This is a genomic window from Paenibacillus sp. JT22N15 (genome assembly GCF_059383755.1).
In genome coordinates this window covers 57,672-107,344 of the sequence record NZ_JBXENV010000020.1, presented here as the reverse complement: position 1 = coordinate 107,344, position 49,673 = coordinate 57,672, and the positions used below count along the sequence as shown (strand labels likewise).

At 49.9% G+C, this 49,673-nt stretch carries 43 protein-coding genes, 1 tRNA gene and 1 riboswitch (1 of these 45 only partly in view); of the genes, 20 read left to right on the top strand and 24 right to left on the bottom strand.

Annotated elements, in window-relative coordinates; translation table 11 throughout:
- Positions 1–337 precede the first annotated feature (337 nt).
- From phnE (AC50X8_RS29345) to AC50X8_RS29330, 4 genes are all read right to left on the bottom strand, one after another.
- Positions 338–1,144, bottom strand: coding sequence for a phosphonate ABC transporter, permease protein PhnE (phnE, locus tag AC50X8_RS29345; RefSeq protein WP_494883072.1), 807 nt, complete (start codon positions 1,142–1,144; stop codon positions 338–340).
- Complete coding sequence (gene phnE / locus AC50X8_RS29340; protein WP_494883068.1) at positions 1,141–1,947, bottom strand: phosphonate ABC transporter, permease protein PhnE; 807 nt, start codon at positions 1,945–1,947, stop codon at positions 1,141–1,143. Before phnE (AC50X8_RS29340) ends, phnE (AC50X8_RS29345) begins: the two co-directional genes overlap by 4 nt.
- Positions 1,944–2,717 carry a phosphonate ABC transporter ATP-binding protein gene (gene phnC / locus AC50X8_RS29335; RefSeq protein ID WP_494883066.1) on the bottom strand — a complete coding sequence of 258 codons (774 nt, stop codon included), beginning with the start codon at positions 2,715–2,717 and terminating at the stop codon, positions 1,944–1,946. The genes phnE (AC50X8_RS29340) and phnC overlap by 4 nt, the downstream gene beginning before the upstream one ends.
- 138 nt (positions 2,718–2,855) lie before the next feature.
- Complete coding sequence (locus AC50X8_RS29330; RefSeq protein ID WP_494883064.1) at positions 2,856–3,854, bottom strand: phosphate/phosphite/phosphonate ABC transporter substrate-binding protein; 999 nt, start codon at positions 3,852–3,854, stop codon at positions 2,856–2,858.
- Between the two features lie 181 nt (positions 3,855–4,035).
- Here AC50X8_RS29330 and AC50X8_RS29325 point away from each other — a divergent pair, with 181 nt between their 5' ends.
- A complete protein-coding gene (locus AC50X8_RS29325; protein ID WP_494883062.1) occupies positions 4,036–5,631 on the top strand; it encodes a bifunctional metallophosphatase/5'-nucleotidase in 1,596 nt (531 codons plus the stop codon).
- Between the two features lie 336 nt (positions 5,632–5,967).
- On the opposite strand, the gene AC50X8_RS29320 is transcribed toward AC50X8_RS29325, so the two are convergent.
- Positions 5,968–9,285 carry an OmpL47-type beta-barrel domain-containing protein gene (locus AC50X8_RS29320; RefSeq protein ID WP_494883060.1) on the bottom strand — a complete coding sequence of 1,106 codons (3,318 nt, stop codon included), beginning with the start codon at positions 9,283–9,285 and terminating at the stop codon, positions 5,968–5,970.
- Between the two features lie 300 nt (positions 9,286–9,585).
- Between AC50X8_RS29320 and AC50X8_RS29315 the strand changes: the two genes are divergently transcribed.
- On the top strand, positions 9,586–10,875 hold the full coding sequence (locus AC50X8_RS29315; RefSeq protein WP_056035137.1) for a galactokinase: 1,290 nt from the start codon (positions 9,586–9,588) through the stop codon (positions 10,873–10,875).
- A 234-nt stretch (positions 10,876–11,109) separates the two neighbouring features.
- Here AC50X8_RS29315 and AC50X8_RS29310 read toward each other — a convergent pair.
- Positions 11,110–11,186 (bottom strand) — tRNA-Arg (locus tag AC50X8_RS29310).
- Between the two features lie 156 nt (positions 11,187–11,342).
- Complete coding sequence (locus AC50X8_RS29305; protein WP_494883058.1) at positions 11,343–12,542, bottom strand: ROK family protein; 1,200 nt, start codon at positions 12,540–12,542, stop codon at positions 11,343–11,345.
- A gap of 265 nt (positions 12,543–12,807) precedes the next feature.
- On the opposite strand from AC50X8_RS29305, the gene AC50X8_RS29300 reads away from it, so the two are divergent.
- From AC50X8_RS29300 to AC50X8_RS29285, 4 genes are all read left to right on the top strand, one after another.
- Positions 12,808–13,437 (top strand): chromate transporter, encoded by a 630-nt coding sequence (locus tag AC50X8_RS29300; protein WP_056035132.1) that lies wholly within the window; start codon positions 12,808–12,810, stop codon positions 13,435–13,437.
- A 27-nt stretch (positions 13,438–13,464) separates the two neighbouring features.
- A complete protein-coding gene (locus AC50X8_RS29295) occupies positions 13,465–13,995 on the top strand; it encodes a chromate transporter (RefSeq protein WP_056035129.1) in 531 nt (176 codons plus the stop codon).
- A 361-nt stretch (positions 13,996–14,356) separates the two neighbouring features.
- The gene (locus AC50X8_RS29290; protein ID WP_056035125.1) at positions 14,357–15,199 is read left to right on the top strand and encodes a methyl-accepting chemotaxis protein; all 843 of its coding nucleotides are present in this window, start codon (positions 14,357–14,359) and stop codon (positions 15,197–15,199) included.
- A 581-nt stretch (positions 15,200–15,780) separates the two neighbouring features.
- Positions 15,781–15,948, top strand: a complete 168-nt coding sequence (locus AC50X8_RS29285; RefSeq protein WP_494883055.1) for a Spo0E family sporulation regulatory protein-aspartic acid phosphatase — start codon at positions 15,781–15,783, stop codon at positions 15,946–15,948.
- 4 nt (positions 15,949–15,952) lie between these two features.
- On the opposite strand, the gene tadA is transcribed toward AC50X8_RS29285, so the two are convergent.
- Positions 15,953–16,423, bottom strand: a complete 471-nt coding sequence (gene tadA, locus AC50X8_RS29280) for a tRNA adenosine(34) deaminase TadA (RefSeq protein WP_056035119.1) — start codon at positions 16,421–16,423, stop codon at positions 15,953–15,955.
- Positions 16,424–16,638: 215 nt separating this feature from the next.
- Between tadA and AC50X8_RS29275 the strand changes: the two genes are divergently transcribed.
- From AC50X8_RS29275 to AC50X8_RS29265, 3 genes are all read left to right on the top strand, one after another.
- Positions 16,639–18,516: an ATP-binding protein gene (locus AC50X8_RS29275; protein ID WP_494883053.1), complete on the top strand. Its 1,878-nt coding sequence runs from the start codon at positions 16,639–16,641 to the stop codon at positions 18,514–18,516.
- Positions 18,517–18,561: 45 nt separating this feature from the next.
- Positions 18,562–19,317, top strand: coding sequence for a 23S rRNA pseudouridine(2604) synthase RluF (rluF, locus tag AC50X8_RS29270; protein ID WP_494883051.1), 756 nt, complete (start codon positions 18,562–18,564; stop codon positions 19,315–19,317).
- 101 nt (positions 19,318–19,418) lie between these two features.
- On the top strand, positions 19,419–19,949 hold the full coding sequence (locus tag AC50X8_RS29265; RefSeq protein ID WP_056035110.1) for a DinB family protein: 531 nt from the start codon (positions 19,419–19,421) through the stop codon (positions 19,947–19,949).
- Positions 19,950–20,056: 107 nt separating this feature from the next.
- On the opposite strand, the gene motB is transcribed toward AC50X8_RS29265, so the two are convergent.
- The gene (motB, locus tag AC50X8_RS29260) at positions 20,057–20,896 is read right to left on the bottom strand and encodes a flagellar motor protein MotB (RefSeq protein ID WP_056035107.1); all 840 of its coding nucleotides are present in this window, start codon (positions 20,894–20,896) and stop codon (positions 20,057–20,059) included.
- Positions 20,880–21,680 (bottom strand): flagellar motor stator protein MotA, encoded by an 801-nt coding sequence (gene motA, locus AC50X8_RS29255; protein ID WP_056035104.1) that lies wholly within the window; start codon positions 21,678–21,680, stop codon positions 20,880–20,882. The genes motB and motA overlap by 17 nt, the downstream gene beginning before the upstream one ends.
- A 163-nt stretch (positions 21,681–21,843) precedes the next feature.
- Here motA and AC50X8_RS29250 point away from each other — a divergent pair, with 163 nt between their 5' ends.
- The 4 genes from AC50X8_RS29250 to AC50X8_RS29235 all read left to right on the top strand — a co-directional run bounded on the left by AC50X8_RS29250 (position 21,844) and on the right by AC50X8_RS29235 (position 26,468).
- Entirely contained in the window at positions 21,844–22,137 is a 294-nt protein-coding gene (locus AC50X8_RS29250; protein WP_056035103.1) for a hypothetical protein, read from the top strand.
- Between the two features lie 162 nt (positions 22,138–22,299).
- Positions 22,300–23,580 (top strand): EAL domain-containing protein, encoded by a 1,281-nt coding sequence (locus AC50X8_RS29245; RefSeq protein ID WP_081418790.1) that lies wholly within the window; start codon positions 22,300–22,302, stop codon positions 23,578–23,580.
- A gap of 167 nt (positions 23,581–23,747) precedes the next feature.
- Positions 23,748–25,211 carry a MocR-like pyridoxine biosynthesis transcription factor PdxR gene (gene pdxR, locus AC50X8_RS29240; RefSeq protein ID WP_494883048.1) on the top strand — a complete coding sequence of 488 codons (1,464 nt, stop codon included), beginning with the start codon at positions 23,748–23,750 and terminating at the stop codon, positions 25,209–25,211.
- A gap of 54 nt (positions 25,212–25,265) precedes the next feature.
- Complete coding sequence (locus tag AC50X8_RS29235; protein ID WP_494883046.1) at positions 25,266–26,468, top strand: aminotransferase class I/II-fold pyridoxal phosphate-dependent enzyme; 1,203 nt, start codon at positions 25,266–25,268, stop codon at positions 26,466–26,468.
- A gap of 74 nt (positions 26,469–26,542) precedes the next feature.
- On the opposite strand, the gene AC50X8_RS29230 is transcribed toward AC50X8_RS29235, so the two are convergent.
- The 5 genes from AC50X8_RS29230 to AC50X8_RS29210 form a co-directional block, all read right to left on the bottom strand.
- Complete coding sequence (locus AC50X8_RS29230) at positions 26,543–27,073, bottom strand: GNAT family N-acetyltransferase (RefSeq protein ID WP_494883044.1); 531 nt, start codon at positions 27,071–27,073, stop codon at positions 26,543–26,545.
- Positions 27,073–28,164, bottom strand: a complete 1,092-nt coding sequence (locus AC50X8_RS29225) for an FAD-binding domain-containing protein (RefSeq protein WP_494883042.1) — start codon at positions 28,162–28,164, stop codon at positions 27,073–27,075. The genes AC50X8_RS29230 and AC50X8_RS29225 overlap by 1 nt, the downstream gene beginning before the upstream one ends.
- An 87-nt stretch (positions 28,165–28,251) precedes the next feature.
- Complete coding sequence (locus AC50X8_RS29220; protein ID WP_056035094.1) at positions 28,252–28,722, bottom strand: C40 family peptidase; 471 nt, start codon at positions 28,720–28,722, stop codon at positions 28,252–28,254.
- 1 nt (position 28,723) lies between these two features.
- A riboswitch (cyclic di-AMP (ydaO/yuaA leader) is annotated at positions 28,724–28,895 on the bottom strand.
- A gap of 429 nt (positions 28,896–29,324) precedes the next feature.
- Positions 29,325–30,140, bottom strand: a complete 816-nt coding sequence (locus tag AC50X8_RS29215) for a hypothetical protein (RefSeq protein WP_056035090.1) — start codon at positions 30,138–30,140, stop codon at positions 29,325–29,327.
- Between the two features lie 15 nt (positions 30,141–30,155).
- The gene (locus AC50X8_RS29210) at positions 30,156–32,201 is read right to left on the bottom strand and encodes a M1 family metallopeptidase (protein ID WP_494883039.1); all 2,046 of its coding nucleotides are present in this window, start codon (positions 32,199–32,201) and stop codon (positions 30,156–30,158) included.
- A gap of 253 nt (positions 32,202–32,454) precedes the next feature.
- Between AC50X8_RS29210 and AC50X8_RS29205 the strand changes: the two genes are divergently transcribed.
- From AC50X8_RS29205 to AC50X8_RS29185, 5 genes are all read left to right on the top strand, one after another.
- The gene (locus AC50X8_RS29205; RefSeq protein WP_056035079.1) at positions 32,455–32,967 is read left to right on the top strand and encodes a YwhD family protein; all 513 of its coding nucleotides are present in this window, start codon (positions 32,455–32,457) and stop codon (positions 32,965–32,967) included.
- A gap of 261 nt (positions 32,968–33,228) precedes the next feature.
- The gene (locus AC50X8_RS29200) at positions 33,229–33,723 is read left to right on the top strand and encodes an RNA polymerase sigma factor (RefSeq protein ID WP_063892555.1); all 495 of its coding nucleotides are present in this window, start codon (positions 33,229–33,231) and stop codon (positions 33,721–33,723) included.
- On the top strand, positions 33,720–34,457 hold the full coding sequence (locus AC50X8_RS29195; protein WP_494883037.1) for a zf-HC2 domain-containing protein: 738 nt from the start codon (positions 33,720–33,722) through the stop codon (positions 34,455–34,457). The genes AC50X8_RS29200 and AC50X8_RS29195 overlap by 4 nt, the downstream gene beginning before the upstream one ends.
- A gap of 25 nt (positions 34,458–34,482) precedes the next feature.
- Positions 34,483–35,685 carry a hypothetical protein gene (locus tag AC50X8_RS29190; RefSeq protein ID WP_056035073.1) on the top strand — a complete coding sequence of 401 codons (1,203 nt, stop codon included), beginning with the start codon at positions 34,483–34,485 and terminating at the stop codon, positions 35,683–35,685.
- Positions 35,682–36,314, top strand: a complete 633-nt coding sequence (locus tag AC50X8_RS29185) for a hypothetical protein (RefSeq protein WP_056035070.1) — start codon at positions 35,682–35,684, stop codon at positions 36,312–36,314. Before AC50X8_RS29190 ends, AC50X8_RS29185 begins: the two co-directional genes overlap by 4 nt.
- Positions 36,315–36,389: 75 nt before the next feature.
- Here AC50X8_RS29185 and AC50X8_RS29180 read toward each other — a convergent pair whose 3' ends face one another.
- From AC50X8_RS29180 to AC50X8_RS29165, 4 genes are all read right to left on the bottom strand, one after another.
- On the bottom strand, positions 36,390–37,181 hold the full coding sequence (locus AC50X8_RS29180) for an alpha/beta hydrolase (protein ID WP_056035067.1): 792 nt from the start codon (positions 37,179–37,181) through the stop codon (positions 36,390–36,392).
- A gap of 62 nt (positions 37,182–37,243) precedes the next feature.
- The gene (locus tag AC50X8_RS29175) at positions 37,244–38,074 is read right to left on the bottom strand and encodes a carbohydrate ABC transporter permease (RefSeq protein ID WP_056035064.1); all 831 of its coding nucleotides are present in this window, start codon (positions 38,072–38,074) and stop codon (positions 37,244–37,246) included.
- A gap of 21 nt (positions 38,075–38,095) precedes the next feature.
- Complete coding sequence (locus AC50X8_RS29170; protein ID WP_056035061.1) at positions 38,096–38,983, bottom strand: carbohydrate ABC transporter permease; 888 nt, start codon at positions 38,981–38,983, stop codon at positions 38,096–38,098.
- Between the two features lie 97 nt (positions 38,984–39,080).
- Positions 39,081–40,343 (bottom strand): sugar ABC transporter substrate-binding protein, encoded by a 1,263-nt coding sequence (locus AC50X8_RS29165; RefSeq protein ID WP_056035058.1) that lies wholly within the window; start codon positions 40,341–40,343, stop codon positions 39,081–39,083.
- Positions 40,344–41,016: 673 nt separating this feature from the next.
- On the opposite strand from AC50X8_RS29165, the gene AC50X8_RS29160 reads away from it, so the two are divergent.
- Both AC50X8_RS29160 and AC50X8_RS29155 read left to right on the top strand, forming a co-directional pair.
- A complete protein-coding gene (locus AC50X8_RS29160) occupies positions 41,017–44,379 on the top strand; it encodes a GH36-type glycosyl hydrolase domain-containing protein (RefSeq protein ID WP_494883080.1) in 3,363 nt (1,120 codons plus the stop codon).
- A 335-nt stretch (positions 44,380–44,714) separates the two neighbouring features.
- Complete coding sequence (locus AC50X8_RS29155; RefSeq protein ID WP_494883035.1) at positions 44,715–45,701, top strand: LacI family DNA-binding transcriptional regulator; 987 nt, start codon at positions 44,715–44,717, stop codon at positions 45,699–45,701.
- Between the two features lie 50 nt (positions 45,702–45,751).
- Here the strand turns inward: AC50X8_RS29155 and AC50X8_RS29150 are convergent, their stop codons facing one another.
- From AC50X8_RS29150 to cyoA, 5 genes are all read right to left on the bottom strand, one after another.
- A complete protein-coding gene (locus AC50X8_RS29150) occupies positions 45,752–46,480 on the bottom strand; it encodes a peptidylprolyl isomerase (RefSeq protein ID WP_056035227.1) in 729 nt (242 codons plus the stop codon).
- A 179-nt stretch (positions 46,481–46,659) separates the two neighbouring features.
- Entirely contained in the window at positions 46,660–46,983 is a 324-nt protein-coding gene (gene cyoD, locus AC50X8_RS29145; protein WP_056035051.1) for a cytochrome o ubiquinol oxidase subunit IV, read from the bottom strand.
- 1 nt (position 46,984) lies between these two features.
- Positions 46,985–47,617 (bottom strand): cytochrome o ubiquinol oxidase subunit III, encoded by a 633-nt coding sequence (gene cyoC / locus AC50X8_RS29140; protein ID WP_494883033.1) that lies wholly within the window; start codon positions 47,615–47,617, stop codon positions 46,985–46,987.
- Positions 47,617–49,590, bottom strand: a complete 1,974-nt coding sequence (locus tag AC50X8_RS29135; RefSeq protein ID WP_056035045.1) for a cbb3-type cytochrome c oxidase subunit I — start codon at positions 49,588–49,590, stop codon at positions 47,617–47,619. Before AC50X8_RS29135 ends, cyoC begins: the two co-directional genes overlap by 1 nt.
- Before the next feature lie 24 nt (positions 49,591–49,614).
- On the bottom strand, positions 49,615–49,673 hold the final stretch of the coding sequence (gene cyoA / locus AC50X8_RS29130) for a ubiquinol oxidase subunit II (RefSeq protein WP_494865037.1). Its footprint extends 904 nt past the window's final position; only the last 59 of its 963 coding nucleotides appear in the window; its start codon lies beyond the right edge, outside the window; the stop codon is at positions 49,615–49,617.

The following is a 49,673-nucleotide window of genomic DNA, read 5'->3' as shown; positions in this document are numbered from 1 at the left end:
GGCGAATTTGACGGTACACCCCCTCTTCTATCCGAATAGCGATTTATCTATTGGAGAGATCCTGCGAATAAGCGAGCATTCGTGAGAAAACTACATTTTACCGAGGGAGTTTAATAAAGTGCAGCCAAACCTATCATTCTTGTTTAACACTCATTGCTGTAAATTGTAGTCGATGCTCAATTGGCGTTTTTATAAAATTTGGATATATTCTTTACATAAATAAACCCTTAAAGCATCATCGGTTTCCCATAAGGGCTTTCCAATGTCTACTCTAAGGGTTGCACTTCACTCAGGCAACTGGCTGCTTTCGCTGGCCCCTGCTACCGCCTATGCTGCCTCACACCAGCTTCTTGCGCACATAGCCGGAGATGAGGTCAATAACGGTAATCATCATAACGATGCCGAGCAAAATAATGCCGACCCTAGGCCAGCTTCGGGTACTCAGCGCGAAAATCAGCGGCGTGCCGATACCGCCAGCGCCAATGACGCCCAGTATCGTGGCCGAGCGGACGTTAATTTCAAAGCGGTACAGCGTGTAGTTCAGAAAACCTGGCAGCACTTGAGGCAGCACAGCGAACCAAAGCTGCTGCAAACGCGTCGCTCCGGAAGCGAGCAGCGCTTCGGAAGGACCGAAATCTATATTTTCGATATCGTCCGCAAACAGCTTGCCGAGCATGCCAATCGAATGCAATCCAAGGGCGAGAACGCCGGCAAAGGAGCCCGGACCAACAGCTTTAATGAACAATATAGCCATAATAATTTCCGGAAACGTCCGGATGAAGCTGAGCATGATTTTGCCCGAGCCGGAAATCGGCCGATATTTGCTCATATTGCGGGCGGACCAGAAGGCGAACGGAATGCAAAGCACAGCCGAAATCACCGTACCGAGTATCGAAATAGCCAGCGTATCCAGCAGCCCCCGCAGCAAATCCTCGCCTTCAGGCAAGTATACATAACCCCAATCGGGAGAAAAAATGCCCGCCATAATCGACTTCATGATCTGACCCGCGGTCTCTTTAAAGCCAGTAAACGGAACGCCAGAGAACGCCCAAATATAAACAAGCGCGAGCGCAATAATAATCGGCCACCGAAGCGGGTTTTTCCGCGGTTTTTGGATGAGGTAATCCCCATTTTTCGTCGTCATAGTAGTTTCTCCCGCAGCTTCGTGCTTGCAAAATCAATAAACAGAACAATGACCAGTGTAAATAATATAATAACAGCGGTTTTGTCATATTCGAGAAAGCCAAGCGTCGCTTCATAAAACAAGCCGATGCCGCCAGCCCCGACAAGGCCGAGAATGGCGGCTGCCCGCACATTAATTTCGAAGGTATAAAGCACGTACGACATAAAGGCAGCCGAAATTTGCGGCACCACTCCAAATACGATGCGCTGCATAGCGTTGGCCCCAACCGCCGTCATCGCTTCAAGCGGTCCCTGGTCTATCGTTTCCAATGTCTCATAAGTCAGCTTGGCGATTAAACCGACCGAAAAAACAGCAAGCGCGAGAATGCCCGGCACAGGCCCAAGCCCGAAGACCGCGACGAACAGGGCGGCGAGCAGCAGGTCAGGCAGCGTTCTTACCAAATTGAGCAAAAATCGTGCCGGATAATACACCCAGCGATGCGGCATTAAATTGCCTGCACACAGCAATGCCACTGGGATGGCGATAATTGCCCCAATCGTTGTTCCTACTAATGCCATGCGAATCGTCTCCAGCATGCCGTCCACGATATTATCAAAGTAGGTCCAGCGGGGAGGAAACATTTCGCCCAGCAGATCTAACATGTTCGGAAAGCCCTCAATCAGCTCCTTAAAGCTCACTTCCGTCTGCACGGCACTGCCCCAGAGCAGCAGCAAAATAAGCAGCGTAGTCAGCACATGCTTCGTGCGCGTAGGCGGCAGGGGACGGGGCGCCTGGCTTGTTCCAGTCTCAAGCGGGCTTTTCATGCCGATACCTCTCCCAGCAGCTCGCCTTCAAGAAGAGGCCTGCCATAAATTTCAGCAAACCGCTCGTCTGTAGCTTCAGCTACAGGGCCATCAAATACGACCTCACCTGCCCGCAGCCCGACAATTCGCGTCGCATATTGCCTAGCTAAATCGACAAAATGAAGATTAACGATCGTCGTAATGCCCAGCTCCTGATTAATTCGCTTCAAATCATCCATGACTTGCTTGGTAGTAAGCGGATCTAGCGAAGCGACAGGCTCGTCCGCCAAAATGATTTTGGCCTCTTGCGCCAGCACGCGTGCTATCGCGACACGCTGCTGCTGTCCGCCGGAAAGCTGGTCGGCGCGGGAATAAGCTTTTTCCAAAATGTTGACCCGCTCCAGCGCTTCAAACGCCAAATCCACATCCTCCTTGGGAAAACGGCCCAATATCGTACGAAGAGTGGAGTGGTAGCCGACGCGCCCTGCCAGCACATTGCGCAGCACGGTGGAACGTTTGACGAGATTGAAGCTTTGAAAAATCATGCCAATGTCGCGGCGGATCATTCGCAGATTCTGGCCCTGAGCACTCGTAATCGAGTTGCCGTTAATGAGGATATCGCCCTCGCTAATGTCGTGCAGCCGATTAATCGAGCGCAGCAGCGTAGACTTGCCTGCACCCGATAATCCGACAACAGCGACAAACTCGCCTTGTTCGAAGGTGAGATTAATATTATTCAGGCCCTTGGTCTGATTGGGATACACTTTAGATACTTGACGAAGCTCAATCATGACGTCAATCCTTTCGGTTCAAGTTCGGTGCGAGAATAGCGGCGGGCAACAATGCAATCAATGCAACAAGCCAGCACAGCGCACGCTTGCGCTGAACTGGCTCGCCTTGTGCCGCACGGTGCAGGACGAAAAATCGTACTACTCTGTTTTTACTTTTTCATTATATTGACGAACGATATCGAACTTGCTGTCATCGGATTGCACATAACCTTCATGGGAATAAATTTCTTTAATAATGGCATGTCCTTCTGTATCTTTGCCGATATCAATGAAAGCTTGCGAAATTTTAGCAGACCATTCCGCGCTCATGTCGGAACGAACGGAAATCGTATCGTTAGGAATCGCTTCTGTAAACGAAAGCACACGCGTGTCTTCAAACACGGTAGGGAAATCCTTCATGACGGTATTGCGCGCATCTTGGAAAATCGCCGCCGCATCCACATCGCCATTGATTACCGCAATAACACCTTGGTCATGGCCTTTAACCGTTACAGGCTGTACATCGCTAAGCGGGTTCAGACCCTTGTCCATCAGCAGGGCGGCCGGCCATACAAAACCAGCGGATGACGTCACGTTCTGATAGGCGATTTTTTTGCCTTTAAGCTCTTCCACCGATTGAATCGGCGAATCTTTTTTCACAATAATCAAGGATTTGTAGAAATCAACAAGCTGGTCTGTAGGAGCGCCAGTCTCATCGTTTACGCCAAAGCGCTGCGCCTGCAAAATAACTTCAGCTGCGCCTTTTTCTTTAGCCAGTACATAAGCAGTTGGAGGCAGGAAGCCAACGTCTACCTTTTTAGATGCCATTGCTTCAATGATTGTGTTGTAGTCAGTCGACACGCTGACCTTTACCGGAATGCCAAGCTTGTCTCCCAGAAGCTTCTCAAGCGGCTTTGCTTTCGCTTCCAGCGTATCTGCATTTTGTGAAGGGACGAATTGGACAGTCAGTGTTGTTGGCACATAGCCTGTGTCTGCACTAGCTGTTGGTGCTGGCTCAGTTGAGGCAGCTGTAGATGGGCTTGAACTAGGACTAGCGGATTCGGTACCAGCCGAACCAGTCGTATTGTTCGTTCCGCAAGCTCCAAGCAAGAGCGTAGTCAGTAACAGAGGCAACATAAAGGCATACATCTTTTTCAATCAAAAACCCTCCAAGAGATTGTATTTTTTGACACTTGCTTACTATATTCAATTTATATTTGCGGAGTATCAACGATAAATGAATTAATTGTAAAACAAGCTTATGCACTGCTAAGTTGAAAATGATTTTGCTAGAATAGTTACATTGGAAAAAAATGATGCTGCAACGAGGGAGAGGTTTATGTTGACGCAAACGAACAAGTACACCTGCGAAATTATACTGACGAGTGATCTGCACGGCGCGATCCGTCCGATCCATTACCCGACCAATGCCTACAGCCATAACGGACTGGCTTTATTGGCAGCGCGAATTAAGCAGGAACGCGAACGGGCGCCTGAGCTGCTGCTGGTGGACAATGGGGATTTGCTGCAGGGCTCGCCGCTGGCTTCCTACGCTGCTGCCTTTCAAGACAGCTATGACACGCATCCTTTTATAGAGGTGTTGAATGAGCTTGGCTATGATGCTGCTGTTATGGGCAATCATGAATTTAATTACGGCCTGGATATGCTGAACCGTGCTGTTCAGGCTTCAAAATTTCCATGGCTGTCGGCTAATATCGTCGATGAACAAAGTGGCGAGCCCGCTTTTGGGCCTCCGTTCATCATGAAGCAAATGGCTTCTGGCGTAAAAGTCGCCCTGCTTGGGGCTACAACCCACTACATTCCCAACTGGGAGCAGCCTCAAAATATGAAAGGGCTGCGTTTTCTTGACGCGTTAGAGACGCTTCGGACATGGGTTCAGCACATACGCGACAAGGAGCAGCCGGATCTCGTTATAGTCAGCTATCACGGAGGCTTCGAAAATGATCTAGCAACAGGTCAACCAGCCGAACCGCTGACGGGTGAAAATCAAGCCTATGCCATTTGCCGCGAGGTGGAAGGCATAGATGTATTGCTGACCGGGCATCAGCATCGGTCGTTTGCGGAGGAGCTGCATGGCGTCACGATTGTGCAGACGGGCTATAACGGGTCATCTGCTGCTCATGTTGCGGTGCAGTTGGAGCGGAAGCCCGAAGGCTGCTGGGAAATTACGAGCAAGCGAGCCGAGCTGCTTTATCCAGAGGAGTCTGCCTTGCCTGACGCTGCTGTTCTTGCGCTTACCGATGAGCTGGAGCGACGTACGCAAGCTTGGCTGGATCAGCCGATTGGCGAAATTATTGGCGATCTGTCGATTCAGAATGCAGCTGAGCTGAGGCTGGATGCCCATCCGTTCCTTGCTTTTGTCCATCAGGTCCAGATGGAGGCTACGGGGGCACAGCTTTCTAACGCCGCTTTGCTAAGCGAGGAGGCGCGCGGTTTTGGGAACAAGGTGACCATGCGGGATGTATTAACGAATTTCATCTATCCGAACACGCTGACGGTGCTGGGGCTAAGCGGACAGGACATTCGGGCTGCGTTGGAGCAGGCCGCGTGTTATTTTTCATTGGACGTTCAGGGGGAGATTATTGTAAATCCATTGTACATGGAGCCGAAGGCGCAGCATTATAACTACGACATGTGGGCAGGCATCGACTATGAGCTGGATATTTCACGGCCGGAGGGAAGCCGGGTGGTCAAGCTTGATCGCGATGGAGAGCCCTTGCAGATGGATGCTCAGTATTCGGTTGTAATGAACAGCTATCGTGCGGCTGGCGGCGGCAATTACGCGATGTATGCAGGAAAGCCTGTTCTTTTTGCCGGTGATACGGATATGGCGATGCTCGCAGAAAATTACATCCGCAAGCATCAGCCGCTGGATGCCCCTCGCGCGGGGAATTGGAAGGTTACAGCAGGGTAAAGGTTTGTGTGCGTCAAATACCGTTGCTAAATAAAAAAGCTCTCGTGTTTCCATAAAGGAATCGCGAGAGCTGAATTTGTGAGCAAGAATGGATGAGCAAGCGCTGCTGTCCGGTACTGGGAGCTTGTCGCCAGAATAGGCAGAACTATTTTTTGAAAATATAGGAAAGGATATTCTTTCGTTATCCTATCTCTATTTTTCCCGGAATGAAACGCGCCGCGTCGCCAAGGACGACGACAGCCGTTTCACCTTGAAATATAGGAAATTATATGATTATTTTATCCTCTTTCTCTATATTTCTCCGCGAAACGATAGCTTTGCCGCCAAAGGACGGCTTCAGCCGTTTACGCTTGCTTGAACGGTGATCGTTTCGCTCATTGTCACTCCTGCTGCATTCACAAGCTCGGCCCGATATTCGTAAGACCCAAGCTGGCGGCCAGACAGTGCTGTTACGGCATGTTGAGCGGCAGGAGCAGCTGCTTTCAGCGACTGGGTATCGATGAGCTCGTTATTTTCGTACAAACGGTATTCCGTCGCGTTCGTTCCCCACCACATATTCATGGTAATGCTGTATTGGCCGTCACCGTCCCAGTTGTCTTGCGACAGCACAGGCTTGCCCGGAGACGCATCGGTCACCCGTACCGTTAAGACCTCGCTGCGGGTTGTCCCCTTGGCATTCGTAAGCTCAGCGGTATACGTGTACGTTCCATTGGCCTTGCCGCTTACATGGGTTTGGGCAAATTGGGCAGAGGGGGAGACATCAGGCAGCGTCTGGCTGTCAATAAGCTCGCCATTTTCATAAAGCTTGTAGCTCGTCCCATTGTTGCCCCACCACATATTCAAGGAAATCGTATAGTCACCGTCTTGCAAGCCTGTATCATAGCCGTTGTTGCTCGAAAGCACAGGCATTCCAGGAGCACCTACCGCAAGCGGCTGCCCGGTAATGCGGAAAGAAGCTTGCAGAGAAGCTTGATTGCCGGCAAAATCCGTTACCAAGTAAGCAACGGTATGAGCGCCAATGCCAAGCTCAGATCCTTTAATGGAATAAGGGCTGTTAACAGGCTGCCCGTCCAGCAGCAGCTGCTCGCTAGCAATACCAGACAAGGCATCCGAGCTGCTCAGCGCAAAAATAAGCGTATCCGTCTCGGAAGCATCAGCTATCGCGCCTCCGGACTGCGTTAAAATCACGTCGGGTGCTGATTTATCCAGCTTGACCGTTACAGATTTCACCGCTTCTTTATTGCCAGCCGCATCTGTAGAGAAGAAAGAAATAACAGAGCTTCCTTCCTCATTAATAAGAAATGGTGCTTCATAGGCTTGGTAGACACTCCCGTTCACGGCGTATTCTGTGCGAAGAGGGGAGGTGCTGCTTGCGTCATCGGTTGCTGTCAAGGTTACGGAAACGTCTTGGTTCAGCCATCCCGCCTCATTAGGCGAAGCGGAAAGGGAAGCCGTTGTCTCCGGAGCGGCTGTATCGCCTTGCAGGGTGAAATCGCTAAGCCCGCGTGGCTTCAATTGAAAGACATCTCTGAAAATAGCCGCAACACCCGTAATGCTAACCTGCTGGCCTTCGACATACGGGAAGGAAGCTAGCGATAAGCCTGTGCGTGTGTCTACGCGGATATGGTTGCTGATTCCGGCAGCATCGACGGCATCAAACTCGAAAGAACCGACTGGCGTTGCACTCGTCAAGTTTTGAATCGTTACTTCTGAAAGCTGAACAAGCTGACCCTGGTTATTTGCCGAGACGCGGTCTGCTGCAAGGGGAGCTGGCAGCGGCGCTGTGCCGGTTTTTTCAATTGCGATAATATCGGTCAATTCAAGCTCCGTATTGTATAGTGCTGTAGCGGCTGTCACTTTAATGCGGTCGCCTTGATGGAAGCCGCTTGCGCTTTGGAACACATAAAGGCCGCCTGAGTCATCCTGCAAATAAAAAGCTTGTCCGCCAAATGCACCCGGCTCCGTCGTCACGATTCCTTCAACCGTTACGGTAGAGCCTACTGGCTTATTGCGAGCTTCCGCAATGGGTACCAGAGCGGGGATCGGACCTTCCTCTTCAGGAAGCGGCTCTGCCGGTACATTGCCTACGGTAACTGCGTTCGTAATCAGATTGCTTCCGTTCAAGCGCAGGCGCAAGCTGGCTGCACCGGACGTTCCGGATTTAATGCGGACAGTCAAATCTTTAAAGGCATGTCCTTTGCTGTCTGATGTGACACTAAAAGCTGAGCTGTAGCCGTAGGCAGTCGGCCAGGTGCCATTTTCATTTTGAACCATGGCTACCTGCGTGCCTCCGGTCAAATAAATGCCGGCGCTAAAGCCGGATACGGTCGTATTGGCAGGCAAATTGTCGGCGACAACACGAATTTGAAAATCCTGCGCGTTCGGAAGCGTCGCCTGTTTGACGAAGCTGTAAGCGGCATTGGCGCTCGCTGTTGGGCCGCCGTACGAGCCAGGCTTAAATGTAGAACGGTCGTACCATTTATAGCCTGCGCTTGGCGCGGACCATGGTTCTGGCTGCGGCTCCGTCGAAGCAGCAGGGTTCTCAAAAGGCAGCAATGCCGTAGCACTGTCCAATTGCAGACCGTCAACCTCGGTAAGACTCGTGTAGCTTTCCTGCTCAGCGAGCCAATTAACCAAATTCACGAGCAATACGCCGTCATCTTCCTCTTTAAAGCCGTCGTAGGTCGTTTTGCGCGCTCCGGTTTCCTCGCGCAAATATTTTGGAGAAGCATCTTCAACCGGAGAGGAGTCCCCGATAAAAGCGGCCTTGCCTGCTCCCAGCTTGGAGACAGCGACATAAGGCCCTTCAGCGACACCGCCGCCGTTGTATACGCCTTGGTCTACGGCGCTGCCCCAAGCTTGATTCGTTTGTGGCAAATATACAATGCCTTTGGCTTTGGTCGGGTCGGTTATCGCAAGCGTGGAGCCCGCATGCATCGCAACAGCGGATACGCCAGCGGTGATGCCAAAGGCCTGCTCTTGCGGTACAATTTGATTAGCGCTTATGTCGCCAAGCGCGTTGTAGCGAAAGCGAACGCCAAAATGGTCGGACAGCCAGTCTGAGCTGGTTACACCTTGCATGGCCTCTGAGCTGCGCTCTTCAGCGCTCATGCCTTTTGCCGGATCTGTCCATGCACCACGGCGGTAGCCGTTGATCGCTTCGGAGCCGTCCCAGCGGTTTTTGTTGCGATCGGCATTGTAGTGGTCGCCAACGAAGAAAATGCTGCCGCCGCCTTCTACATACTGCGTCATAGCAGCTTGTTCTGTTGCTTTGAAAGGGATGTTGGGTTCTGCGATGACGAATACGCTGTAACCTTTCAAGTCATTGTAGGTAAATGGGGTTGTTTTGCGAAGCTCTTGAACATAATAGCCATCATTAGCGAGTGCGTCGCCGAAATCAGAGAAGCCGCCGTCAATGACCCAATCTGCTGCTCCAGCGGTCTGGGCGTGGGTATTGTCGAACAAAATCTTTTTTCCAGCGTTTTCGTTCACGACTTTAGGCTGGATAAAAGGGGCCGGGTCAGTGGGGCCCTCAGCGTGAACCGCTGTCGTGCCGCCCCATAAACCAGCTTGCAGCGGAATAGCGACAGATAGAGCGATAAGCGACTTGATCCATTTTTGTGACAAGGATGACTTCCGTTGTGTAAGCTTCATCAATTCCATTCCTCCCATGAATCATTAATCTTAGCGTTCGTCCATATTCTAGCATGTGAACATCTGCTATAGTGATATGAATTTGTAAAAAATAGTTAAATATTCCTATGTGAGGCGTGAATTGGGGAGGATGGACTAGGCGTTTAAGAAGAGCGTATATCTTGCATTCGTGCCCTACTATATAGGGACATAATTTGAGATAATTGTGATGAAGCGGCTGTAGATAAGAGTATGGTTCAAGTTTATCGAGTTAATCAAGTCTATTAAGTCAATTAAAGGTGACATATAGGAGGAATTAAGATGAGTAATCAAATGCTAAAAAGGCTGCAAACGGCCGAGGGACAGGAGCTGCTTGTCCAAATGTATGGCAAGCAGCAGCTTGTAGAGCAAACTAACCGGTATCAATCGCTTGTTGAGCAATTTCAGACGTATTTCGGAGAGCAGGAGATTGGACTGTTTAGCTCCCCTGGAAGATGTGAGATTGGCGGCAACCATACGGATCATAATCACGGCAAGGTTCTAGCGGGAAGCATTACGCTGGATACGATTGGGGCGGCGGTGAAGGTGGACGAGCCTGTTATTACCTTTTTCTCGGAAGGCTATGCAACGAAATATGTGATTGATCTTCAGGATATACAGCCTCGGTCTGGAGACGATGGCACGACCTCGTTGGTTCGCGGCATTGCAGCCGGATTCATTAATGCGGGCTTTCAAGTAGGCGGCTTCCATGCTTATATATCGAGCAACGTATTTGCTGCATCGGGATTAAGCTCTTCTGCGTCTTTCGAAATGCTAATCGGCACGATTCTAAATCATTATTATAATGATGGAAAGCTTGATGCTGTGTCGCTCTCTAAAGTCGGCCAATTTGCTGAAAATCGCTATTGGAATAAGCCGTCCGGCCTGCTGGACCAAATGGCCTGCGCCTATGGCGGTTTAATCGCGATTGATTTTGAGACGCCTAAGGAGCCTGTTATTAAGCCCGTGCGTTGGGATTTTCAGAAAAATGGCTACTCCTTGGTCATTGTAAATACAGGCGGAAATCATGCTGATTTAACGGAAGATTATGCGGCGGTACCTAATGAGATGTATGCGGTGGCCAAAGCGCTAGGAGCTTCGGTCTGCCGTGATTTAGCGCCAGAGGATATTTACGCTAATTTGAAGGCGGTTAGAGAAGCGGCTGGAGACCGGGCTGTACTGCGCGCCTTGCATTTCTTTGCGGAAAATCAGCGCGTCGATGAGCAGGTGCTGGCACTTGAGGATGGCAGGTTCAATGATTTCTTGACGCTCATTACGGCTTCGGGGAATTCATCTTGGAAATGGCTTCAAAATGTATATCAAAGCGGGGCTATTCAAAATCAGGAGATCGCTATCGCCCTGTCCCTTACTGAAAACTATTTGAAAAAAATCGGCGATGGCGCATGCCGAGTTCATGGCGGAGGATTCGCGGGAGTGATTTTGACCATTATTCCTAACGAGCATGCGGAAGCGTATATGTCATGGATTGGCGGAATGCTGGATACTCCGGTCCTGGTTGTGAATGTGCGTGAGCATGGGGCTGTATGCTTAAATGAACTGTTAGATAGGTAGTAAGTTGAAATGCGGAGCCAGTCCGGGTATTGATTGAATAGGCTTGGAATTGCAGAAGCCCCAGAAATCATTAGATTAATGGGGCTTCTTTGCTATTGAAATGCGTGCAATACAGTTGAGAAAAACGGCACTAATTTGTTCCCAACTGGGCACCAAACAGAATAAAGCCCATTTTGATTCTGGTGTAAAAAAAAGAAAAATCCTTATAGAATAACGGTTTTGAAGACTTTGTTATGGCGCGCCCGATACGATTCGAACGTACGACCTGCAGTTTAGGAAACTGTCGCTCTATCCTGCTGAGCTACGGGCGCGCAGCATTGATTATTTTACCATGGAAGGCGGGATCAAGCAACAATGCTTGCCTGCCTAACCGTTTGGTCAGCCTATTGAGCTGAGACTTCATCAGTCTGCTCCACCATTTTGCTGCCCTGCTACCCTACCCTGCTGCATTATTTTCATCACGCTTATTAAATCCGCATCTTATTGCGCACAGTCAGCGCTGCGCCGGTTACGACGGCATCCTCTTTGAGCTGGCCTTTGGAAAACCTCGGCTCATAGGCGGGGGAATAGTAGGTGTTTTTCTTCGCGGTTTCTGTAGCGGTCTGAAAATACATCGGCTTAGAATTGATTAAAGCGCCGCCCAGAATAACAAGCTCCGGATGAAAAATATTAATCAAATTCGCCAGGCCGACGCCGAAATAGACGGCGGACTGCTGGAACAGCTCCTGCACATACGGATCATCCGCCGACAGAGCTTGCAGCAGCACTTCATAATTCAGCTGCTCGGGCGTGACGGAATACGCTTTGAGCAGCGAATCCTGCCCCATCTTCGCATGGGAGCGTGCCTGATGCTCCAGCGCCTGAATCGAAGCGTACGCCTCCAGCGCACCGTAATTGCCCGCCGAAGACAGCCGAGGCCCATCAGTGTGAATAATCATCTGTCCGATCGAGCCTTCCATATCCATCGTGCCATGGACGATACGGCCATACGACATGATCGCGGAGCGCAGGCTGACGCCGGCATGCACATACAGCGCATGCTCGATGTCTTCATGGCGCAGCGCCCAGCGCTCGCCAAGCAGCGCGGTGTTGGCGCCATTTTCGAGAAACGCTGTGAATCCGGTCGCTTCCTCAAACATCTGGCAAATCGGAACCTGCGTCCAGCCCCTGGCCGCAAAATACAGCGGGTCCAAAATCATCCCGCTGCTCCGGTCAAGCGGCCCAACTGCCCCAATGCCAATGCCGAGAATCTGCTCCCGCTCAATCCGGTGATCCCGAAGAAGGGTACGCATCAGCTGCGACGCGTAGTCGACCAGCGCCTGCGGTGTCATCGCTTCATCCATCCGCCAGCGAACGAGTGATTTCTGATTCAGCTGCATATCGAATAAGCCTAATGTCGAAGAGAAACGCGAAATTTCCAGTCCAAAAATGTACCGGTACTCCGCATGAATCTGATACAAAATCGGCCGTCTGCCGCCGCTGGAGGGACCAAGACCCGTCTCCTGAATCAGCCCGTCCATCACAAGCTCCTCCAATACACGCGTTAGCGTACTGCTCGTCAGCTTGTGCCTGTCCAGCAGCTCCGCTTTCGATACGGTGCCTTGCTCGGCGATTTGTGTATAAATAAGCTCTTTATGAGAGGGAACGCTCCGTTCCGCTTTGTACATAACTAATCCCTGCTTACTATAGGTAGGATGAAAAAAATGAAAGTGCCACTCCTCATTATATCGTAATTCATGGACAGTCGCTATGTTCACGTCTGCTTCGAACATTTATTCGAAAAGAAATAAACTCAACCCAAATCACTCATAATTCAATCGAATAGCTTCGATAAAACGAAATGATGAGCCTTTTTTTGATAAGTTAAATCCATTATGGAATAAAGGTGGTATAATAGAGAGAAAGCATCACCCCATCAATGGAGGGAACCTCATGGCAAATGGACAAAATAAACGGCTGGGTATGCTGCTGCAGCTGTTTTGGATATTTTTTCGAATTGGACCTACAACGTTTGGCGGCGGCTACGCGATGATGCCGATGATCGAGCGGGAGGCCGTACAGAAGCGGCAGTGGCTGGATGAAAAAGAATGGACGCAGCTCATTTCGCTAGCAGGGTCAGCGCCAGGCGGTGTAGGCGTCAATGCTGCAGCGATGGTTGGCTATCGCCAGGCCGGTGCCGCAGGAGCTATTATCGCCATCGTTGGCATAACGCTCCCTACGCTGCTGCTCGTTTTGCTGCTGGGCTTGTTTATACGCGCCTTTGGCGATCATCCGAAGCTGGTGGCGGCGCTTAAAGGGATACATGGGGCGGTCATCGCCTTAATGGTGATGGCCGCTTACCGCATGGCGCGGACGGCATTGTTTGATGTTGCGACGACGTTCGTAGCGGTTGTGACGCTCGCTGTGCTGCTGTTTACTGCGATTAATCCGATTTACGTCGTCATGGCGGGGCTGCTTGGAGGCATCATATTCACGAAGGGCAAGCAGCTGCTGGGGATGAAGGTATTGACGGAGAAAGCTTCTGTCAGCAGAAGCAGCAGCGAAATTGAATACTACATTTAGACGGGAAATGGAGAGGGGGGACGGAGCATGCTCGGAGAGCTGTTTATTGTTTTTTTGAAAATAGGCTGTGTGTCGTTTGGAGGGGGCTACGCGGTTATTCCGATTATTCAATATGAGGCTCTATCCCGAGGCTGGATGACGCAAGGGGAATTTGAGCAGGCCGTCTCCCTTGCCGGGATGGCGCCGGGCTCGATTGCAACAAATTCGGCGACGTTAATCGGTTATCAGACCGCCGGCATCACGGGTGCGATTATATCGACTGCTGGCATGGTGCTGCCGTCGCTGGTGCTCATGATTGTGCTGTCAGCGTTTATCCTCCGCCTTCAAAATAATAAATGGCTGTCAGCCTCCTTTTACGGCTTGAAGCCGATGATTACCGGCCTAATGGTCTATGCAGCCATTCATTTCGGATATCCGAATGATGGCGCGATTCTGAGCTGGTCGTTCGCTGGAATGCTGCTCATCGTTGCAGGCAGCTTATTCTTACTGATGCGCTTTAAGCTGCATCCGTTTATTATCATTGCCGGAGCAGGGGCAGCGGGTATCATTTTATTTTAGCAGCCATTGTCGAAGGGTGCGCAAAGAAAAAGCCGTTCATTCGTTTGCTAATAAAACGTTATTTTCCAGCTTGAAGCTGTATGAAGGTATATGATGGGGTAAGAAGTCGCATAAAGCCGCTTGTTTTGAGAGTTTGCTCCTTGCAGCAAGCTCCCGAAACAAGCGGCTTTTGGCTTTCTTTCAAATCATGAATTCAACAGCATTCGCGAAGGATAATGTTCCATGTGGAACATATTGTCGAACGGATTAAAGAGTTTTTACTAAAAATTTAATAAAAAATAATTCAAAAGACCTAAAAAATCAGTTCTTTTTTACCGAAATATATTTAAACAACTTGAATTAGACAGTGAGGGATACCAATATGAATTCAGTCCAAGCTATGCTCCACGCCATGCCTTACATCCGGAAGATGATGCGGGAGAGTGCAAGCCTATCTCTATATGACCGCACTCATATGCTTTATTATTTGCCTATGCCGGGAGTCGATATGGGCTTCAAAACAGGCGATACGCTTTCTGAGGGTTTTATGAATTTTGCCGCGCTTAAAAATGGCAGGGAGGAAAGCATCACCCATATTCCCCAGGAAACGTTTGGAATTGCAATGGATGTTGTAAATATACCGCTTAAGAACGAGAATGGCGAGGTGGAGGCTGTTTTTTGCGTTGCTTATAATTTAACGAACCAGAATCAGCTGGAGCATCTTGTGCGCGAAAGTCATTCCATTACAGAGCATTTGGTGCAGATGGTACAGCAAATGGCAGCCCACTCCGAGGAATTGCAAGCGGCAAGTGAACAAATTTCGGAAAATTCGAAAACAACAGCGGAAAACTCGAAGCAAATCAACAAAGTAGCGGGCTTTATTAAAGAGGTATCTGAGCAGACGAATATGCTCGGGCTGAACGCAGCAATTGAAGCGGCGCGCGCAGGTGAAGCAGGAGCAGGCTTTGGCGTCGTGGCCACCGAGGTGCGCAAGCTGTCCGTCGATTCCAAAAAAGCGACTGTAGAAATTGAGAAGGCGCTTGGTGATATTCAGACGTCGATAAAAGGCATGGAACGCGAAATTTCGCAAATTGTGGCCTCATCCGAGGAGCAGGCTTCCATGGTTAGCGCTTTTACGAGCGTGATCGAGCGTCTGCAAAGCTCAAGCCAATCGATGAAGGACATAGCTGATCAGATGATTTCCTACAATCTTACGGAATCATAGTTCCAGAATGAAAGATCTGTTTGGGACAAACGCTTTCAGCATTTTGCAAGCGAGAGAAGCCTTGCCCCTTGGCGATAACCGTCAGGAGGCAGGGCTTTTTTTCAAAATGTCAGCTATATCAAGGTTTCTCCTAGGGGTGTACTTCTATGCTATGCAAAATGCATAAAGATACGGCACAGATAGCCGCGCCTTCCATGATAATGTCAGCTTTCATTTACAAAAAAAGATGTATTACGACAAAATCGTGGTGGATAAATCGACATCGCATGTCGGGAAAATAAAAATGACTTTCCCAAATGAAGAAATGAACAGCAGCAACCATTCATGAATGTCAGGTTTACCAATATGTTGCTGATTTGGTTAATCATTAAAACTTTAAAAATGGGTATAATGGACTACTATTTTGGAAGCTAATCCTGATTTTGTCGAAAGTTGCCTGAAAATTATAGGTGATTGTCGACACGTTTTTACAAACAGCCCACCGGAATAAGCGTATAATAAAATAAAATTGCCACACGAGCGCTATATTTAAGGAGTGGGCCACGAAGCGAGCTATGGACAAAATAATTCTACTCGATCAATTGCAATCGCTAAGGCTAAAGCTCCATGAGATAGCCGAAGCACGAGGTAGTCTGACAGACCCTGACGTTCTTGCGATTAGCGAGGAAGCAGATCAACTAATCGTTGCCCTTCAACAGATGCAGCGTGATGAGATGATTGGTTCTTCCATGCGTCGTAAACACGACTAGTCAACTATATATTTTTCCGTCGCAGCTTCCTGAAGAACTGGGTAAGCATTGTGGCGCATTCTTGTTGCAATACGCCGCTAGTCAGTTCCGTTTCGTGGTTGAAACGCGGCTCCTGCAGCAAATTCATTAGCGTGCCTGCGCATCCTGCTTTGGGATCGCCGGTACCATAAACGACACGCTTCACTCTGGATTGGACGATAGCTCCAGCACACATTGGACATGGCTCCAATGTTACATACAAGGTACAATCGAGCAGCCGCCAAGCGTCCAATTCCTTGCATGCATCGCGAATGGCGACCATTTCGGCGTGGGCAGTAGGATCATGCTGCGTTTCTCGAAGATTGTAACCTCTCCCAATGATTTGATGATTTTTAACAACAATTGCTCCTATGGGAACCTCACCAATTTGCTCAGCTTTTTTGGCTTCCTCAATAGCCTGTTGCATCCAAAATTCGTCTTCCTGCTCTTGCAGCATGATGCAATCCCTCCTATATATGTAAAATCAATTGCGTTTATTCAGCGAACAAATATTCTGTTGTTAACATGTGGTGGATAACATTGGGGATAACTTTCTGGTTATGCACTTTTTTATACACAAAATATTCGACCAGTATGTGTATAAGTAGCGTATATTGTTTATAAAATGTGGATAAGTCGTTCGAATTTACGACGATAAAGGTGGTCTTCGTAGTGCCATTCAAACTCAAGCTCTGCTTACTGATTGCGATAGCATTCTTCTCCATGTTTGTTACCCTACTTATTGTGGACCAATATTCGATGTTTCGCAATATGCACAAAAATCTTGGCAGCATGCTGAGCAAAGCATCTGTACAGCTCTACGAGACGCTGGCTTTATCAAATAACGAGCTGGCGGCGGGCATGCCTCTTGATGCAGAGACGGAGGAGCAGCTTAATAGGCTGATTGAAGACTGGAAGCGGTGGGACGCACGCATTTTGGATATAACCATATTACGGCCTCAGGATCATGAGGAGCAGATTACGAGCGTAGCTAGCTATGATATTATTTACGGCAAACAGAGCCTCTATGACGCCGAGCTTGAACAAGAGCTGATTAATCTGACAGCCAAGGATCGTCTTTATCGGGTTAATGAAATCGAAACGGACGGGGCCGCTTATTTAAAGAGCTACTACAGCAATAAAAATATGCAGCCCGCTGTTATCCGCATCGTCTATAGCTACGAATACTTTCAGGATCGGGCTGCGTACAAGGTGAAGGATTGGCTGAAATATGCCGGCATCTTTATGTTATTTATTTTATTTGGCAGCTATTTGCTGTCGGGGATGCTGCTCCGTCCACTTAAATCGATTTTATGGAAGGTCAATGAGGTGTCTCACGGCCGCTTTGATTCGTTCATTAAAGTGAGAAGCAGGGATGAGTTTGGCCTGCTTGCTGTGAAAATAAACGCGATGTCGCAAAATCTCAGCATTTACATGGACAAGCTGCGCAAAGCTTTTGAAGAAAACCGCCGGATGAAAAATTTTCTGCAATCCTTCATTAATCATACGAGTGATGCGATCCATGTTGTCGATCTGCAGGGAATCATTATTCAAGTGAATCAAGCCTTCGAGCAGCTTTATGGCTATACAGCGGAAGAGGCGCTTGGCAGCCAACTTACGCTCATACCAGAAAGCCACCGGGGCGAAATGAAGCTGATCCTTGCCTCGCTTCTAGCGGGCAAGGTGCTCCCTGCACAGGAGACGAAGCGTTTAACGAAGTCGGGCGAGATTATCCCCGTTAGCGTCACGATATCCCCTATTCGCGATAGCGCGGGCGAGGTGAAGGCGTTCGCGAGCATTACTCGCGACATGAGGAGCCGCAACAAGATGGAGGAGCTGCTGCGCCGCTCCGAGAAGCTGACGACAGTTGGTCAGCTGGCGGCTGGTGTCGCCCATGAAATACGCAATCCGCTGACGACGCTGCGAGGCTTTCTCCAGCTTCAACTGAAAAATCGTACGGGCAATACCGAGCATACAAGCTTGATGCTGTCGGAGCTAGATCGCATTAACCTGATTGTCAGCGAATTTTTGATTTTGGCCAAGCCGCAGGCGACACAGTTTACCTTAAAGGATGTTAAGCAGGTGCTGCGCGACGTACTGCTGTTTCTCGATAGCGAGGCTCATCTGCATAATGCGGAATTTCTGACCGTTTTCGCCGAAGAGCCCTGCCTGATTTCCTGTGAGGAAAATCAGCTCAAGCAAGTGTTCATTAATGTGCTGAAAAATGCGATTGAAGCGATGCCGACTGGAGGGCCCATTTACATACGCTTGAAACGAAATACGGGCCACATTACGATAGAAATAGCAGATGAAGGCATCGGCATACCAGAGGAACTGATTTCGCAAATCGGCAGTCCATTCGTGACGGGCAAGGAGAGCGGTACCGGACTTGGCATGATGGTCAGCCAGCGTATTATCCAGAGCCATCAAGGCATGATTGATATTCAAAGCCAAGTGAACGCCGGAACAACGGTGACGATTACGCTCCCTGCTTTGAAAGACGAGGGAGACGGAGGTATACTAGTAGAAAAAGCAAGCGCTGCAGGTTAATATGAACAGCAGAATGAGCGGCATACTTGAATGAGGTGAGCGCAAGTGAGAATTAATAAATTTATTAGTGAAACCGGTTATTGCTCGCGAAGGGAAGCGGACAAGCTTGTTGAGAACGGACGTGTGACCATTAATGGTCACACGGCGCTTCTAGGCAGCCAAGCCGAGCACGGCGATGATGTGCGCATTGACGGCAACCGTATTGGTGAACATAAGGGGCATGTGTATATCGCTTTAAACAAGCCAGCTGGCATCACTTGTACGACTGAGCTGCATATTGAGGGCAACATCGTTGATTATGTGCACCATCAGGAGCGGATTTTTCCGATTGGCAGACTCGATAAAGATTCGGAAGGGCTTATTCTCATGACGAATGACGGCGATGTCGTGAATCCGATTTTGCGTTCGGAGGGCAAGCATGAGAAGGAATATATTGTGACGGTGGATCGTCCGATCAGCGAATCATTTGTCATTGGCATGTCGGAGGGCGTCAAAATTTTGGGCAGCATGACGCTGCCCTGCAAAGTGACGCGCAGTGCGGAGCGCGTGTTCCGCATCGTATTGACCGAGGGGCGCAACCGCCAAATTCGCAGAATGTGCGAAGCTTTTGGCTACCATGTGCGTAAGCTTCAGCGGGTACGCATTATGAACATTCAGCTGGGCGAGCTGCCTAACGGCGAATGGAGAGACTTGACGGAGCTGGAGAAGGCGCAGCTGTTTGATCTGCTGGATTATACGCCAGCTTCGCCGACGCCGTCATCGTCTGCACAAGCAGGGTCTAAATCAGAATCGAATCAATAGTTAGAAATGGTCGTATCATGTGGAGGAAGCAGCTCGAGCGAAGGCTCGGGAGCTTTCTTTTTTTATAACACTAGCAAATAACGACGAGGGGCTGAGCTAGGATGCTGCATGATTTAAAAGGTGAAGCGAATATGTCGCCGATTGTGGGAATGCTATATTCCGCTGTAAAAGAGAACAGTGAGCGACTAAAATTCATCACAAGCGGCATGTCGCAAGAGGAAGTAGACAGCAAGGGGCCTAGCCATCATTCAAATAGTACGGCTCAGTTAATCAAACATATCCTCTATGTTGATCTGAACTGGGTTTATAGAATAAAAGGACAGCCGCTTCCGCAGTTATTGAAAGAACAATATGGCCCTATGATAGATGAAAATAACCGGCTTCCCATGGTCCAAGGCATGCCCTTGAACACGCTTATTTCCAGCTATGAGGATGTTTTAAATATGTTGAAAGACATATGTGCACAATTAATAGATGCTGATCTAGATAAAGTTGTCACTTTCGGTCATGAAAATGAAAAGCAAGCAACTATACGCTGGGGGTTGTGGCATATGGCTGACCATAGCCGCTACCACCAAGCCCAAATCAACCAGCTTAGAAAGTGGTTTAGTGAAAATGTTCTGTCGAAATAAAAGCACTAATGCGATTACTTTCATTAATAGCAAAAAAAGCCGTCGCTTCCGATGCATAAGCATAGGGGCGACGGCTTTTCTATTACCCATTCGTGCTGCCAAGCCGGTTATTCTTTTGGTTTGATTTTAAGCTCCTGCGCTTTCTCCAAATCTACATAGTTGCGGATAATGGATACTTCAACGCGGCGATTTTTCGCTCGGCCTTCCTCGGTGTCGTTGCTGGCAAGCGGGCGATTTTCTCCGTAGCCGCTTGCGGTAAATCTGGTCGGTGAGAGCTGTTGGTTTTCAAGCAAAATGTCCATAAAACGTACAGCACGGGAGGTGCTTAAATCCCAGTTCGATCTGAAGAGATAGGTGTTAATCGGTTTGTTGTCCGTATGTCCCGATACGATAATTTCGTAGTCCGGGTACTGCTGGAGCATCGTGCCGATGGAAATGGCGAGCTCGCGCGAATCTTCCTTCACTTCAGCGCTGCCAGATGCGAACAGTGCCTCGTCGCTAATAGTAATCATCAGCTGGGACTGGTTGAGCTTCGTCTCAAGGTCGGAGGTGAGACCATTTTTCTTAATATAGTCATCGATTTGCTTCTTCAGCTTCTCCAGATCCTCTTGCTCCTGCTTCATCAGCTCTTCACGGCGCTTCTGCGCATCGTCCTTCTCGTCATCACCAGCAGCTGGGTTTTGCGTTGAATCGTTAGGTGACGGCTCCTGCTTGTCTCTTTGATCACCCGTAGTGACCGCAGCTGGATCGGTAAGCAGGCCTGTACCGCCGGTGAAGGCGATATTGAAGGCGTTGCTCATTTCCTCGAATTTTTTTACGTCTACCGAGTTCATTGAATACAATACGATAAACAGTGCCAGCAGCAGAGTGAGCAAGTCGGCATAAGGAATGAGCCAGGATTCGTCAACATGCTCCTCATGTTCTTCGTGCCTATGCTTTTTGCTCAACGGCCCCTTCCTCCTTCTCCCTCATCTTCTCACGCTCAGTCGGAGTCAGGAATACCGACAGCTTTTGGTTGATTGCGATGGTGGATACGCCTGATTGGATAGAGAGCAAGCCTTCTACCATCATTAGACGAATTTGAACCTCGGCTTTAGAAAGCCTCTTGAGTTTGTTGGCAAATGGATGCCATAACACATAACCTGTGAAAATACCGAGCAGCGTTGCGATAAACGCGCCGGCGATAGCATGGGACAGCTTCTCAATGTCACTCATATCCGACAGGGCGGCAATCAGGCCGACCACGGCGCCGAGTACCCCGAGTGTAGGAGCGTATGTACCTGCTTGGGTGAAAATAAGCGCGCCGACTTTATGGCGGTCTTCTGTAGCGGCAATATCCTCAAGCAGAACGTCACGAACGAATTCCTGATCGTTGCCGTCAATAATCATCCGCATGCCGTTACGCAGGAAATTATCTTCGATTTCATCTACTTTAGCTTCAAGAGCGAGCAGGCCTTCGCGGCGTGTAATGCCGGCCCATTCCATAAATTGAGTAATGAGTTGTTCACGTGAAGTCAAGTTCTGAGTGCCAAATACCATTTTAAACAGCTTGCCGATTTTTGTTAGCTCTGACATGGGGAAAGCGATCATTACGGCTGCGACGGTACCCAAGATGATAATCATGTAGGCAGCAGGATTCAAGAGACTGGAAATTGGAGCTCCCTTGACGACCATCCCGCCAAAGATACCTATGATAGCTAGAACAATACCGATAATAGTTGAATTTTTCATTATACACCCCGTCCAATACAATTTCGAAAGTTCTCTATTTATATTATCGACAGAAGGGGGCGGTGAGATTAGACCTGAAAAGGATTTAAACAGAAAGGCATTAAAAATTGTGAAAATGAGGTAAAATGAATCATATAAATCAGTGAAAAGGTGGAACCTTATTATGGGCGTAAAGCATGCAAGGGAATATGCGGATATATTGAAGGAACTGACAACAGCGGTTAGCGCGATTGAGGGAAGCTACTCTTTTTTTGAAATGGAAAAGGAAGAGTGGGAGGCATTGGGAGAAGAAGAAAAGCACGAGGTGATGGAGGCGTTGGCCGATGATGTGTTTTTCGGATTGGGCGAGCAAGCGCTGATCGAGGTGGGCGCAGGCAAAGTTTCCTATCACGCGAAGCATCATGTCATTGAGGTCGCGCAGGGCGATAATGTCACGCATATGGTGCGGTTGATTTAGAGCATAGGGCGAGCAGGGCATTCGGAGCCCGAACAGCTGGGGGAAAATCGGTCTTAGCGAACGCTGTCGCTTCTTTACAACGAATGTCGATTCCGCTACAATAGGGTCTAACTTTAACAATGGAAGAATATATGACATCGTTTTTATGTAGAGGAGCACGCGATGAAGGACCGACAAACGATGCGAAAGATACCGGAATCGCTAGGCCTTAAGGGCGAGCAGCTTGCTGCCTTCTATCAGCCTATTCTGGCGATGGACACCAGAACCATTATGGGGTATGAGGTGCTGGGCAGAGCCTATGCAGGCGAGCGCGTGCGAAGCTTGGGCCCTTTTTTTGGAGACGCCGCCATTTCGGTAGAGGATCATATTGCGGTCGATCGGATTTTGCGGGAGCAGGCGATGCGCAAGCTGGGTGCGGAAAATTCCGAGTCGCTGCTGTTTATTAATTTAAAGCCGAACTGGATTCATCGCTATCAGCAATCCGGCGAGCTGTTTACGCTGCAGCTGATCGATAAATACCGGATTGATCCGCGCCGCATCGTCATCGAGATTACCGAGGAAAGCTTTAATGGCCCGATGGATGAGCTGCGCTCCATTGTGGATCTGTACCGTTCGAGAGGGTGCCTCATTGCGATCGATGATGTAGGAAGCGGATTCAGCAGTACGGATCGTATCGCCCATATTCAGCCGAATATACTGAAAATCGACATTCATATGATCAAAAAGAGCGCGACGCACAATGGCTATCTAGGCGCCCTTCGTTCCTTCTCCGCGCTGGCAGAGCAGATCGGGGCGTCGCTGCTCGCTGAAGGAGTGGAGACGCGCCAGGATTTGGTGCGTGCGATTGAAGCGGGTGCCCGTTATGTGCAGGGCTTCTTCTTCTCCAAGGCCGAGCCGGAATTTCAGCGAGCGGATCGTTTCGCCGCAGCACTGGAGGCCGAGCTTGCGGAATATGTCCAGCAGCGCTTGCGCACCGAGAGGAATTGGCAGAAGGAAGCGGCGCAGCTTGCTGCGTTCATCGACAAGGAGCAAGCTTTCGCTTTCGGTCGAGAGGACGAACCCGGAGCAGGCAATGGATGGATTGCCGGACTGTTGGAGGAGCTGCCGCCGAGCTGCGTTCGCATTTATTTGTGCCGGGAGGACGGCATTCAGCTATCGGCCAACTATTGCAGGGTGGAGGCTGGCGAGTGGGAGCGGCAGGAGGAATATTATGGGGCGAATTGGAGCTGGCGCCCCTACTTCATTCCTACCATTGCGCAGTTAAGCGAGACGCAGAGCACCCTAGTGTCGCGTGCCTACGTCGATTTGGATACATGTGAATGGATTCGGACCGTATCGGTCCTTGCAGGTCCCGGCCTTATTTTATTTGCAGATATGAAGGATGATGAACAGCAGACGGATCGGCAACGAGAGGACGCTGCTTGCAGAACCACGACAGGATGAAAAATCCGGCGTCGTGGTTCTTTTGTTAGGATATAGGAAAGGATATGATGGTTTCAGCCCTTCTCTATATTTCTCGGACTGAAACGCGCCGAGCCGCCAAAGGACGGCGACAGCCGTTTACGCTCGGGCGGGACCATATGCCATGATAAAGGTGGGGGCGTTGAGAAGTGTATCATGATTTCAAGCTCATAGAAGGCCGTCCAGTATCGATTCAAGTAAAAGATTATATGAAGCGTTTAATGATAAAAGGCGCGCTGCAGCCTCATCAGAAGCTGCCGTCGACACGGGAGCTTAGCGTATTGCTCGGTGTGAGCCGCAATACGGTCATTGCCGCTTATGCGGAGCTGGCGGACGAGGGCCGCGTATATGCCCTGCAAGGCAAAGGCAATTATGTGTCGGAGGATTCGGCGGGCAGCGCCGCACCGTCGTCCTTGTCTTGGCAGTTGCCATGGAAGGAGCGTCTGAGCAGGCAGGCTTTGCTTGCGGAGGAGCTGGACCTCATGAAGCGCGGGATTCGCGCAGGCAAGAGTACGATTTCTTTTACGAGCATTGCCCCGGATGAGAAGCTGTTTGATCTGGATCATGTGAAGCAGGCGTTTCTGGGCCGTATGTCGGTGGAGGGCCATGTACTGCTGAACTATGGCTATGCCAAAGGCTATAAGCCGCTGATTCAGTATTTGATGACCTATATGGAGAACAAGGGCGTGGATGTGCAGGGCAAGGATATGATTATCACTGCCGGCTTTACGGAAGGATTTGACCTTGTGCTGGCCGCGCTTCGGCAAAAGCACGGCGCAGTCCTCTGCGAAAATCCGACCCATCATACCGCGATAAAAAATCTCAAGCTGCATGGCTTTGACATTAAGGGCGTTACGATGGAGCCGGATGGCATTCATTTGGGGGAGCTTGAACGGGCTTTGGAGGAGCGCCCTTACGATTGTGCCTATTTTGTCCCCTCCTATCACAATCCGACAGGCATCGTCATGTCGATGGAGAAACGGCTGGCGCTCATGCAGCTCATGAGCCGTTATGAAATTCCCGTCATTGAAGACGGATTTAATGAGGAGCTGCGTTATTCCGGAGCGCATGTGCCGCCGCTCATCGCATCGGCGGGCAGCGGCAACAGCGTCATTTATATTGGAAGCTTCTCGAAGGTGCTGTTCCCCGGCCTGCGGGTGGGGTGGGTGCTGGCAGACCGAGAGCTGATTGATTATTTGGAAAGCATGAAGCGGGCCCGCAACATTCATACCTCGACGCTTGACCAATCGCTGCTCTATCAATATTTGCATAATGGCAATCTGCACAAATATTTGAAGCGGGCGCGGGCGGAATACAAGCGTAAATACGAGCTGACGCTGCAAGCCTGCAAAGCCTATGTTCCCTATGAGACGCTGTCGGGAGATGGTGGGCTGCATCTGTTTGTGACCTTTCGGGAAGCGTGCAAGGTGCGGGAGCTTCTGGAGGCGTGCTCACAGCAAGGCGTTATTTTTACTTTAGGCCATCATTTCTTTACGGATGGACGGGGCGGTAATACGCTGCGTCTAGGGTTTTCCCGCGTGGCGGATGAGGATATTATGCATGGTATTCGAATTATCGGCGATACGGCAAAACAGCTGTGGGGCCTTTCATAAGGAATAGAGCGACAACTATACATTTGATTATTTTGAAAAGGGGATGCAGGCATTATGGTGCAGTATAACGTTTCACCGCTTGTAAAGAGCTTGCCCGCTTCGGGCATTCGCAAGTTTTTCGATATGGCCGGGCAGGATGAAAATATGATTTCGCTGGGCGTGGGCGAGCCGGATTTTGCAACACCGGAGCGCGTGCGCGCCGCGTGCATACGAGCGCTGGAAAGCGGTCAGACGATGTACACGCCGAATGCCGGACTCATGGAGCTGCGCGAGGAAATCGCCCGTTATTTGGCGAGCAGCTTTGAATTAAATTATGAGCCGAAGGATGAGATTCTCGTGACGGTGGGCAGCAGCGAGGCGATTGATCTGGCGATGAGAACCTTGATTTGTTCGGGCGACGAGGTGCTGATCCCGGTTCCAAGCTATATCGCTTATTCGCCCATTGTAGCGCTGCAGGGCGGCAGTATTGTAAACGTTGAGACGCATGAGCATGAGCAATTCAAACTAACGGCACAATCGCTGCGGGAAAAAATCACCCCGCGCTCCAAGGTGCTGCTGATCAACTATCCGAACAATCCAACGGGTGCGGTCATGTCCTATGAGGATTGGCTCCCCATTGCTGAGCTGGTGAAAGAGCATAATCTAATCGTCGTATCCGATGAGGTATACGCGGAGCTGACTTATGAAAGCCAGCATGTGAGCATCGCATCGCTGCCTGGCATGCAGGAGCGGACGATCGTCATAAATGGCTTCTCGAAAGCTTTTGCCATGACAGGCTGGCGTATTGGCTATGCCTGCGGCCCTGTGGAAATTATTTCGCAAATGCTGAAAATTCATCAATACACAGCAATGTGCGCGCCTATTATGGGACAGATTGCTGCTCTGGAATCGCTGCGCAGCGGATTGGCAGACAAGGATCTAATGAAGGAGGCTTACAAGCAGCGCAGGGCGATGTTCGTGGGCGGCTTGCAGCAGCTGGGGCTTTCCTGCCATATGCCGGAAGGGGCGTTTTATGCTTTTCCATCCATCGCCCATACGGGACTAAGCTCGGAGCAGTTCGCCTTCAAGCTCATGAAGGAAGCGGGCGTGGCCGTCGTGCCAGGGCATGTTTTTGGACCAGGCGGTGAAGGGCGCATCCGCTGCTCCTATTCGGTATCATCAGCAAAGCTGTCGGAGGCTTTGGAGCGAATGGGCTGCTACATGAGCCAGACGAGGCAGGCTGACCCGTTGCAGCAGTTGGAGCGGGTCGGCGGTTGATGGGAACGGAGCGGAAAGGGCTAAGGAAGGGCTAGGAAAGGAAGCGGAAAGGAAGAGGAGGGGGGAGAGAGACGCTAGGCTTCTTCCCCTCCTCCGTAAACCATGCAATGAAATTCCGCCGCGCCTTGCGGTGTCGGGCGGATATACGTGTCGGTAATGCGGAAGCCTGCCTTCTCGTATACGCGAATAGCGCGTGCATTCCAGGTCAGCACCTCCAAATCCAGCTCGCTGTTTGGAGCGCGGCGGCGAGCCTCCTCTACCAGCAGCGCAACAAAGGCGGTGCCTGAGCCCCTGCTGCAAAGCTGTGGGTGAAGACCCAATCCAAGCCGCAGCACTTCATCCCCCAGCGGGAAAAACTGTGCAAAACCAGCGAGCTCCCCGCGGTTGTCTAAAATAGCCGCATATTGCCTCTGGCGCAGCTCGGGATCACCGAACTCCATTTGGGCTTGCTCCATAACCTCCCATGCGGGCCATTGATAGATGCCGTAAGGCGGCTCATACCGCCAATCGCACAGCTGGCGGGCATGGGATGCATCCATTGCGGCAACCTTCCAGCCAAATGGCGGCTGGGCGCCAGCAGGTGCAGCATTTGCTTTTGTCATCATTATACAATCTCCTTATAAACCTCAATCGCGCGGGCGCGTGAAGCTTTCAAATCAACGATGGCATGCGGCTGCGGCAGGTGGATTCGCTTATCAGGCAGATGGGCAAGCTCCGGCAGCCAGCGTCTAATGTAAGTGCCGCCCGGATCATGTGTTGCGGACTGCGTAGCCGGATTCATAATGCGAAAATATGGCGCGGCGTCGTAGCCGAGTGACGAGCTCCAAAGCCAGCCGCCTCGGTTCAGTGTATGATCATAATCGGCGAGCTGGCGGCGGAAATACTGCTCGCCCAACGTAAATGGGCATAACAGATTTTTCGTCAAAAACATGGCGGTAACCATCCGCAGCCGATTCGGCATTTCCCCCGTTTCATTTAGCTGCTTCATAGCGGCGTCAATAACAGGAATGCCCGTTTTTCCTTCGCTCCATGCCTCGAAATGCTGATCGCTCAGCGAAGATAAATCAAACTTCTGCTCATAGCGGTAGAAGTCCTCATTGTATTTTCCTTGATATAGAAAAAAATCCCGCCATGCCAGCTGTCTAATCCACGCCTCGGCTCCAAACTGCTGCTGCGCCGCTTCGTAGGCTTGCCGTGCTGACAGCGCTCCCGTATTCAAATAACGCGCCAAATGGCTCGTCTGGTCGTCCGCAAACTGGTCGCGGCCGCCTTCATAGCCAGACAGGCGTTGATTTAGAAATTGCTCCAGCACCTCGGCTGCATGGCTCGCGTGGGATTGGCCGCGCCCGGCTGAGTCATCTATCTGCTGAAAGGCTGCCGCAGCCAGATGCTCCCGCGGAAGACTGAAGCGCTCTGCCATGCTGGCATCTATATTTTTCAGCGTATTAAGCTGCTGCAGTGTTGTCTCGCCCGCAGGGGAATAGTGGCTCTGCATAAAGGCTTGCCACATGCGGTAAAACGGCGTAAATACCTTGTAAGGCTCACTGCGCCGAGAAAACGTATGGAGCTCCTCCAAATCGGCCAGCGGCGCATCGTCGAGCGTCATCCAGCGGCGTCCCGCTGCGCGTACAACCTGCTGCATACCGTGGTCGCGTGCCCTTGCATAAGGCGTTGCCAGAAAACAGCAAAGCCGCAAGCTATTTGTCCGAAGACAAACAACTGCGGCTTTGCTGATTGAGACAGCAGCTTTTCGTTATGTAAGCGAAAAAAGCGTGGCCTGGCTCTATTGCTCGCTTGCGTACTTGTCGTAAGCGTCTTGGCTCATAACGCGTGTAGCTGATACGTAACGATCAGCATAATAAGACTCGCTAAGTTTGCTAATAATAACGCCTCTGCTCGAGGAAGCATGTGCAAACTTTCCATCGCCTACGTAAATACCAACGTGGGAGATGCCTTTGCCGCTCGTGTTGAAGAATACGAGATCGCCAGCGATCAGGTCACTCTTCTTCACTTCACTGCCATCGTTCGATTGGGCTTGGGAAGTACGGGAAAGATCGATGCCCATTTTGTCGAAAACATACTTCGTAAAACCGGAGCAGTCGAAGCCTTTCGTAGTCGTTCCGCCGCTTTGGTACGGTGTGCCGATCAGATCAGCGATAACACCATCCATCTTCGAACTCGCGAACACGCTGCCTGCTTGGAAAGCAAGCATTAATACAAGACCAACGAGTAGTGCAGTAACCTTCTTCAAAATTTGAAACTCCTTCCGGTGCCGACGAGGTTAGCTGTGGGGTTCGGTTGTGAAGGTTCCCTATGATTTCCAAGACACTTGAATCAAGCCGTCCAAGCATCGAAATCAATTCACCCAAAGTGGTTCCCCCGTATTTCTATACCTTTGCGGTATAAAAAATTAGGCTGGTTTAATTTTGCTCTGCGCTAATAATTCGTTTTTTTCATGTGATTTCCTTCTATATGAATGAATTTCTAATAATTCTCATGTAACCTTTTGGCTCAATTTTGCGTTAAAACAAGTTTCTTGCCTAATAAATGTTCGATCTATCGCCGTTCTTGGGCAAAAAAACATTTTGTCAGTTTATATGAGAAATAGGCAGCTAATATGCTATGAATCGTGTGAATAGGCAAGAATTATAGCGTAAAATGAAGATTTAGAGAGTTTGAGCTAGGTCGCCATATAGGCTGGGAAGTAAATGGAGGCTTTACCTGCAGGTGCAGGATAACGGCAAAAAACCGATTTCGGCCTTTTGGCCGCAATCGGTTTTTTTATGAGAAGGGCTTTAGAAAAATGAGAATACTAAATGAGAATTAGGTGGGGTTGCCCTCATTTTTCTAAGGGTCTCAGCTCTGCTTTGATTGCAGGCAATCGTATTGGGCAGCGAGCGTCCATACTTTTAACAAGGTGCGCAGCAGATGATAGGCTTGATGCATGATGAGTGCCAGCATGCCTGCCCAAGCATAGGAAAGCCCAGACACAGCGAGCGAAGCGGCAACAGCCAGCAGCCACATCAGCAGAGAGAGGCCGGCATAAGGGAAAAGATTTCGGAGCGCATGGCTGAGCCAGCGCAAGGAGCCCGTGCCGGAGGCGGCGCCGAACTGCATAGCGAGCAGCAGCAGGTGAACGAGGAAGCTCCATAGCAGCCAGCCGCCAAAGCCCGGCAGCGTGCCTTGCAGCAGCTCGCCCAGCGAATGGCCCTCCATAAGCAGCTTGAAGGCGCGAGGCAGCAGGAACCAGCCGGGTGCGAAAATAAGCAGCGTGCGCAGCCAATAGAGCAGCGTCACGGGCTTCCAAGCTTTGCGAATGCCTTGAAGAAACTGTGTTTCACCTGTTTCGCCCATATGATGCAGCGAGTAGAGCAGCCCCGCATTGAACAGCGGCGTCAGCAGCATGCGGGCAGCGAACAAGCCGCCCAGAAGCCACAAATAAGGATTGATCAAATCCGTCTTCGTCAATTGAAACTGGGCCTCGCTGAAGAACAGCGACACGGCCGAGTCAGACGGATGCTGGAGCGGAAAGCGCCGCAGCAGCGGCAGTACAGTCATATCAACAAAACGGTAAAGGAAAAGTCCCCATAATAGCTGGTAAAGGAATAACAGAATGACGATATAGAAATGGCGGATAGCGAGCCGCCAGCCTTGCTTCATATGCTGCTTCATTTTTCAACCTCCTCTCTACCAGCCTACGGATCCGAGCAAGCCTTCGATGAGCTTCGTCAGGCCGAGGCTCCATCGAATGCGCGACTGCTCGGGCACTTCTGCGCGCATAAAATTGTTAATATGCTTGTTGTCCAGCACATTGCTGTTTTTCGGGTCAACCGCCACCCAGGCGAGCGGAGCAGCGTGCACAACCTTGTACTGGATATGCGACTCGGCGGCATCCCATGTTTTCGAAATCTTTTCGCCATCGGTAAAGGAGAATACGAGCGGGATTGGCCCATTTTGCCCGCCATTGCGCTTAATCAGCACGGTAGACTCGTACTCCGTTTGGCCATCCTGCTCCACTTCATTCACTCGAATAGCCTCTACTGAAAAATCCGCCATCAGGCTGCCGTATACATACTGGTGGAAATAGTCCTGCCATTTTTCCTTCGTAATCTGCTCAACGACACGCTGGAAATCAGACGTGGTTGGATGCTTGAATTTGTATTTTTGAAAATATGTGCGCATAATTTTTGACATCGTCTTTGCTCCAACCTGCTTCTCAATGCCGACCAGCACAAGCTTGGCGCGCATGTATACATTTTCCGCGTACTCATCGCTGTTGTGATAAGCCCATGAAGGCTGCTTCAGCGGGGCAGGGGCCGTAATATAGCTGGCTTCCATAGCCAAGTTAGGCTCAACGCCATAGGCGTTCTCCATCACCTTATCCTCCGCATAAGAAGTAAAGCCTTCGTCGAGCCACGCTTCTTCGAACTCGTTCGATGCAACCATCCCGTACCAATACTGATGGCCAATTTCATGTACAACGGTGCGCTCGAGGCTGTAGCCAGGGTTATCGGATTCAGCAGCTAAAGCGGTTACGAGCGTTGGATACTCCATGCCGCCTGCACCATTCGCACCCTTCGGAGGGACGATAATGGACAGCGTCGAATACGGATAATCGCCGTACCACTCCGCGTATTTGGACAGTGCTGATTTTGCTGCATGCATATAGCGGTCTTTCAGCCCTTCGTGGGCAGGGTCCAAATAAAGCTTAATGCGAACACCCGGAATACCCGTTCCTGACAATGTGTCCTCCGCATATATGAAGTCCGGCGAGGCTGACCAAGCAAAGTCATGCACGTCTTCGGCATAGAACTGATAGGTGCTTGTGCCATTTTGCGTCACAGCTTCCCTGGTCTGAATGCCGGTAGCAGCGACCGCAAAGTTTTCTGGCACTGTAATCTGGGCGCTGTACAAGCCAAAATCGCTGTAAAACTCCGAATCGCCATGATACTGGTGGACGTTCCAGCCTTCATTCGTTCGGCCGCGTGTGCCAGCCAGTTCATAAACAGCAAGCTTCGGAAACCACTGGCCCGCCATAACAAAGTTCCCGGAATAGCCCATGCGAGCGAACACCTCGGGCAGCTTGACCTCATAGGTCATGGAGAGTGTTACTGATTTGCCCGGTGCGACTGGAACCGGAAGATTGAGCTTCGTCAGCGTAAAGTCGTCCGTATTTCCGTCATCGGGCTGAACATAATGCAGACGGGGAAGCAAGCTCTCGCCCTCCAGCGTTTGCAAGGTAAGCAGCTTCATATAACCTTGGCTGTCGACCGTGGCCTTATCACCCCGCAGCTGGCCGCCAGACTCGCGCATGAACGTCGACTTTTCGGACTGAAAGGCATTGGGATACAGATGAAAATACAGCTCGGACACCGTTTTTTTGCCTGGGTTCGTCCAAGTTACGGTCTGGGAGCCATCCAAATATCGGATATCCTCCCGAAGCGCCACTTGCATGTTGTATTGGACGACTCTTTTGCTAAGCGTCTGTACCGTTTCGATCTGGGCAGGGTCGGGCTGTGCTGGCGGTGCCGGGGCAGGCGGCTTGGCCGTTTGCGGAGCAGCTTGCTCTACTGCTGCTGTCGTGAGATCGGCAATGCCAATCGGGTCTGTGGCGCCAGAGGCGTACGTATACTGGGATAACCAAGCGTTGCCGAAGCCATGATGCAGCGACAGTCCGAGCAGGACGGCCGAGAGCATAATGAGCGCGATTCGTTTGAAAGGTCCTGGAGTCATTGAACGTTTCCCTCCCGTTGACAAGCATCTACAGCATGTATATGTCGGCTTGTACCGGAATAGTCTTGTGGATTTTTGCAGCGGCTCTGATGAAGGCGTGTAAAGCGGCAGCCGCTTGCGGATTCGGCAGGAAATTGTGCCGTGTGCGCTTGTGTTATTGCGAAAAAACGTTCAAAATGGAAAGGAGAGATTGGCTGCAAGCTGCTGCGGCAGTACAATAGATGAAATGTGACGAGAGGACGTGTACGAACGGATGGAACAGCAAGGACAACCGGAGAAAAAAGAAAAGAAATCACTCGCGCTTAACGTCGTGAGCAACAAACAGCATAAAGGCTTTGGTGCAGGCACCATCGACCTAAGCCAAGTATCCTGCGTTATTATTGATGCGGGCGTCGCTTATATCGACGACGGCGCGATGCATGCCAAAAGCAAAGTAGAGCGCGGCATCAAGTTTTCTCCTAATAAAGAGGACACGCCTAATGGCCGCCAATGCTGGATTGTATGGGTTGCGGTAGAACGTGGAGAGAACGGCACGAACTACGCTGGCGCAACCGCTTGCGAAATGTGGATTGACACGGAAGCACGCCGCGGCTGGAAAATTCTCGCTGACCATGTCAACAAGCTTGATCATGCGATTAAGCGCCGCTACAACTTGGGCGAGCTGGGTGCGGAAGAAAAGGCTGCGTTCCGCAAGCTGTTAATCGAGCATAATGAAGAATGGTGGACCAACTCCTCCGATGAGCTGAAGCAGGCTTTGGAGGCATAGAATGACAGAAAGAATGACAGAAGAATGACCAAGGCAGCTTCTAACTGGGAAGCTTATAAGTGACGGGTTCCGCCCCAATGCAGCAGCGATTGCTGCGCTGGAGCGGAGCCTTTTTACTTTTTTATAAAAAATATTGCTGCAGGTGCAGGGGATAGCCATCGTTTTGGCGTCTAATATAAAGGGAAGGGGGAGAGAGAGATTCAAGATGAAGCATGGTTAATAGCGCTCCGCGACGGCGGGCCTGCAGAATTCCAGTCATTCGTGCAGGAATATGGCGCTCATATTTATAAAACGGTTTATGCTGTGCTTCATTCGCCGCATGATGCGGAGGATGTTACCCAGGAAGTGCTGCTGCAAATTCACCGCTCTCTCCCCGAGTGCAGGCTGGAAGGCTTTAAAACCTGGGTGACCCGCATTGCTGTAAACCGTGCGATTGATTGGAAGAGGAGCAAGGCACGCAAGCCGGAAGAACTGAGCGAATATGTGGACAATCTGGGACCCGGCACCGATGGGCAAGGAACTGCGATGCCTGCGGAGCGCGCTGCGATCGAGCGCGAGGAAAAACGCTACATAAGAGAACAGGTCGAGCAGCTCCCGGACAATTATCGTGAAGTCGTAAACGCCTATTATATAGAACAGAAATCATACGAGGAAATTTCGTCCTCAACCGGACTGGAGCGCAAAAGTGTAGAATCGCGCCTATACCGGGCAAGAAACTGGATTAAGCGGCACTGGAGAAGGGAGGACTTTGAATGAGTCATCATGAGGAACACAAGCATAGCGAGAGTTCAAGGACGAAACAGCAGGGCAAGCAGATAGAGCAGCCCATAGAACAACCGATAGAACAGCCGATCATGCCAGTGACGGATGAAGCATCCTCAGCATGCAATCCTGTGAATCATTTGAATCATGTGGAGGCTTCCCTTCTGGAGCAATACGTGGCGAATGTGCTTTCCGAGCCTGAACGCGAGCAGATCGAGCGGCAGCTTGCAGAATGCGACGAATGCTTAGAGCAATTTATGCTGGTGTTGGAGGCGGATATGGCGGGGAGTCCCCCTACGTCTGAGCCTCATATAGCAGGAGCCGTTCCAGGAGCCAGTCCGTTAAATCAGGCGATTGAGCTTCCGGATTTTGAGCAGATGGGCCACAAGCTCAGCAAGCAGCTGTTCGGAGCGTCGGAATCCGAAAAACAGGATCTGCTGTCCGTGCCGGGTCCGTTCCTTCAAGAGAAATCATACCGCCGCAGATCCTGGCTCCAGCATCCGGCAACCCACTATACCGCTGCGGCGGTCATTACCCTGCTGCTGCTCGGTACAGGCGTACTGAACAACATTTCGCAGGAGCTTGAAAAAATAGACCATAGCAGGCTGCAGCATAAAGAGGAGCAGCTCATCCGAGACAAGGAGCAGCGCGAGTCCTCCTGGTCGCAGCAAATGATGAACCGCACTTCCCTCTGGCTGGACGGCATCGCCTCCAAACGGTTTAAATAACGAATGATGAAGGAGAGATCAAGGAATGAATAGGGAGAAAAAGCCCCTTGTTGCGCTGCTGCTGTCCATGCTTCCCGGTTTCGGCCATGCATATATGGGGCGTCCGATAAGATTTGTGTTATATGCGGCAGGAGGATTTGGACCGCTTGCGCTTCTGATTCTAATAGCAATCGCGGATCATATTAATGACGATACGGCCTTTGTTCTATGCTTGCTGTCGTTTCTCTTCTGGGGCATCAATATGCTCGATATGATTGTAACGCTCATTGGCAGGCGGCAGCCGCATCCGAATGAGGCCGCCTATGGTGTGGGCGCACCTCCAAGTCCAGATCAGATGTACAGCAACCTGCCGCCGGGAGCGATGCGCGCACAAGCAGACATCTTAACCTACAGCGAGCAGAAAGAGCGTACGAACACGCTGCTGCTCTCCATCGTTCCCGGTTTGGGCCATATGGCGCTTGGGCTGATGCAGCGGGGCATTGCCTTTCTCGTTGCATCCATCGGCTTATTCGCAGTTGTTATTTTTATATCGATGGTAACGGGAACAGGAGAGTTTCTTATTTTCCTGCTAGGCGTGCCCGTCATCTGGATTTACAGTATTTTTGATGCTTCACAGCAGCTGCATCGCAAGAAACGGGGCGAGCCCTTGGAGGATCGGCCGTTTTTCGAAGAGATGGAGGAGTACATGAACAAGGGGCGCAAAAATAAAGCGCTCGCTGCAACGCTGTCGCTCTTTCCCGGTGCAGGGCATCTATATCTCGGGCTTCAAACACGCGGCCTGCAAATTATGGCAGGCTTTCTCGCCTCCGTCTATTTAATGGATGCGATGCGGCTGTCGATGTTTCTATTCCTTATGCCGCTATTCTGGTTTTTCGCTTTCTTCGATGTCATGCGGCAGCTGTCGACTGAACCGCAGGAAGGCTTAAAGGATCAAGCGATTATTACGCAGTTTGCTCCTTATCAGCGCTGGATCGGCATCGGTCTGCTGCTGATCGGGCTGTATTTTATGGGTGATCGTGTTCTGGCCGAATACGCTGCGAATTATTTTCCAAGATGGTATGCCCAGTATCAAAATATAAAATATAATTTGCCAACCGCCCTTATCGCCTTTGTCATGATCGCCGCTGGGCTGCGCATGGCATTTGGCAGAGGATTCCAACGAAATAAGGGGCTTCCCCCTAAAGATTGGACACCAACGGAATCGCTGCGGAAGGGGAAAAGCGAATGAAGCAGTGGCGTGTAGGCACGCTTTCGATGGGCGTTGCCTTATTATTGATGGGAATCGCTGTGGCGGTTTCCATCTGGAGCGGCACGGGGGCATACGATATGCTGCTGTGGGTGGCACCGCTTGTTTTTATTTTGCTCGGAGCAGAAATTTTATTGTACATTTGGTTTGCGGGCAGCGAACGGACGACGCTTCGTTACGATTGGATCAGCCTATTTATAGTAGGGATGATCGGAAGCTTCAGCCTTGCGATGGCGGGCCTGATTTCAACTGGGATTTTGGATGAATTCCGCGGGGCGATGCGCCAAATGGAACGGACGGCACTTATTGAGACGGCGCCTATTTCCGTGCCAGAGAAGGTCGATAAAATCGTCGTGCAAGCGCTCCGTCCGGTAAGTGTAGATCAAGTAGACGGTGGAAAGGTGCAATTGCTCGGGCAGGTGCAGTACTGGGCTGCAGAGCCGATCGACACTTCAGAGCAGCTCGTTAGCACAAGCGTAGTGGGATCGGTCATGTATGTGATGGTCGGCGAATTTGATCGGCATAACGGACCGATTCAGTCGAATATGTATAACGCTCAAATGACGCTGGTATTGCCGAAGTCTATCAAAATCGAGCAGCGCGGTTTTTAAGAACTCATTGATTATATAAAAAAGAACGATAAAACGCTTGCTCCAGATAACAACCGGAGCAAGCGTTTTATCGTTCTAGCGGGAAAGCGGCAGCCAATCAAGGACGCGCTGGATATTGCGATCCCAGTAGCCCCACTCATGCATGCCCGGCTCCTCGTCATAGGCGAGAGTCAGCCCATACTCCTCCATCGCTGCCTTGAAGCGAAGATTATCTTCATATAGAAAATCTTCTGTCCCGCAGCATTGGTAAAACTTCGGCTGCTGTTCAGGGGCGAGTTCAGCTGCAGAGGCTAAAAGGTTAAACAAATTGCTTGGCCCAGCCTCCAGCTTCTCTATGCTGCCGTACAACCGTCCAAACTCGCCTTCATCCGTATAAGAGAAGTCGGGATGCTGGAGACGGCTCACAACATCAAGCGCGCCAGAAAGGCTCGCCGCAGCTGCAAAGCGTTCAGGATGATGCAGTCCCAGCTTGAACGCGCCATAGCCGCCCATCGAGAGGCCGGCGACAAAATTGTCTTCTCTGCGAGCTGACAGCGGGAAGAAGGAGCGGGCCACACGCGGCAGCTCCTCGCTGACAAAGCTCCAGTAGCGGCCGCCCTGCTCCATGTCTGCATAAAAGCTGCGATGCACGCCAGGCATGACGACAGCGATCCCTTTGCTGGAAGCATAACGTTCAATTGACGTATAACGCGTCCAGGCGGTATGGTCGTCGGACAGCCCGTGCAGCAAATACAGCACCGGATATTTGTAATCCGTTCCTTCCTTGCGGGAAGAAAGTTCAGCTAATGACGGCTGCGGCAAAATAACCGACATCCCGGTCGAGAAGCCCAGCTTTTCTGAGTAAAAATCACATTGAAACAAGGCCATTGCAATGGAACCTCCTTGTTAGCACTCTTGATAGCCTATTCACATCGTGAAAGCTGCTGCGTTTATTTAATGCCGGAAATCGAATAATTCTCAATAATTTGCTTCTGGAAGAAAATAAATACGATAACGACTGGCAGTACCATAAATGTGGAGCCTGCCATTTGCAAAGCATAGTTGCTGCCATGCTCTCCCTTAAGCAAAGCCAGCCCGACGGATAGCGTGTAAAGCTTCTCGTCATTGGCGATAATGAGCGGCCATAGGAAGCTGTTCCAGCCGCCGATAAACGTCAGAATGCCTTGAATCGCAAGAATGGCTTTGGAGATCGGAAGCACGATTTGAAAGAAGGTGCGCACTTCGCTTGCCCCATCCAACCGGGTCGCCTCCAGCAGCTCGTCGGGAATCGTGGACATAAACTGGCGAAACAGGAAGATGCCAAATGCGCCGACAAAGCCCGGAAGCACGATGCCGACCATCGTATTCGTCAGATGCATTTCATTGAGCAGCAGGTAAACAGGAATCATCGTCACCTGGCCGGGAATCATCATCGTAGCGAGTACGAGATAGAACAGCTTATCTTTGCCTTTGAACTTGAACTTGGCGAATGCATAACCAGCCATTGCGTTCAGGAACAAGCCGATAAAGGAGAAAAAGACAATCAGCAGCGTATTGCTCAAATACGTGCCAAAATGCATATTGACGAACAGATTGCTAAAGTTTTCGAACGTAATATTTTTCGGCCACAGTGTTGGAGGCAGCTGCTTTACCTCGCTTTCCGTTTTGAATGCCGACATAATCATCCATACGAACGGAAGCATCATTACTATCCCGCCGCCAGTCAGCAAAATGCCGAGCAGCCATTGAAGGGCTGTGCCGCTTTTTGTTTTCGGTGCCATAATTATTCCCCTCTCCTTTCCTTAAACATCTGTTTCCTTGTTCTGGAACTTAAATTGAATGAGCGTAATGACGATTATGGAAATAAATAGTATAAAGGATCCTGCCGCAGCATATCCGAATTTGCTGTATTGGAAGCCGTTGTTGTAAATGAACAAGGCTACGGACATCGTGCCGTTAAGCGGCCCGCCTTTGGTCATAATGAGCGGCTCTTCGAAAAATTGAATCCAGCCAATCATTGTGGTGATGGAAACGAAGAAAATAGCATAACGCAACAGCGGAAGCGTAATCGTCCGCATTTGCTGCCAGTTGCTAGCTCCGTCAATTTGTGCAGCTTCATAATAAGAGCGTGGAATGCCCTTGATAGCCGCGATAAAAATAAGCATATTCAGACCGATCGCCCGCCATAAGGCAAGAATGATCAGCGAGATTTTAGCGATAATCGGATGCTGGAGCCACTGGACATCTGGAAGATGCACAAGGTTCAGCAAATAGTTGAACAAGCCAAGCGATGGGTTGTACAAATAAGTCCATACGACTGCAACGGCAACGACGTTGGTTACGGACGGCAAATAGTAAATAACGCGGAACGTTGTAAATACTTTTGATTTGCCGAAGTTAATCAGCAGCGCAATCGCTAGCGATAGGGCGATAACGGACGGAACGCCAATAATGACATAATAAAGCGTGTTGGTAATCGCTTGGAGAAATAAGGGATCAGTCAATACGTCCAAGTAGTTTTGCATGCCCACAAATGAAATGTTGGATACATCGGCAAGGCCGGCGAGATCCATATCTGTGAAGCTGATGACCAGCGCAATAACAATGGGCAGCAGGGAGAACATAGCAAGCAAAATCAAAGTTGGCGCAATAAAGAAATAAGGGGTTTTATTATTCAATATGCCTTTCATCGGCTAAGTCACATCCTTTAAATTTACGCTTGAGCGCAAATGGACAATAATAGGGATAACCGGCAACCCTACCCAAAAGCAGCTGCCGGCTAAAAGATTATTTAATTAATTTTTCGGCTTCAACGTTCAAAGCGTCCATTTCCGTCTGCACGTCAGCGTTAGCGCGATAAATTTGCTCAAAGTGTGATACATATTTTTGCGAAATTTGGTCATAAGCGGTGAGAGCTGGCGTTGCTTCAGCATGCTTGAGCTGCTCCCCGATAACTTGAAGGTTAGGATCAGCAGTCATGGAAGCATCCTGCCATACGCTTTGTACAGCTGGAAGCGCGTCGGACAGCTCTTTCCATTTCAACTGAACTTCTGGTTTGCTCATGTAGGCAATAAACTTAACTGCCGCTTCTTGGTTTTTGCTGTATTTGAATACAGTCAGATCAGAACCGCCAAGAATCGAGTTGTTGTTCGCAGAACCGGATGGAAGAACGGCTGTTGCCCATTTGCCCTCGATATCAGGCGCTTGCTCTTTAATTGGCTTGATCATCCAAGGTCCGCTGATGAACATCGGGATAACACCGTCGCCAGCAAAGCCTTGAACGGCATCAATGCCAAGATCTACAGGAGAAAGCTTCTCTTGATAGAAGCTGCCTACATATTTTACAGCGTCAACGAATTCCGGTTGATTGAACAAAGGTTTATTTTGCTCATCAAAAATCTTGGAACCGTTCTGGCGGGCAAACATAATACCCAGCGTCGGCTCGCCTGGAACGAGGTCAATGCCGTATTTGCCTTCGCCGCGTGCAGTCAGCTTCGTTGCTGCATCCTTCAGCTCATCCCAAGTAGCAGGCGCTTTGTCATAGCCTACTTCTTTCAGCAGGTCAGTACGGTAGAACAGGACGCGAGTTTCAGCATACCAAGGAATACCGAACGTTTTGCCGTCAAATTGCGTTGTATTTACGATACCGTCGAAAAAGTTCTCCGGTTTAAATTCAGGATATTGGTCGATGTAAGGCGTCAAATCAAGCAAAGCGCCCGCATTTGCAAATTCCGGCATCCAGGAAGTACCCATTTGCAGCACGTCAGGACCGGATTTGGAAGCAACAGCTGTCAGCAGCTTGTCATGCGCCGAGCCCCAAGGAATAACTTGCACATCTACTTTAATGTTCGGATTGTCTGTTTCGAATTGCTCGGAAATCGTTTTGAGCGTCTGCTCTTGGTCGCCCATGCCCCAAACTTTAATGGTGACAGGCTGATCGCCAGTAGCGGCTTCGCCAGTTGTATTTGTATTATTGGATGAGCACGCTGTCAAAATACCTGAAAGCAGCATGGTGCTGATAAGTGCAGTTTTAACGGATTTATTAAACATTCCAATCTTCCTCTCTTTAAGAAGCAGTAATTTAAGGTGCAGTAGCTTAAGTAAATGATGACTCTATTGTTGTCGGTTTATGCAATGGTGTTGTCATTAAAGCAGCTGGCTTCCTTCTGAACATATCCCTTAAGCGACATGCCTCCCCTCTCATATTCCTGAAAAGCTCCCCTTAATATATAAGCCTTATGAAACATAGAAACGTTTCGATTTTAGATTATACGCGATTGCATCAGAAGATGCTAGTGACTATAGAAACGTTTCGATGTCATTATAAAACAGAATGTAATCGTATTCAACACATTTTTTTTGGCTATTGAAATTTACTTCTGAGGCGTTAAAATGATAATAGAAACGTTTCACTTATATAAAATTCGGGTAATGGGAGCAATTGACGGGAAGTTGAAAACGTTCTATAATCCTTTTAGTTGTAAAATAGAAACGTTTCGATTGATTTCGGCAAATGCCGTCAATCTGCATCAACTTCGCTGGTATCAGCTGTTTATTATGCGTTTATTGATGAAAGCCTATGTATACAAATAAGCAAGCGTAAACGACTGAAGCCGTCCTCTGGCGGCAATGCTACCGTTTCGCGGTGAAATATAAGCTGATTATAAGGGTGAAACTTATAAATTCTTATATTTTAAAAAAGTCAGGAAAGTGAGTGATGAACATGACAGCAGCAAGCACAAGCAGCTTTCGAGTAGAGGCCGGGCCATTAGCATTCACCTTTCTCAGCAGCGGCGATCTTTATCAAATTACCCACAACAACACGATGATTAATCAGCTTCTATCCAATGCGGTAGACGGTTCACTCAATAATATATATTTGCGTTTGCATCGTGAATCGGGCATTGCAGCCTTTCCACTGCTTGGTGTGCGATCGAATAGCCGTGTCTCCTATAGTGCAAATCAAGTCGTATGGGCAGGAGAAGCGGAGGGCGTTCGTTACCAAGTTCGTTTCCTACTGTCGGAAGCAGGCGTATGGTTCTGGGATGTAAATGTAGTTGGCAATGGCGAGACGGTGGATGTGATCTACGGTCAAGATATCGGGCTGGCTGACCAAGCTGCTGTTCGCAGCAATGAAGCTTATCAATCGCAATACATTGACCACTCCGTATTTGAGGACGGGCAGCGCGGTTATGTCGTCTGTTCCCGCCAAAATATGCCGCAAAGCGGCAGCTTCCCTTATTTGCAGCAAGGGGCATGGACAGGGGCGGCTGGCTATTCGACAGACGGCTTCCAGTTCTATGGCTTGAGCTATAAGGAAACGGATATTGCTGAAGCATTGACCAAGCCATCATTGGCTAATGAAGTTTACCAATATGAATTTGCATATACAGCTTTGCAAACACCGCTTGTTAAGGTGGACGGCGAGCAGAATGTTGTTTTTTACGGCTTGTTTAAAGCCAATCATCCTGAGGCTGTAACGTCGCTAGCCTTTACGGCGGAAGTGCAGCAAGCGTGGGAGCAAGTTTGTGCTGCGCCTGCTTTACAATCGCAAGATGCGAATCCGGTACGCAAAGCGGAGGCTATTGGTTCCCCTTTACAAACGGTATCGATGACGGCGGAAGAGATTAACGGCTTGTTCCCTGAACGCTCGCAGGAGGAGTATGTGGGAGAGTCTCTGCTTTCTTTTTTCACTGCGACCCATGAGCATGTTGTATTAAAGGAAAAAGAGCTGCTCGTTGAGCGTCCGCATGGCCATATTCTAATGACGGGCGGCAATGACCACTTGCACACGCATGTGCTGACGACGACCTCGTATATGTACGGCCTGTTCAATTCGCAGCTGGTTGTAGGCAACACGACGTTCCACAAATGGGTGACGAATGCCCGCAACGCGCTGAATGTGCCGAAAACGTCGGGACAGCGCATTTATGTAGAGCTGGATGGCGTATATCGTCTGCTTACGATGCCTTCAATGTTTGAAATGGGCTTTAACTTTGCAAAATGGTATTACAAAACGTCCGATGATCTCATCATCATTACGAACTATACAACCGTAGACACGCCGGAAGTTCGGATGCATGTTCGCTCGACAAGCGGAAGAAAGTACCGTTATCTGGTCACGAACCAAGTGTTGATGAATGATAATGAATATATTTTGCCGTATCAAATGAACAAAAATCAGGATTGGCTTGAATTTACGGCCGATTCGGCGGCGCTGAGCGCAAGTGTATATCCGAAGCTTCGCTACCGTCTGCGTGTGGATGGAGCGGAGATGACTGTTGCGGATGAGCAAAAGCTCGTAACGGGAATGGAGTCTGGCGGCGCATCGCTAGTCGTTCTGGAGTTAGGCGCAAGCAGCGAATGGACGGCTACGGTGCAGGGCTTGCTGCAAGGCGAAGAGCTTCCAGCGGCAACCGTTAGCGTAGAGGATGCAGAAGTGCAGGCACAGGCTTACCGTGCTTTTTACAAGCGGGTGATGAATGGATTTGAGCTGACGCAAAAAGGCGGCAATACCGCTGAAGTAGACAAGTTCAATACGCTGGCATGGTGGTACACACACAATATGCTCGTCCATTATTCGGTACCGCACGGGCTAGAGCAATATGGCGGCGCTGCATGGGGAACACGAGATGTTTGCCAAGGGCCGACCGAATATTTTATGGCGATGCAAAATTACGGCGCAGTTCGCGAAATATTGCTGACGGTATTTTCCCATCAGTATGAGGAAGACGGCAATTGGCCGCAATGGTTTATGTTCGACAACTACGTGAATATACAGCAGGAAGAAAGCCACGGCGATATTATCGTATGGCCGCTCAAGGTACTGAGCGACTATTTGACTGCGACGCAGGATTATTCCGTGCTGGAGGAGCAGATCCCTTATACGACGAAAGAAGGTTTTGCTTTCACATCGCATACGGCATCGCTGCTTGAACATGCGCAGAAGGAAATCGCCTATATTAAGGGACATTTCCTGCATGACACCCATTTGTCCTCCTACGGCGATGGCGATTGGGATGACACGCTGCAGCCTGCCAACGCCCAGCTTAAGCAGTATATGGTGAGCAGCTGGACAGTAGCGCTGACGTACCAGGTGTTTACGCACCTGTCTGCGGCCATGCAGACGCACAATAAAGAGTGGGCGGCAGAGCTCGGAGCATTGAGTGCGGGCATTGAAGCAGATTTCAATCGTTATATGCTGCAAACCGATGTTATTCCTGGCTTCTTGTACATGGAGCAGCCAGATAAAGCGGAACTGATGCTGCATCCATCGGATGCGGTAACAGGCATACAATACCGCCTGCTTCCGATGACCCGCAGCATGATTGCTGAGCTGCTTACAGCTGAGCAGGCCGAGTCGCATTATGCGCTTATCAAGCGCGAGCTTTACTGCCCGGATGGCGTCCGGCTGATGAACCGTCCGGCGAAATATACCGGTGGTGTAAGCACGCATTTCAAGCGCGCTGAGCAGGCGGCGAACTTTGGACGCGAGGTAGGGCTGCAATATGTACATGCCCATATCCGGTATGTAGAAGCAATGGCTAAGCTCGGCAAGGTAGATGAAGCATGGAATGGACTTACAATCATCAACCCGATTGGTTTGAAGGATGCTGTGCCTAATGCGGAGCTTCGCCAAAGCAATTCTTATTTCAGCAGCTCGGATGGCAAATTTAATACGCGTTATGAGGCGCAGGATCGTTTTGCACAGCTGCGTGATGGCTCTGCTCCGGTTAAAGGCGGATGGAGAATTTATTCCAGCGGACCGGGGATTTATATGAACCAGCTTATAGCAAACGTGCTTGGTATCCGCCAAGTGGAAAATAAGCTGATCGTTGATCCGGTGCTGCCACAGTCGTTGGATGGCCTGCAATTCGATTTCGAATATCAGGGCGCTCCGATTACCTTCGTTTACCATTTGAATGGCGATAGCGATGCGACTGTGAAAAGTGTGAAAATAAATGGTAATGAAATGGCAGCTGTACTCGGCTCCAATCGTTATCGTGCGGGCGGTTTGGAAATTTCTCCGCAGCTACTGAAGCAGCATCAAACAGGTGAAACGACGATTATCGACATTTTCATGTAAGGACTAAGTGTACGGCGATTCGTTTCGGATCGCCGTATGCACATAAGTCGAGGCAACTTTAATCTGTTATGATATAGTTAATTAATCAGGAATATTTTAAAATATAAGTGTTTATAAGTTTAAATGCCTTTAATAGGCTTTTATATAATCTCGGTTTATTTTTTTACGCGAAACGAGCAAAAATTACCGAAGGTATCGTATGCCGTTTACGCTTGAAATCTAAGGGTAATAAGGAGAACTCTTATTATCAGGCTTATATTTCTACGCGAAACGAGCCTTTTCCATTTGAATGGAAAAGCCGTTTACGCTCGAAGTAACAGATTGGAGAGAGTGCAGTGGTCAGTATTAAAGATATCGCTAAGAAAGCTGGTGTCTCGATATCGACGGTTTCCTACGCGCTGAACGGCAGCCCGAAGGTGACAGCGGAGACATGCGCCAAAATTTTAGCTATAGCCAAAGAGTTGAACTACGTGCCGAATGCGGCTGCCCGTACGCTTAAGACACGCGAGACTAAAATTATTGGCGTATATTTGACCGACTTCAGTGGGGCCTTTTATGGGGATTTGCTGCAAGGGGTGAATGAAATGCTGCACCGCAAAGGCTATGATACGATTGTATGCAGCGGCAAGCGTTCGCATCGCATGCTTCCAGAGCGGATGATTGACGGTGCAATTGTGCTCGATGCCACGTTCGATAGCACAGAGCTGCTGCGGTACGCGGAGCTGGGGCATAAAGTAGTTGTGCTCGACCGCGAGCTGAACCACCCGAATATTAATCAGGTACTGCTTGATAACAAGGCAGGAGCTACACTTGCGATGGAGCATTTGCTGGATCGGGGCTTTCGCAAAATCTATGCGATTATGGGGCCGGAAGAGTCTTATGACGCAGGTCAGCGGCTGCAAGCGGTCAAGCAGGCGGTGGAGCGCTGCGATGACTTGACGTTTGAAGCCATTGAAGGCAGCTTCCGCAAGGAATCCGGCGAGGAAGCAGCTAAAAAAATATTGGCTGAATACACAGAGCCGGCTGCTGTTTTTTGCATGAATGATGAAATGGCGATTGGCCTGCACAACTATGTATCCCAGACAGACTATGTCGTGGGCGAGCATATTCATATTATCGGTTTTGACAATGTGGAGCTGGCCTCGTATATGCAGCCAAAGCTGGCCACGATTGATTATTCCAAACATAAATGGGGAGCGCTTGCATCTGAGCAGCTGCTGAAAATCATAGCCGGAGAGCCGGTCGAGAACGAGCGAATTTATGTGACGCTGGTTGAAGGCGACTCTGTTGGCACAAATAAAGAGGCTAGCGCCCAGCGCTAGCCTCTTTCCTTGTTGCAGGGCAGATACAATATACAATGCACCTATCAAAACTATTTCGTTTTCTCTGGCTCCTCGAACGTCATGCCTTTCAAGTCGACGGTCACTTTCGTCATTGAAAGCGGCTCATTCGGACGATCCTGGCTATTCGTCGGCTGGTTGACGATTTGATCAACCGCATCCATGCCTTCAATAACGGCGCCAAAGGAAGCATATTCGTTATCAAGCGTTGGCGCATCCGCTACCATAATGAAAAATTGGGAGCCGGCGGAGTTCGGTTCACCCGTTCTCGCCATGGAGATCACGCCGCGCGTGTGCTTCAAATCATTTTGAAAGCCGTTTGACGTGAATTCCCCTGGAATCGAATAGCCAGGGCCGCCGGCGCCTGTTCCATCCGGATCGCCGCCTTGAATCATAAAACCTTGAATGACACGGTGAAAAATCAACCCGTCATAATAGCCTTTTTGGACGAGCGATATAAAATTGTCAACTGTATTCGGTGCAATTTCCGGATACAGCTCAACTTTAATGTAGGTGTCATTGCTCATCTGAATCGTTACGACCGGATGCTTGTCCGAGTCAAGCAGATTGGCTGATGGGCTGGATGAAGGCTCAGCCGATGCAGCAGGTGCCGAAGACTCGCTGGACACGTTAGCTGCCGATCCAGCGGCTCCTGAGCTGGAATTGCTGCCTGTACCGCTTCCTGCGCCGCAAGCGGATATAACAAGCATCATGGCTGCCAGAAGCAGAAGCAGCGAAAAAGCTTTTTTGGTGCTTTTCATTTTCAACATGTAAAGGGTTCCTCCTAAAATGAATGTAGAGACACAGCGTAGCAGCTGTCTAATCAGGCTAAAAGCTATTCCAAGTGTACTATAGCCCTATTGGAAAATAAAGCGAAACAACAAGAACCCCCGCCAGCACTCAGGGAGCGCCATCGGGGGTTCTTGTTGTTATGCGTAAGCTAACCTACAACGTTGTAGGACATAATCCAGATAGAGCCTGCAACGATGGTGAGCAAGATGACGAGCCCGAATATAAGTGCCATCGTATTGTAACGCGGCTTTTCCTCGTCTCTTAAATGCATGAAGAAGAACAATTGAACGACGAATTGCAAGGCTGCCATAATCAGAATGACGATTATCGTCAGCTTCTTGCTCAGCATATCGTTCATGACGATGACAATCGGGATAATCGTCAAAATAATCGACAATACAAACCCGATGACATAGGATCTCATGGAACCATGTGATTCATGAGACGGGGAATGCGAGTTGTGGTTATCCATGCTACATCACCCCCATCAGATAGACGACCGTGAGGACGAAAATCCAAACGACGTCCAAAAAGTGCCAGTACAAGCTAATAATATTAACCTTGCGCTGTGTTACTGGCGTAATGCCGCGACGGTACAATTGAATCATCAGCGCGGTCATCCATACGATACCGACCGATACGTGAAGACCGTGCGTACCGACAAGTGTGAAGAAAGCAGACCAGTAAGCGCTAGTGCCGATTGTTACGCCTTCGTGTACCAGCTCAATAAACTCGCTGACCTCCAAATAGATGAAGGCAAGACCGAGAACTGCGGTAACGGCGAGCCAGCCAATAAGGCCTTTCTTATTGCCTCTGTGCATTTGAAGCACAGCGATACCGCTTGTAAAGCTGCTTGTAAGCAAGATGAACGTCTCGGCGATAACGCCAGGCATCTTGAACATTTCGTCGGCCGTAGGGCCGCCATCCGTGCTGAGTCGAAGTACGACAAATGTTGCAAATAACGTACCGAACAAAATAACGTCGGTAATCAGAAACATCCAGAAGCCGAATGTTTTGAGTGATTCATGTTCATGCTCATGGTGCTCGTCATGATGACCGTGGCCGCTATGGCCGTGCTTATCATGACCGGTTACTGCTTGTGCCATTATTTTGTCCCTCCTAATGCGGCTTCCGTCCGCTCGATCTCATCTACAGGAATGTAGTAGTCGGTATCGTAGCTGAAGGAACGTGCCAGCATGCAAATGGCAACGCCGATTGCGCCAGGTATAATCATCCATTTCCAATCCCATACGAACCCGAAGCCCATAACGAAGAAGGAAACGGAAATCAAAAATGGAATGGCGGAGTTTTTCGGCATATGAATCGGCTCAAGTGGAGCAAGCGGCTTAGGCTTTCCGCCATTTGCCAAACGCTGCTTCTCTTCCCACCAAGCATCCTCGCTGTCTACAACCGGAACTCTTGCAAAGTTATAAAGCGGTGCAGGAGATGGAATCGACCATTCCAGCGTACGGCCATCCCATGAATCGCCGGTTGGCTCTTTTTTGTAAAACTTGATGCTGTGCGCGATTTGCCATACTTGGAACAGGAACGCCAGACCCATAATAAACGCGCCGACAGTAGAGACGATGTTAAGCGGCTGCCAGCCCATATCAAAGTTGTATTCGTTGAAACGACGGGTCATCCCCATCAAGCCAAGCGCGTACTGCGGCATGAAACAAACGTAGAAACCGATGTTCCACAGCCAGAATGCCCATTTGCCAAGGCCTTCATGCAGCTTGAAGCCGAACATCTTAGGCCACCAGTAGTAAAGTCCGGCGAAGTAACCGAATACGACGCCCCCGATCAGCACTTGGTGGAAGTGGGCAATCAGGAAGTAACTGTTGTGGAACTGGAAGTCAGCAGGCGCGACAGAGAGCATAACCCCGGTCATACCGCCGACGATAAAGCAAGGAATAAAGGCGATCGTCCAAAGCATCGGCGTTGGGAACGTCAGCTTGCCTCGGTACATCGTAAACAGCCAGTTAAATACTTTAACCCCTGTAGGAATGGCAATCAGCATCGTCGTTACGGCGAAGAAAGCATTGACGTTCGCGCCGGAACCCATGGTGAAGAAGTGATGCGCCCATGTAAAGAACGAGAAGAAGCTAATCGACATCAGGGCGAATACCATGGATTTGTAACCGAACAGCTTTTTCTTCGAGAAAGCCGATACGACTTCGGAGAAAATACCGAACGCCGGCAAAATAACGATATATACTTCGGGATGTCCCCACATCCAGATGAGGTTGATATACATCATCGGGTTGCCGCCGCCATCGAGCGTAAAGAAGTGAGCGCCGAAGTAGCGGTCAATAAACAGCAGGAACAAAGTAACGGTCAAGATTGGGAAAGCAAACATAATTGTAATACACGAGGAAAGTACGGACCAGACAAACATCGGCATTTTCATCAGCTTCATGCCTGGTGCGCGCATTTTCAAAATCGTTACGACAAAGTTAATACCGGTGGCTAAGGAGCCAATACCGGAAATCTGAATGCCCCAAATATAGAAATCTTGTCCTAGACCCGGGCTTCCTGACAGCTCGGAAAGCGGTGGATAGGCCAGCCAGCCCGCATCCGGCGAACCGCCGATAACGAAGGAAACGTTAAACAGCATGGCGCCAAAGAAAAACATCCAAAAGCTGAGCGAGTTCAGGAACGGGTAGGCGACGTCGCGCGCGCCGATTTGCAGCGGCACAACGATATTGAATAAGCCGAACATAAGTGGCATCGCCATAAATAAAATCATAATAACGCCGTGCGTTGTAAAGATCGCATTATAGTGATCGGCGTGGAGGAACTCTACCTGCGGCACAGCGAGCTGCACCCGCATCAGCAGGGCATCGACGCCACCACGGAAAAGCATGAGAATCGACGCGATAATATACATAATGCCGATCCGTTTATGATCGACGGTGGTCAGCCATTCCGTCCATAGCCAGCGCCATTTTTTGAAATACGATAGGGCGAAAACGACGGCAACCATGGACAAGCCGATGGATACCTGTGCTCCAAGTATGAGCGGGTCGCCAGTGATGAAAAAATCATTGAGCAAGAAATCGATTAGATTCTGAAACATGCGGCGTCTCCTTTCGTCTTGTGTTTAGTGTGAATGCTCGTTCGTTGAAGATTCTTGGTCATGATTCATATCCATGCCGTCCA

Excerpts from the sequence above, each read along its gene's own strand:
- phnE (WP_494883072.1), bottom strand. The coding sequence starts at position 1,144 with ATGACGACGAAAAATGGGGATTACCTCATCCAAAAACCGCGGAAAAAC.
- phnE (WP_494883068.1), bottom strand. The coding sequence starts at position 1,947 with ATGAAAAGCCCGCTTGAGACTGGAACAAGCCAGGCGCCCCGTCCCCTG.
- phnC (WP_494883066.1), bottom strand. The coding sequence starts at position 2,717 with ATGATTGAGCTTCGTCAAGTATCTAAAGTGTATCCCAATCAGACCAAG.
- AC50X8_RS29325 (WP_494883062.1), top strand. The coding sequence starts at position 4,036 with ATGTTGACGCAAACGAACAAGTACACCTGCGAAATTATACTGACGAGT.
- AC50X8_RS29320 (WP_494883060.1), bottom strand. The coding sequence starts at position 9,285 with ATGAAGCTTACACAACGGAAGTCATCCTTGTCACAAAAATGGATCAAG.
- AC50X8_RS29315 (WP_056035137.1), top strand. The coding sequence starts at position 9,586 with ATGAGTAATCAAATGCTAAAAAGGCTGCAAACGGCCGAGGGACAGGAG.
- AC50X8_RS29305 (WP_494883058.1), bottom strand. The coding sequence starts at position 12,542 with ATGTACAAAGCGGAACGGAGCGTTCCCTCTCATAAAGAGCTTATTTAT.
- AC50X8_RS29300 (WP_056035132.1), top strand. The coding sequence starts at position 12,808 with ATGGCAAATGGACAAAATAAACGGCTGGGTATGCTGCTGCAGCTGTTT.
- AC50X8_RS29295 (WP_056035129.1), top strand. The coding sequence starts at position 13,465 with ATGCTCGGAGAGCTGTTTATTGTTTTTTTGAAAATAGGCTGTGTGTCG.
- AC50X8_RS29290 (WP_056035125.1), top strand. The coding sequence starts at position 14,357 with ATGAATTCAGTCCAAGCTATGCTCCACGCCATGCCTTACATCCGGAAG.
- tadA (WP_056035119.1), bottom strand. The coding sequence starts at position 16,423 with ATGCTGCAAGAGCAGGAAGACGAATTTTGGATGCAACAGGCTATTGAG.
- AC50X8_RS29265 (WP_056035110.1), top strand. The coding sequence starts at position 19,419 with ATGCTGCATGATTTAAAAGGTGAAGCGAATATGTCGCCGATTGTGGGA.
- motA (WP_056035104.1), bottom strand. The coding sequence starts at position 21,680 with ATGAAAAATTCAACTATTATCGGTATTGTTCTAGCTATCATAGGTATC.
- AC50X8_RS29250 (WP_056035103.1), top strand. The coding sequence starts at position 21,844 with ATGGGCGTAAAGCATGCAAGGGAATATGCGGATATATTGAAGGAACTG.
- AC50X8_RS29245 (WP_081418790.1), top strand. The coding sequence starts at position 22,300 with ATGAAGGACCGACAAACGATGCGAAAGATACCGGAATCGCTAGGCCTT.
- AC50X8_RS29235 (WP_494883046.1), top strand. The coding sequence starts at position 25,266 with ATGGTGCAGTATAACGTTTCACCGCTTGTAAAGAGCTTGCCCGCTTCG.
- AC50X8_RS29230 (WP_494883044.1), bottom strand. The coding sequence starts at position 27,073 with ATGATGACAAAAGCAAATGCTGCACCTGCTGGCGCCCAGCCGCCATTT.
- AC50X8_RS29215 (WP_056035090.1), bottom strand. The coding sequence starts at position 30,140 with ATGAAGCAGCATATGAAGCAAGGCTGGCGGCTCGCTATCCGCCATTTC.
- AC50X8_RS29210 (WP_494883039.1), bottom strand. The coding sequence starts at position 32,201 with ATGACTCCAGGACCTTTCAAACGAATCGCGCTCATTATGCTCTCGGCC.
- AC50X8_RS29205 (WP_056035079.1), top strand. The coding sequence starts at position 32,455 with ATGGAACAGCAAGGACAACCGGAGAAAAAAGAAAAGAAATCACTCGCG.
- AC50X8_RS29195 (WP_494883037.1), top strand. The coding sequence starts at position 33,720 with ATGAGTCATCATGAGGAACACAAGCATAGCGAGAGTTCAAGGACGAAA.
- AC50X8_RS29190 (WP_056035073.1), top strand. The coding sequence starts at position 34,483 with ATGAATAGGGAGAAAAAGCCCCTTGTTGCGCTGCTGCTGTCCATGCTT.
- AC50X8_RS29185 (WP_056035070.1), top strand. The coding sequence starts at position 35,682 with ATGAAGCAGTGGCGTGTAGGCACGCTTTCGATGGGCGTTGCCTTATTA.
- AC50X8_RS29180 (WP_056035067.1), bottom strand. The coding sequence starts at position 37,181 with ATGGCCTTGTTTCAATGTGATTTTTACTCAGAAAAGCTGGGCTTCTCG.
- AC50X8_RS29175 (WP_056035064.1), bottom strand. The coding sequence starts at position 38,074 with ATGGCACCGAAAACAAAAAGCGGCACAGCCCTTCAATGGCTGCTCGGC.
- AC50X8_RS29170 (WP_056035061.1), bottom strand. The coding sequence starts at position 38,983 with ATGAAAGGCATATTGAATAATAAAACCCCTTATTTCTTTATTGCGCCA.
- AC50X8_RS29165 (WP_056035058.1), bottom strand. The coding sequence starts at position 40,343 with ATGTTTAATAAATCCGTTAAAACTGCACTTATCAGCACCATGCTGCTT.
- AC50X8_RS29160 (WP_494883080.1), top strand. The coding sequence starts at position 41,017 with ATGACAGCAGCAAGCACAAGCAGCTTTCGAGTAGAGGCCGGGCCATTA.
- AC50X8_RS29150 (WP_056035227.1), bottom strand. The coding sequence starts at position 46,480 with ATGAAAAGCACCAAAAAAGCTTTTTCGCTGCTTCTGCTTCTGGCAGCC.
- cyoD (WP_056035051.1), bottom strand. The coding sequence starts at position 46,983 with ATGGATAACCACAACTCGCATTCCCCGTCTCATGAATCACATGGTTCC.
- cyoC (WP_494883033.1), bottom strand. The coding sequence starts at position 47,617 with ATGGCACAAGCAGTAACCGGTCATGATAAGCACGGCCATAGCGGCCAC.
- AC50X8_RS29135 (WP_056035045.1), bottom strand. The coding sequence starts at position 49,590 with ATGTTTCAGAATCTAATCGATTTCTTGCTCAATGATTTTTTCATCACT.